Origin of the sequence: Faecalibacillus sp. TM498 (assembly GCF_020589955.1) — a bacterium.
Lineage (GTDB): Bacteria > Bacillota_I > Bacilli_A > Erysipelotrichales > Coprobacillaceae > Faecalibacillus > Faecalibacillus intestinalis.
The window spans coordinates 1-54753 of the sequence record NZ_JAJDKB010000014.1 but is presented as its reverse complement, the minus strand read 5'-3'; the positions used below and the strand labels follow the sequence as shown (position 1 = coordinate 54753).

Annotated in this window: 50 protein-coding genes and 1 pseudogene; 40 read left to right on the top strand and 11 right to left on the bottom strand. The window is 29.6% G+C overall.

Going from position 1 to position 54753, the window contains the following annotated elements; translation table 11 throughout:
• The first annotated feature begins 337 nt into the window (after nucleotides 1–337).
• Both LJD32_RS06355 and gltA read left to right on the top strand, forming a co-directional pair.
• A complete protein-coding gene (locus LJD32_RS06355) occupies nucleotides 338–1186 on the top strand; it encodes a sulfide/dihydroorotate dehydrogenase-like FAD/NAD-binding protein (protein ID WP_117788143.1) in 849 nt (282 codons plus the stop codon).
• Nucleotides 1186–2574, top strand: coding sequence for an NADPH-dependent glutamate synthase (gene gltA / locus LJD32_RS06350; protein ID WP_032090871.1), 1389 nt, complete (start codon nucleotides 1186–1188; stop codon nucleotides 2572–2574). Before LJD32_RS06355 ends, gltA begins: the two co-directional genes overlap by 1 nt.
• A 21-nt stretch (nucleotides 2575–2595) precedes the next feature.
• On the opposite strand, the gene LJD32_RS06345 is transcribed toward gltA, so the two are convergent.
• The 4 genes from LJD32_RS06345 to LJD32_RS15305 are packed head-to-tail and all read right to left on the bottom strand — an operon-like array spanning nucleotide 2596 to nucleotide 5085.
• Nucleotides 2596–3081, bottom strand: a complete 486-nt coding sequence (locus LJD32_RS06345) for an accessory gene regulator B family protein (protein ID WP_158570162.1) — start codon at nucleotides 3079–3081, stop codon at nucleotides 2596–2598.
• Nucleotides 3062–4252, bottom strand: a complete 1191-nt coding sequence (locus LJD32_RS06340; RefSeq protein ID WP_227391991.1) for a hypothetical protein — start codon at nucleotides 4250–4252, stop codon at nucleotides 3062–3064. Before LJD32_RS06340 ends, LJD32_RS06345 begins: the two co-directional genes overlap by 20 nt.
• Nucleotides 4239–4937 (bottom strand): LytR/AlgR family response regulator transcription factor, encoded by a 699-nt coding sequence (locus tag LJD32_RS06335; protein ID WP_227391990.1) that lies wholly within the window; start codon nucleotides 4935–4937, stop codon nucleotides 4239–4241. Before LJD32_RS06335 ends, LJD32_RS06340 begins: the two co-directional genes overlap by 14 nt.
• A gap of 16 nt (nucleotides 4938–4953) precedes the next feature.
• The gene (locus tag LJD32_RS15305; protein WP_264472077.1) at nucleotides 4954–5085 is read right to left on the bottom strand and encodes a hypothetical protein; all 132 of its coding nucleotides are present in this window, start codon (nucleotides 5083–5085) and stop codon (nucleotides 4954–4956) included.
• Nucleotides 5086–5235: 150 nt separating this feature from the next.
• Here LJD32_RS15305 and LJD32_RS06330 point away from each other — a divergent pair, with 150 nt between their 5' ends.
• Complete coding sequence (locus LJD32_RS06330) at nucleotides 5236–5553, top strand: helix-turn-helix domain-containing protein (protein WP_227403808.1); 318 nt, start codon at nucleotides 5236–5238, stop codon at nucleotides 5551–5553.
• A 21-nt stretch (nucleotides 5554–5574) separates the two neighbouring features.
• Here LJD32_RS06330 and LJD32_RS06325 read toward each other — a convergent pair whose 3' ends face one another.
• Entirely contained in the window at nucleotides 5575–6036 is a 462-nt protein-coding gene (locus tag LJD32_RS06325) for a hypothetical protein (protein ID WP_227391989.1), read from the bottom strand.
• Between the two features lie 134 nt (nucleotides 6037–6170).
• On the opposite strand from LJD32_RS06325, the gene LJD32_RS06320 reads away from it, so the two are divergent.
• The 6 genes from LJD32_RS06320 (at nucleotide 6171) to carB (LJD32_RS06295) (ending at nucleotide 16003) form a co-directional block, all read left to right on the top strand.
• A complete protein-coding gene (locus LJD32_RS06320) occupies nucleotides 6171–6305 on the top strand; it encodes a helix-turn-helix transcriptional regulator (protein WP_227391988.1) in 135 nt (44 codons plus the stop codon).
• A gap of 12 nt (nucleotides 6306–6317) precedes the next feature.
• Nucleotides 6318–6977: a hypothetical protein gene (locus LJD32_RS06315; RefSeq protein WP_227391987.1), complete on the top strand. Its 660-nt coding sequence runs from the start codon at nucleotides 6318–6320 to the stop codon at nucleotides 6975–6977.
• Nucleotides 6978–7203: 226 nt separating this feature from the next.
• Entirely contained in the window at nucleotides 7204–10422 is a 3219-nt protein-coding gene (carB, locus tag LJD32_RS06310) for a carbamoyl-phosphate synthase large subunit (RefSeq protein ID WP_227391986.1), read from the top strand.
• A gap of 250 nt (nucleotides 10423–10672) precedes the next feature.
• Complete coding sequence (locus tag LJD32_RS06305; protein ID WP_227391985.1) at nucleotides 10673–11461, top strand: hypothetical protein; 789 nt, start codon at nucleotides 10673–10675, stop codon at nucleotides 11459–11461.
• Between the two features lie 272 nt (nucleotides 11462–11733).
• A complete protein-coding gene (locus LJD32_RS06300; RefSeq protein WP_227391984.1) occupies nucleotides 11734–12804 on the top strand; it encodes a carbamoyl phosphate synthase small subunit in 1071 nt (356 codons plus the stop codon).
• Between the two features lies 1 nt (nucleotide 12805).
• Nucleotides 12806–16003, top strand: a complete 3198-nt coding sequence (carB, locus tag LJD32_RS06295) for a carbamoyl-phosphate synthase large subunit (protein ID WP_147580473.1) — start codon at nucleotides 12806–12808, stop codon at nucleotides 16001–16003.
• 67 nt (nucleotides 16004–16070) lie between these two features.
• Here carB (LJD32_RS06295) and LJD32_RS06290 read toward each other — a convergent pair whose 3' ends face one another.
• Genes LJD32_RS06290 through LJD32_RS06280 form a run of 3 tightly spaced genes read right to left on the bottom strand, consistent with a single transcriptional unit; the run spans nucleotide 16071 to nucleotide 18551 of the window.
• Nucleotides 16071–16841 (bottom strand): HAD family hydrolase, encoded by a 771-nt coding sequence (locus tag LJD32_RS06290; RefSeq protein ID WP_227391983.1) that lies wholly within the window; start codon nucleotides 16839–16841, stop codon nucleotides 16071–16073.
• Nucleotides 16841–17515: a TIGR00266 family protein gene (locus LJD32_RS06285; protein ID WP_032090860.1), complete on the bottom strand. Its 675-nt coding sequence runs from the start codon at nucleotides 17513–17515 to the stop codon at nucleotides 16841–16843. Before LJD32_RS06285 ends, LJD32_RS06290 begins: the two co-directional genes overlap by 1 nt.
• A 13-nt stretch (nucleotides 17516–17528) precedes the next feature.
• Nucleotides 17529–18551, bottom strand: coding sequence for a lactonase family protein (locus tag LJD32_RS06280; protein WP_119364076.1), 1023 nt, complete (start codon nucleotides 18549–18551; stop codon nucleotides 17529–17531).
• A 220-nt stretch (nucleotides 18552–18771) separates the two neighbouring features.
• Between LJD32_RS06280 and LJD32_RS06275 the strand changes: the two genes are divergently transcribed.
• The 11 genes from LJD32_RS06275 to LJD32_RS06225 all read left to right on the top strand — a co-directional run bounded on the left by LJD32_RS06275 (nucleotide 18772) and on the right by LJD32_RS06225 (nucleotide 29543).
• Nucleotides 18772–21543, top strand: coding sequence for a sigma 54-interacting transcriptional regulator (locus tag LJD32_RS06275; RefSeq protein WP_227391982.1), 2772 nt, complete (start codon nucleotides 18772–18774; stop codon nucleotides 21541–21543).
• Nucleotides 21544–21545: 2 nt separating this feature from the next.
• Nucleotides 21546–22211 (top strand): hypothetical protein, encoded by a 666-nt coding sequence (locus LJD32_RS06270; RefSeq protein ID WP_117480746.1) that lies wholly within the window; start codon nucleotides 21546–21548, stop codon nucleotides 22209–22211.
• Nucleotides 22198–22899 carry a nucleoside/nucleotide kinase family protein gene (locus LJD32_RS06265; RefSeq protein ID WP_117480747.1) on the top strand — a complete coding sequence of 234 codons (702 nt, stop codon included), beginning with the start codon at nucleotides 22198–22200 and terminating at the stop codon, nucleotides 22897–22899. The genes LJD32_RS06270 and LJD32_RS06265 overlap by 14 nt, the downstream gene beginning before the upstream one ends.
• Nucleotides 22900–22971: 72 nt before the next feature.
• Nucleotides 22972–23454 carry a PTS system mannose/fructose/N-acetylgalactosamine-transporter subunit IIB gene (locus LJD32_RS06260; RefSeq protein WP_195932723.1) on the top strand — a complete coding sequence of 161 codons (483 nt, stop codon included), beginning with the start codon at nucleotides 22972–22974 and terminating at the stop codon, nucleotides 23452–23454.
• A gap of 25 nt (nucleotides 23455–23479) precedes the next feature.
• Nucleotides 23480–24256 carry a PTS mannose/fructose/sorbose/N-acetylgalactosamine transporter subunit IIC gene (locus LJD32_RS06255; protein WP_117871816.1) on the top strand — a complete coding sequence of 259 codons (777 nt, stop codon included), beginning with the start codon at nucleotides 23480–23482 and terminating at the stop codon, nucleotides 24254–24256.
• Entirely contained in the window at nucleotides 24249–25049 is an 801-nt protein-coding gene (locus tag LJD32_RS06250) for a PTS system mannose/fructose/sorbose family transporter subunit IID (protein WP_227391981.1), read from the top strand. Before LJD32_RS06255 ends, LJD32_RS06250 begins: the two co-directional genes overlap by 8 nt.
• A 224-nt stretch (nucleotides 25050–25273) precedes the next feature.
• Nucleotides 25274–25699, top strand: coding sequence for a PTS sugar transporter subunit IIA (locus LJD32_RS06245; protein WP_227359560.1), 426 nt, complete (start codon nucleotides 25274–25276; stop codon nucleotides 25697–25699).
• A gap of 15 nt (nucleotides 25700–25714) precedes the next feature.
• Nucleotides 25715–26596: a Nif3-like dinuclear metal center hexameric protein gene (locus tag LJD32_RS06240; RefSeq protein ID WP_117871812.1), complete on the top strand. Its 882-nt coding sequence runs from the start codon at nucleotides 25715–25717 to the stop codon at nucleotides 26594–26596.
• Entirely contained in the window at nucleotides 26586–27326 is a 741-nt protein-coding gene (locus tag LJD32_RS06235) for a tyrosine-protein phosphatase (RefSeq protein WP_195932720.1), read from the top strand. The genes LJD32_RS06240 and LJD32_RS06235 overlap by 11 nt, the downstream gene beginning before the upstream one ends.
• Nucleotides 27316–28548 carry a hypothetical protein gene (locus LJD32_RS06230; RefSeq protein WP_227391980.1) on the top strand — a complete coding sequence of 411 codons (1233 nt, stop codon included), beginning with the start codon at nucleotides 27316–27318 and terminating at the stop codon, nucleotides 28546–28548. Before LJD32_RS06235 ends, LJD32_RS06230 begins: the two co-directional genes overlap by 11 nt.
• Nucleotides 28545–29543, top strand: a complete 999-nt coding sequence (locus LJD32_RS06225; protein WP_195932718.1) for an MBL fold metallo-hydrolase — start codon at nucleotides 28545–28547, stop codon at nucleotides 29541–29543. The genes LJD32_RS06230 and LJD32_RS06225 overlap by 4 nt, the downstream gene beginning before the upstream one ends.
• Nucleotides 29544–29610: 67 nt before the next feature.
• Here the strand turns inward: LJD32_RS06225 and nagA are convergent, their stop codons facing one another.
• Entirely contained in the window at nucleotides 29611–30750 is a 1140-nt protein-coding gene (nagA, locus tag LJD32_RS06220) for an N-acetylglucosamine-6-phosphate deacetylase (protein WP_147580474.1), read from the bottom strand.
• Between the two features lie 136 nt (nucleotides 30751–30886).
• Between nagA and LJD32_RS06215 the strand changes: the two genes are divergently transcribed.
• From LJD32_RS06215 to LJD32_RS06200, 4 genes are all read left to right on the top strand, one after another.
• Nucleotides 30887–31378 carry an Lrp/AsnC family transcriptional regulator gene (locus LJD32_RS06215; protein WP_032090857.1) on the top strand — a complete coding sequence of 164 codons (492 nt, stop codon included), beginning with the start codon at nucleotides 30887–30889 and terminating at the stop codon, nucleotides 31376–31378.
• Nucleotides 31378–32547: an aminotransferase class I/II-fold pyridoxal phosphate-dependent enzyme gene (locus tag LJD32_RS06210; RefSeq protein WP_117851347.1), complete on the top strand. Its 1170-nt coding sequence runs from the start codon at nucleotides 31378–31380 to the stop codon at nucleotides 32545–32547. Before LJD32_RS06215 ends, LJD32_RS06210 begins: the two co-directional genes overlap by 1 nt.
• A 90-nt stretch (nucleotides 32548–32637) precedes the next feature.
• A complete protein-coding gene (locus LJD32_RS06205; RefSeq protein WP_227391979.1) occupies nucleotides 32638–33270 on the top strand; it encodes a hypothetical protein in 633 nt (210 codons plus the stop codon).
• Between the two features lie 9 nt (nucleotides 33271–33279).
• Complete coding sequence (locus LJD32_RS06200) at nucleotides 33280–34266, top strand: helix-turn-helix transcriptional regulator (RefSeq protein ID WP_227391978.1); 987 nt, start codon at nucleotides 33280–33282, stop codon at nucleotides 34264–34266.
• Nucleotides 34267–34271: 5 nt separating this feature from the next.
• Here the strand turns inward: LJD32_RS06200 and LJD32_RS06195 are convergent, their stop codons facing one another.
• Nucleotides 34272–35144, bottom strand: a complete 873-nt coding sequence (locus LJD32_RS06195; RefSeq protein ID WP_175301376.1) for a LysR family transcriptional regulator — start codon at nucleotides 35142–35144, stop codon at nucleotides 34272–34274.
• A 127-nt stretch (nucleotides 35145–35271) separates the two neighbouring features.
• Between LJD32_RS06195 and LJD32_RS06190 the strand changes: the two genes are divergently transcribed.
• Both LJD32_RS06190 and LJD32_RS06185 read left to right on the top strand, forming a co-directional pair.
• On the top strand, nucleotides 35272–35892 hold the full coding sequence (locus tag LJD32_RS06190; RefSeq protein ID WP_227391977.1) for a flavodoxin family protein: 621 nt from the start codon (nucleotides 35272–35274) through the stop codon (nucleotides 35890–35892).
• A 23-nt stretch (nucleotides 35893–35915) separates the two neighbouring features.
• Nucleotides 35916–37331, top strand: coding sequence for an ROK family protein (locus LJD32_RS06185; RefSeq protein WP_227391976.1), 1416 nt, complete (start codon nucleotides 35916–35918; stop codon nucleotides 37329–37331).
• Here the strand turns inward: LJD32_RS06185 and LJD32_RS06180 are convergent.
• The gene (locus LJD32_RS06180) at nucleotides 37328–37741 is read right to left on the bottom strand and encodes a MerR family transcriptional regulator (protein WP_227391975.1); all 414 of its coding nucleotides are present in this window, start codon (nucleotides 37739–37741) and stop codon (nucleotides 37328–37330) included. The two genes, LJD32_RS06185 and LJD32_RS06180, sit on opposite strands and share 4 nt — an antisense overlap.
• Nucleotides 37742–37840: 99 nt before the next feature.
• Here LJD32_RS06180 and LJD32_RS06175 point away from each other — a divergent pair, with 99 nt between their 5' ends.
• From LJD32_RS06175 to LJD32_RS06110, 14 genes and pseudogenes are all read left to right on the top strand, one after another.
• On the top strand, nucleotides 37841–38986 hold the full coding sequence (locus LJD32_RS06175; protein ID WP_227391974.1) for an iron-containing alcohol dehydrogenase: 1146 nt from the start codon (nucleotides 37841–37843) through the stop codon (nucleotides 38984–38986).
• 116 nt (nucleotides 38987–39102) lie between these two features.
• Nucleotides 39103–39951 carry an aldo/keto reductase gene (locus tag LJD32_RS06170; RefSeq protein ID WP_119364070.1) on the top strand — a complete coding sequence of 283 codons (849 nt, stop codon included), beginning with the start codon at nucleotides 39103–39105 and terminating at the stop codon, nucleotides 39949–39951.
• Nucleotides 39952–39965: 14 nt separating this feature from the next.
• On the top strand, nucleotides 39966–40730 hold the full coding sequence (locus LJD32_RS06165; protein WP_227391973.1) for an EFR1 family ferrodoxin: 765 nt from the start codon (nucleotides 39966–39968) through the stop codon (nucleotides 40728–40730).
• 87 nt (nucleotides 40731–40817) lie between these two features.
• Entirely contained in the window at nucleotides 40818–41666 is an 849-nt protein-coding gene (locus LJD32_RS06160; RefSeq protein WP_175301371.1) for an aldo/keto reductase, read from the top strand.
• Nucleotides 41659–42507, top strand: coding sequence for an aldo/keto reductase (locus LJD32_RS06155; protein ID WP_227391972.1), 849 nt, complete (start codon nucleotides 41659–41661; stop codon nucleotides 42505–42507). The genes LJD32_RS06160 and LJD32_RS06155 overlap by 8 nt, the downstream gene beginning before the upstream one ends.
• 2 nt (nucleotides 42508–42509) lie before the next feature.
• Nucleotides 42510–43355: an aldo/keto reductase gene (locus LJD32_RS06150; protein ID WP_227391971.1), complete on the top strand. Its 846-nt coding sequence runs from the start codon at nucleotides 42510–42512 to the stop codon at nucleotides 43353–43355.
• 140 nt (nucleotides 43356–43495) lie between these two features.
• Nucleotides 43496–44185, top strand: a complete 690-nt coding sequence (locus LJD32_RS06145) for a prolyl oligopeptidase family serine peptidase (protein ID WP_227391970.1) — start codon at nucleotides 43496–43498, stop codon at nucleotides 44183–44185.
• A gap of 142 nt (nucleotides 44186–44327) precedes the next feature.
• Nucleotides 44328–45167 (top strand): BglG family transcription antiterminator LicT, encoded by an 840-nt coding sequence (licT, locus tag LJD32_RS06140; protein WP_227391969.1) that lies wholly within the window; start codon nucleotides 44328–44330, stop codon nucleotides 45165–45167.
• Between the two features lie 65 nt (nucleotides 45168–45232).
• Nucleotides 45233–47116, top strand: coding sequence for a beta-glucoside-specific PTS transporter subunit IIABC (locus tag LJD32_RS06135; protein WP_227391968.1), 1884 nt, complete (start codon nucleotides 45233–45235; stop codon nucleotides 47114–47116).
• Between the two features lie 24 nt (nucleotides 47117–47140).
• Complete coding sequence (locus LJD32_RS06130) at nucleotides 47141–47839, top strand: dihydrofolate reductase family protein (RefSeq protein ID WP_175301365.1); 699 nt, start codon at nucleotides 47141–47143, stop codon at nucleotides 47837–47839.
• A 136-nt stretch (nucleotides 47840–47975) separates the two neighbouring features.
• A complete protein-coding gene (locus LJD32_RS06125; RefSeq protein WP_227391967.1) occupies nucleotides 47976–48734 on the top strand; it encodes a MurR/RpiR family transcriptional regulator in 759 nt (252 codons plus the stop codon).
• A 4-nt stretch (nucleotides 48735–48738) separates the two neighbouring features.
• Entirely contained in the window at nucleotides 48739–49500 is a 762-nt protein-coding gene (locus LJD32_RS06120; protein WP_227391966.1) for a MurR/RpiR family transcriptional regulator, read from the top strand.
• 144 nt (nucleotides 49501–49644) lie between these two features.
• Nucleotides 49645–53100, top strand: coding sequence for an alpha/beta hydrolase-fold protein (locus LJD32_RS06115; RefSeq protein WP_227391965.1), 3456 nt, complete (start codon nucleotides 49645–49647; stop codon nucleotides 53098–53100).
• Nucleotides 53101–53127: 27 nt separating this feature from the next.
• Nucleotides 53128–54753, top strand: a pseudogene (locus LJD32_RS06110) (hypothetical protein); the annotation flags it as partial.

The window sequence follows — 54753 nt, the reverse complement described above, 5'->3', positions numbered from 1 at the left end:
CACTAAAAAGGTAATAATCTTCAAAGATTATTACCATGTGGACAAAATTTATTTTTTCCCTTTTTTATAAAGAAAATATTTTTTCAAAGATAGGATCTTATTCATCAAAGGTAAGTGCAGATTATATAATGGATATTATATTCTTTATTGTTTAAAAATAACTATAATATTAACTTAATTTAAAAGCTTGAAAGAGCAAAAAATATTCAAAATATAGAATTTTTAAAAAATTAAAACAACGATTTTCTTTTAGTAAATCTTACTAGAAGGAACGTTGTTTTTTTATTCACATAAGCGTATAATAGAGGTAGTCTAAAAGAATTGGGGGAAACCAGAAATGTACAAAATAGTCAAAAAAGAAAGACTAAATGATGTTGTTGAATTAATGGAAGTTCATGCTCCAATGGTTGCTAGAAAGTGCGAACCAGGTCAATTCATTATTTTAAGAGTTGGTGAAGATGGAGAAAGAATTCCTTTAACAATTGCTGATTATGATCGAGAAGCTGAAACAATTACAATTATTTATCAAATTGTAGGTTTTTCAACTCGTCAATTAGCAAAATTAAACGAAGGTGATGAAATCACTGACTTTGTTGGACCTTTAGGTGTACCAACTGATTTACATAAATCAAATCATGTTGTTGGTATTGCCGGTGGGGTTGGTAGTGCACCATTATATCCACAACTTAAAAAATTAGCTGAAATGGGTGTAGATGTGGATGTTATCATTGGTGGACGTGAAGCACAATATGTATTATGGGCAGATAAGTTCAAAGCTTTCTGTAAAAATGTATATGTGATGACAGATGATGGATCTTTAGGAGAAAAAGGATTTGGAACTGTTAAATTACAAGAATTAATTGATAGTGGTGATCCAATTGATGAAGTTATCGCTATTGGACCAGTACCTATGATGAAAGCTGTTGTTGGGGTAACAAAACCTCATAATTTAAAAACAATGGTTTCATTAAACCCTATTATGATTGATGGTACAGGTATGTGTGGATGCTGCCGTGTTACTGTTGATGGTAAAATTAAATTCGCATGTGTTGATGGACCAGACTTTGATGGTTTATCAGTAGACTTTGATGAATTAATGGCTCGCCAAAGAATGTTTAAAGAAGAAGAACATCAAGTAGATGCGAATGCAGATCGTATTTGTAATTTAATGGGAGGTGCAAAATAATGCCTAATATGTCACCAAATAAGGTTAAAATGCCTGAACAAGATCCTAATGTAAGAAATAAAAACTTTGAAGAAGTTTCTTTAGGATATACAAAAGAACAAGCTATGGAAGAAGCAACTCGTTGCTTAAATTGTAAAAAACCATTCTGTATGGATGGGTGTCCAGTAGGAGTACCAATTCCTGAATTCATTCATCATGTTGCTGAAGGTGAATTTGAAGAAGCTTATCAAACAATTACAAGAGAAAATGCATTACCTGCAATTTGTGGACGTGTTTGTCCTCAAGAAAATCAATGTGAAGGTAAATGTGTTAGAGGAATTAAAACTGAATCAGTAGGAATCGGACGATTAGAAAGATTCGTTGCTGATTATCATAGAGAACATGGAAAACCTGCAGAATTAAAGATTGAAAAAAATGGTAAAAAAGTTGCTGTTATTGGATCAGGACCTGCTGGTATTACATGTGCTGGTGAATTAGCTAAAAAAGGTTATGATGTGACTGTTTTTGAAGCATTACATAAAACAGGTGGGGTATTATCTTATGGTATTCCAGAATTCAGATTACCTAAAAAATTAGTACAAAGCGAAGTAGACGGTGTTGCTGCTTTAGGTGTAGATTTCGAAACAAATGTTGTTGTAGGGCGTTCAATTACAATTGATGAATTACAAGAACAAGGATATCAAGGAATCTTCGTAGGTAGTGGTGCTGGTTTACCACGTTTCCAAGGAATTCCTGGGGAAAACTTAAACGGTGTTTATGCAGCGAACGAATTCTTAACTCGTGTTAACTTAATGAAAGGATATCAATTCCCAGATCATCCAACTCCAGTTAAAGTAACAGATACAGTATGTGTTATCGGTGCTGGTAACGTTGCTATGGATGCCGCAAGAACTGCAAAACGTTTAGGAGCTAAAAACGTATATATTGTTTATCGTCGTGGACCTGAAGAAGTTCCTGCTCGTGCTGAAGAAGTACATCACGCTAAAGAAGAAGGAATTATCTTCAAATTATTAACTAATCCAGTTAAAATTGAAGGTGAAGATGGATGGGTTAAATCTATGGAATGTGTTGAAATGGAATTAGGTGAACCTGATGCATCTGGAAGAAGAAGACCAATCGCTAAAGAAGGATCTAACTTCACAATTGAAACAGGAACAGTTATTGTTGCTATTGGACAAAGTCCAAATCCATTAATTAGACATACAACTCCTGGTTTAGATTGCCAATCTTGGGGTGGAATTATCGTTGATGAAGATTCAATGAAAACATCTAAAGATGGTGTTTATGCAGGTGGAGATGTTGTTACTGGTGCAGCAACAGTTATCTTAGCTATGGGTGCCGGTAAAAAAGCAGCTAAAGCAATGGATGAATATCTACAAAATAAATAGTATTTAAAAAGTCAATTCACATTACGAATTGACTTTTTCTTTGGCTGTCATTAAATATAAAATGATGTTTTCGCATAAAGCTAGAATAACAATCATATTTATTTTTGGAATAAGTAAACAAATAAGTTCTATACATATTGTAATTTTTGCTTTTTTATTTATAAATGGAATATATTTAAAAAATAACATAAATAGTATTCCAAGTGGAATAAATAATAATAAGAAATACGAACTTAAATATTTATAAGAAAGCATAGATAGAAAAAATATTAAATTGGAAGATACAAAACATTTAACAGGACTATCACAATGATATCCACCTAAATTCACTCTTAATCCGGAAAATGCTAACATCCAAACTAGTGTCATAAGTCCTTCATGTAAACATAATCCTAGAATAAACATAAATATATTAACGATTGAATTAAATATTAAAACTTGTTGACCATACTTATATACTTCATAATCTTGATCAAAATCATATTTATCATAAATTTTCTCTAACATCATCATCTGTTCCTTTTAATAAAAATTTCATGTAATAAATACCATCTTTATAAATGTTCTTTTTCTTAACAATTAAATCAGATTCAATTTTACATCTATCATAATCATAAAAATCATTTTCTGAATAAAGCTCAACTAACGTATAAATACCTTGACCTTTGATGTGCAAAGTTATTTCATTATGTCTTTTAACATAATCTAATATTTCAGAAATAACATCAATAAAATCTAAATCATCATATTTTTCATTTTGGCTAATTTCAAAGAAAGGTTTAATACTTATATTATCGTCTTGTAACCTGTTGATTTTTACAGAAATCAAAATATCAAATACTGGATTTTTAGATGCAACTAATTTTTGGTAAGTGTTTTTAGATTGATATTGTTCAATAGCTTTGGATATTTCTGAATTGGTATCGTTATTTAAGTGTTTAATGTGTTTTAATATCCAATGAATACGATGTTTCTTATCATCAATATCATAACTAATGTTTTGTATGAGACGTAAGCTTTGTTTTATATATTTTTCTTTTTGTAATTGTTTTTCATATTGCATCTTTTCGGTGTATATTCGGTTTAGATAAATACCATTTATGATTATTAAAATGAAAACAGCTAATAATAAGGCGCAAACAATAAATTCACTGTAAGTAACTGATGGATTTATAACAGCATATCCCATTATACCAAATATAATTAGTACAATTATTTCAGTAATAATGACTAAAATATACTGATTATTTGGAATGGGAAAATTAAATTTTAAGTGTTCCAATAACCAGCAGGTTATAAGAATCAAAAATAATTTAGAAGTTATACCAGCACAAATAAGATATATAAATTCATATCCCATATTTTTGAGTCTTCCAAATAAACAATAAGATATGTAAGGATAAGTAAATAATAAAAATACATAACCACCTAGAATAAAGATATCTCCAAATTGTACATTCTTCTTGTTATGAATTATAAATAAATATCCTGTGATGAAGTATCCTAACATTAATACAATTCCATTTTCTTTGAAAATATCACATAATTCACATATTAAGAATAAAGAAGCAAGTAGAAGACAAAACTGTTTTCTACTTGAAAATGAGTAATAAAGGTAAACGAAAGCGGTAAGTGTAAATACTTCTACAAAATTAAGAAATATACTATAAGCTACCATTAAGTAAATAATCCTGATAAGTTAGTTTAAATTTCTTTTTATATGTTTTACCTATATTGATTTCTTTCTTATTTCTTAAGATGATGAACTTGGAATTTACATCATAGACAAAATCTAAATTAATAAGATAGGATCTATGTACTTGTATGATATTGTTATTATTGAGTTGAGTTTTAAATTCTTTTATTTTTTCTTTGAATTTGTATTCACCATCTAATGTGACAATTTTTAAGTAATGACCATCAGCTTCTATGTAGATAATATCACTGGTATTAATACGTACACGTTTTTCTCTAGCGTTAATGACTATAAAACTTGTGTTTTCTAAATGTTCTTTAAACATTTTAAAGAAGATAGACATGTCTTCATTTAAATGATCTTTTCTAATGAAATAAAATGGTTGAAGTTCCATAGATTTATGAACAAAGTTATTGTTCATGGTCACAAAAACAATAAGTGCTTTAGGAAACCTCTTTTTAAGTTCTATAGAAAAGGCAATACCATTTATTGATTTACTTAAATGAACATCTATAAAAATAACTTGGTAATCTTTTGTATCATCAATCTTTTCAAAGTGATCCCCTAGACAAAAGAAATGGGCATCAGTGAATAGATTGTTATTTTTGAGTATATCAACAAACTCCTCTACAAAAGTATTTGTATCCTCTAATATCAAAATATTCATAATGATGCCACCTTTCTTATTTGTTTAAATTCTTTAATTGTTCAGGTTTTTCGAATTCATACAAATCAAAAGCAGACATTGATGATGCACTACCGTATGCAATTCCCTTTAACAATGTAAAGTATTTTTCAATTAAATAGTTTATCATAATTACCTCCTTAAGTGTACTTTATATTTGACACAAATATAAAGTCAATAGAACGTGCATGAAAGAATAGTTATCGTTCCTGAAGGTATCTTTTATAATGCGTAAAATGCACGATTTAATTGTTAACATGAATTAAAAGGGTGACGGATAATGAATGTTAATGAGATAATTATGAATAAAAGAATAGAAAGAGTCGTTTCTAGAAAAGAGCTTGCAGAGGGCTTAGGAGTAAGTGAGAGTACTATTTATAGAATTGAAACAAATCCTAATTTAAATCCCAATAATAAATTAGTAAAAAGAATTTATGATATTTTACGTATGAATGTAACGATTATTGTGGATGATGCACCAATATATGATGAGCATGCACATGAGATAGATTTTGAATCATATAGTCCTACAAGTAAAAGTATTATTTTTAAAACGATTGCAAAAGAAGAAAAAATGAAGAAGCTAAAAGAAAAATAGTTATCAAATGATAGCTATTTTTTAAGATAATGTGATTTTTGTAATTGTATTGTTTGAAAGCGTGTAGGTCATTTTAACTGTTTTATTTTCACTATAGGCAATATATTGATTGTTCGCTTCTTTGTGATTTTCGTAATCTAAATTATTTTTTTCTAAACCAACGTAGAAATTACCTTCAATTTTGTAATGATCTGTAAATAGTTCTACTTTTTTAACTTTATTCTTTTTATTTAAAGTAATTTGAATAGAATCATTATAATAAACTGTATCATTATTCTTTTTTGATTCTATATACTGATCACCAATATAATCATTTATATGATTTATCTTAGAATCCTTTGTAATTCCACGACCATCTTCAACGATAATTGTAAAACCAATATCATTATTTGTAAGAAGTTCTTCAGTTTTAGTGTCTTCCTTTTTTGAACAACCACATAATAATAAAATAAAACAACAAATAAAGAGTATTTTAGATTTCATAGAATTCCTCCTTTAGATAATTGTACTAAATATTTGATTTTTATTAAAGTAAAGATTTATAGACAAAATGTTAATCCTTAGAGCATATCTTCTTCTTATCTCATGTTATGATGAATAAAAGGATGAAAGATTATATGACACTTGGAGAACGTATTCAAAAATATCGGAAAATGAAGGAATTATCGCAAGAAGAATTAGGTAAATTACCGCATATATCAAGACAAACAATATCAAAATGGGAAAGTAATCAGTCATCACCTGATATATAAAGTTGTAAGGCTATGGCTGATGTTTTTGGCATCTCTTTAGAAGAACTTTTAGATGAAAGCAAAAAAATAAAAACGGATCAAAGTACTAATCATCGAAATATGATTATTATCTTTGGAATTGTTATTTTTGTAGTTATTATTATGGAAAGTTATGTAGCAGTTAAGATGAGTGAGAGAATAGATGCATTGGAAGAAGCAAATTCTTCGTTGCAACAACAAATCAATGACTTTTATGGTGATCAACCAATTTCACTAGATACAAATTCTATTTGTTCTTATTTTAGTGGTTATATCAGTGATATTAAAAAGGATAGTTATAATATAAATATTGATTTGATTTTAAAAAATTATCAAGATAATACAACAGCACAAGTTATTTTTAAAACAGATAAAGATACATATACACTTTCTTTAAATAAAGAAGAAGATCATTTTAATGGAACAATAAATCTTCCTATTCAAATCCTTCAATCTGCACAACTTATTTCCCAAACAAATGGTGAAACAAATTTGGAAGTATTAGATATAGATGTGAACTTTGAAAACTATTTAGATGAAGATACTGTGATGGTTGAATATACGTATACAAATGAAATGGGAATAAAAAAGAAACAAGAAGCAACAGCTCAACTTAAAAAGAATTGGCAAGGATATTATTTGGCATGGAAATAAAAAATTAGTATGATAATTATATTTTAATTTATTTAATTCCCAATCATTATCTTATATAATTTTTCTATAGATAGAGCGAAATTGCTTATAGGAGGCCATTATGAAAAAAGATCTACTTATGACAATTCAATATAAAGACATGGGCCCTTTTTCGCTTTTTATTTTTTAATTTGAAACATATCTTTTCTAAGATATGTTTTTTTTACAATCAAAAGGAGGATTAAAGATGCCAAAAAGAGAAGACATTAACACAGTATTAGTCATTGGTTCAGGACCAATTATTATTGGTCAAGCATGTGAATTTGATTATTCAGGAACACAAGCTTGTAAAGCATTAAGAGGATTAGGGTATAAAATTGTTTTAGTCAATTCTAACCCAGCTACAATTATGACAGATCCAGAAACTGCAGATGTGACATATATTGAACCATTGAATGTAGAAAGATTAACACAAATCATTGAAAAAGAAAGACCAGATGCTTTACTTCCTAACTTAGGTGGACAATCAGCTTTAAATCTATGTTCTGAATTAAGTAATGCCGGAGTTTTAGACGAATATAACGTTCAAGTATTAGGGGTAAAAGTAGATGCTATTGAACGTGGAGAAGACCGTTTAGAATTCAAAAAAGCCATGAATGAACTTGGTATTGAAATGGCAAGAAGTGAAATTGCAAATACGGTTGATGAAGCTTTAGCTATTGCTGATAAATTAGGCTATCCAGTAGTTGTAAGACCTGCCTATACAATGGGTGGAGCAGGTGGAGGACTTGTTTACAATGTTGATGAATTAAAAACAGTTGTAAATAGAGGGTTGCAAGCAAGTTTAGTACACCAATGCTTAATTGAAGAATCTATTTTAGGATGGGAAGAATTAGAATTAGAAGTTGTAAGAGATGCTAAAAATAACATGATTACAATTTGTTTTATTGAAAATATTGATCCATTAGGAGTACATACTGGGGATTCTTTCTGTAGTGCACCAATGCTTACAATTTCAAAAGAAGTGCAAAATCGTTTACAAGAACAAGCTTATCGTATTGTTGAATCAATTGGAGTTATTGGAGGTACAAATGTTCAATTCGCTCATGATCCAGTAACTGATCGTATTGTTGTTATTGAAATCAATCCAAGAACATCTCGTTCATCTGCTTTAGCTTCTAAAGCGACAGGTTTCCCTATTGCTTTAATTTCAGCAATGTTAGCGGCTGGACTTACATTAGATGAGATTCCTTGTGGTAAATATGGAACGTTAGATAAATATTATCCTGATGGGGATTATGTTGTTATTAAGTTTGCACGTTGGGCTTTTGAAAAATTCAAAGGAGCAGAAGATAAACTTGGTACACAAATGAAAGCTGTTGGGGAAGTTATGAGTATTGGTAAAACTTATAAAGAAGCTTTTCAAAAAGCAATTCGTTCTTTAGAAACAGGGCGTTATGGTTTAGGATATGCAAAGAACTTTAATGATTTATCTAAAGATGAATTATTAAAATTATTAATTAATCCAACAAGTGAAAGACAATTCATTATGTATGAAGCTTTAAGAAAAGGAGCTACTGTTAATGAATTATTTGAACTTACAAAAATTAAACATTATTTCATTGAACAAATGAAAGAACTCGTTGAAGAAGAAGAAAAAATTGCTTCTTATAAAGGAAATCAATTACCAGATGACGTTTTAAAACAAGCAAAGAAAGATGGATTTGCTGATAAATATATTTCTAAGTTATTAGATGTTGAAGAAAAAGAAATTAGAAATCAAAGACTTGCTATGGGTATGCATCAAGTCTGGGAACCAGTTCATGTATCAAGTACAAAAGATAGTTCTTATTATTACTCTACATATAATGGAAAAGATCAAGATGAAGTATCAAATAATAAAAAAATCATGATCTTAGGTGGAGGACCTAACAGAATTGGTCAAGGTATTGAATTTGACTATTGCTGTGTTCATGCTTCTCTTGCCTTAAAGAAATTAGGATTTGAAACAATCATTGTTAACTGTAACCCAGAAACAGTTTCAACAGATTATGATACATCTGATAAACTTTATTTTGAACCATTAACATTAGAAGATGTTTTAAGTATTCATGAAAAAGAAAAACCATTAGGAGTCATTGCTCAATTTGGTGGACAAACACCATTAAATCTTGCAAGTCAATTAAAAGAAAATGGTGTAAATATTTTAGGAACAACACCTGAAACAATTGATATGGCAGAAGATCGTGACTTATTTAATGAAATGATGGAAAAATTAGAAATTCCAATGCCTGAATCAGGAATGGCTGTAACAATCGATGATGCTTTAGAAATCGCTCAAAGAATTGGTTATCCATTAATGGTAAGACCATCTTACGTATTAGGTGGTAGAGGTATGGAAGTTGTTTACGATGATGATTCATTAAAACAATATATGGCAGCTGCTGTTGGGGTAACACCTGATCGTCCTATCTTAATTGACCGTTTCTTAAATGATGCGATGGAATGTGAAGCAGATGCTATTTCTGATGGAGAAAATGTTTTTGTGCCTGCTGTTATGGAACATATTGAACTTGCTGGTATTCACTCAGGGGACTCAGCATGTATTTTACCATCTAAACATATTCCAGTAAGACATGTACAAACAATAAAAGAATATACTAAGAAAATTGCTAGAGAAATGAATGTACGTGGTTTAATGAATATGCAATATGCGATTGCTGATGATAAAGTTTATGTTTTAGAAGCAAATCCACGTGCTTCAAGAACAGTACCTTTAGTATCTAAAGTATGTAACATCAACATGGTAAAACTTGCAACAGATATCGTTACGCGTGAACTTACAGGTAGACCATCACCTGTTAAAGATTTAAAAGATAGAAAGATTCCTCATATTGGTGTAAAACAAGCTGTTTTCCCATTCAATATGTTCCCTGAAGTTGATCCAATTCTAGGGCCTGAAATGAGATCAACAGGAGAAGTATTAGGTTTAGCTAATTCTTATGGAGCTGCTATCTTTAAAGCTGAAGAAGCTACTCAAACAAAATTACCAACATCTGGTCGTGTTTTAATTTCTGTCTCTGATAGAGATAAAAAAGATGTTGTTGCTCTTGCTAGAAAATATTATGATGCAGGATTTGAAATTGTGGCTACAGGTAAAACATTTGAATTAATCAATAGCAATAACATTCCAGCTATCAAAATTAAAAAGATCAAAGAAGGTCGTCCAAATATTGCAGATGCTCTTACAAATGGTGAACTTGATATGGTGATCAATACGCCACATGGTAAAGAATCTGCACATGATGATAGTTATATTAGAAAAACAGCTATTAAAATGAAAATTCCATACATGACAAACATTGCTGCTGCAAATGCAGCTGTAGAAGGTATCTTAGAAGCTGAAATTCATGGAACACATGAAGTAAAATCACTTCAAGAATATCATAAAGCAATTAAAGATTAATATGAATGATTGTTAGGAAGTCATAAGATTTCCTAACAATTTTTTTATTTTTACAAAAAAGAAGAAAAAATAAAAAAAGAGCGAATAAATAAGTAGGAGGACTACTTATGGAAACAATCAATAAAATAACAACGAGTAAACAAACAACAATGTATGATCATTTATGTAAGATGATCATAGGAAATGAAGAAGAATCATAAAGGCAGATGTAGATGAAGCAAATCATTTAAGTATTGGGAAAATTAGAAGATTGATAGAAGGGGTACATGTAGGTAATCGAATAGTCAATCCACATTTTCATCTTGTAGATAAAAAGGGCTTCATCAAAGATGAAGGTATGGTTTATTATGATATTTTATGTTATATTGATGTACCACAAGAAGATGGAAAGAATATACGGGTTTATTTAAATGTAGAAATACAAAATAATCCTTATCCAGGATATTCTATTATTACTAGAGGATATGCTTATGTTTCAAGAATAGTATCAGAGCAATGGGGAAGCGAATATGATGATAAAAACTATGATGGGATGAAGAAGGTCTATTCATTATGGATCATGCCAAAAGCACCAAAAAGAAAAGATGGGTATATGAATGTCTATGAAACAAATGAAAGGATTATTTGTGGAACGACAGTAGAAGAAAAAGAAATTTATGACAAGGGAGTAATTCTTGCGATATACTTAAACAAAGAACATGACTTAAATAAAAAGTATGAAGAACATGATGAATTATTGACACCATTGATGGTCCTTCTAAATAATGTATTAGATTATAAGGGAAAGCAAAGAATTATAGAAGAATATGGATTGAATACAAAGAAAATAGAAAGTGAGGTTAAAGATATGTGTGATTTAGGTGAAAGCATTGTCTTAGAAGCAAGAAATGAAGGCAAACAAATAGAACGTAAAGAAAAGAATATAGCGCATGTAAAAAAACTAATGATAGGATTACAAATGTCATTTAAAGAAGCAATTAACTTATTAGAAATACCTGAAAAGGAAGTAAAAGAAATAGAAAAGTATTTTCAATCATAGAAAGAGAGTAAAATCTCTTTTTTCTTATACTAAAAAATTGTTAATAAAATAAAATTATATAATAAGAAAAAATTATAAATTGGTGTTGAAAAATGTTGTCAAATCTACTATACTATTCAAGAACAAAAGGAGATGAGGGCTATGTTACAACAAAGTGTCAAATATGATTGCTTACAATTGAATACGAGTACCTCATTTTTATATTCTCATTGTTTCTAACATATCATTTTTAATTGATATGTTTTTTTATAACAAAAAAAGGAGGAAAATATATGAAAGCCTATTTAATCTTAGAAGATGGAAACGTATTTGAAGGTGAAAGCGTAGGAGCTGATAAAGAAGTTGTCAGTGAATTTGTATTTAATACTTCGATGACAGGATATGTAGAAGTAATGACAGATCCTTCCTATGCAGGACAATCAGTTGTTATGACATATCCATTGATTGGAAACTATGGAGTATGCTTAGAAGATCAAGAATCTACAAAACCTTATGTTGAAGGATTTGTTGTAAATGAACTTGCAAGACTTGGAAGTAACTTTAGAAAAAATGTTGATTTAAAAGATTATTTAATTGAACATGATATTCCTTGTATTCAAGGAATTGATACAAGACATTTAACTAAAATTATTAGAAATAAAGGTTGTATGAATGGAATGATTACAACAACAAAATATGATGATTTAAGTGAAGTGATGGAAAAAATACATAACTTTAAAGTAACTGGTGTCGTTGAAAGAACAACATGTGACAAACCTTATACAGTAGGTAGTGGAGATCGAAAAGTTGCTTTATTAGATTTTGGTGCTAAGAAGAATATTGCTAAATCACTTGCAAAGAGAAATATAGAAGTCACAGTTTATCCAGCATCTACTCCTGCAAGTACAATCATTGAAGGAAACTATGATGGAGTGATGTTATCAAATGGTCCTGGAGATCCAAGCGAAAATGTTGAAATCATTAAAGAAATTAAAAAACTATCTGAAAGTGGTTTACCAATCTTTGCAATCTGTTTAGGACATCAATTGATGGCTTTAGCTCATGGATTTAAAACTGAAAAATTAAAATATGGACACCATGGTGCAAATCATCCTGTTAAAGATTTAAATACAGGTCGTGTTTATATTTCTACACAAAATCATAACTATGTAATTTGTGATGATTCTATTGATCGAAATATCGCAAAACCTTGGTTTATTAATGTAAATGACCAAACAATTGAAGGTGTTGAATATATTGGTAAAAATATTAAAACAGTACAATTTCATCCAGAAGCATGTGCTGGTCCATTAGATACAGATGCTTTATTTGATGAATTTGAAAAAATGATGGAGGGTAAATAAGATGGCAAGAGATTTAAGTATAAAAAAAGTATTAGTTATCGGTTCAGGGCCTATCATCATTGGTCAAGCAGCAGAATTCGATTATGCTGGAACACAAGCATGTCGTGCTTTAAGAGAAGAAGGGGTAGAAGTTGTTTTAATTAACTCAAACCCAGCAACTATCATGACAGATGCTGATATCGCAGATAAAGTTTATATCGAACCATTAACTGTACCTGTTGTTAAAAAATTAATCATGGAAGAAAAACCAGATAGCATTTTACCAACATTAGGTGGACAAAATGCATTAAACATCGCTATGGCTTTAGCGGATGAAGGATTCTTAGAAGAACACAATGTTCGTACAATTGGGACAAATACAGATACCATCAAACTTGCAGAAGATCGTTTAGAATTTAAAAACTTAATGGAAAGAATTAACGAACCATGTGCTGCATCCATCGTTGTTAACCATGTTAATGACGCTTTAGAATTTGCAGAAAAAATTGGTTATCCAGTTGTTGTAAGACCTGCTTATACTTTAGGTGGTACTGGTGGAGGTATTGCAAATAATGAAAAAGAACTTCATGATATTTGTTCAAATGGTTTACGTCTATCAAGAGTAAGTCAATGTTTAATTGAAAGATGTATTGCTGGATGGAAAGAAATCGAGTATGAAGTAATGAGAGATAGTGTAGGAAACTGCATTACTGTATGTAACATGGAAAACTTAGATCCTGTTGGTGTTCATACAGGAGATAGTATTGTTGTGGCACCAAGCCAAACTTTATCAGATAAAGAATATCAAATGTTACGTTCATCAGCTTTAAATATCATTACAGCATTAAATATTGAAGGTGGATGTAACGTTCAATATGCATTAAATCCAAATAGCTTTGAATATTGTGTTATCGAAGTAAACCCACGTGTTTCTCGTTCATCAGCTTTAGCTTCTAAAGCAACAGGTTATCCAATTGCTAAATTAGCGGCTAAAATTGCTTTAGGATATACCTTAGATGAAATCAAAAATGCCGTTACAGGTAAAACATACGCTTCTTATGAACCAACATTAGACTATGTTGTATGTAAAATTCCTAAATGGCCATTTGATAAATTCGTTGATGCTTCAAGAAAATTAGGAACACAAATGAAAGCAACTGGAGAAGTTATGTCAATCTGTAATAACTTTGAAGGAGCTTTAATGAAAGCTTTACGTTCTCTTGAACAAAATGTTTTCTACTTACATTTAGATGCCTTTACAAAATTAACACATGATGAATTAAAACAAAAATTAAAAGATGTTGATGATCAACGTATCTTTGCAGTAGCTGAATCCTTAAGAAAAGGAATTACTGAACAAGAAATCCATGAAATTACTAAAATTGATGTTTGGTTCATTGATAAAATCAAACATTTAGTAGAAATGGAAGAAAGAATTAAAACAGAAGAATTAACAGTTGATTTATTAAAACAAGCAAAAAGATTACAATTCCCAGATAGAGTCATTGCTGAATTAACTGGAAAAACAGAACAAGAAATTCATCAAATGCGTAAAGAAAATAATATTGTTTCAGCTTATAAAGTTGTTGATACATGTGCGGCAGAATTTGATGCACAAACACCTTATTACTATTCAATTCAAGGTGGAGTGAACGAAGTAGAACCTCAAAGAGAAAAGAAAAAAATCATGGTTTTAGGATCAGGACCAATTCGTATAGGACAAGGTATCGAATTCGATTACTGTTCGGTACATTGTGTATGGGCCTTAAAAGCAGCAGGATACGATACAATTATTGTTAATAACAACCCTGAAACAGTATCAACTGACTTTGATATTGCAGATCGTTTATATTTTGAACCATTAACTGCTGAAGATGTAGAAAGCATTGTTGATATTGAAAAACCAGATGGAGCCATCGTGCAATTTGGGGGACAAACAGCCATTAAACTTACAAAAGCTTTAACAGATATGGGTGTTAAAATCTTAGGAACAGATGCTGATGATGTAGATGCAGCTGAAGATAGAGAAAGATTTGATGAAATTCTTGAAAAATGTCATATTGACCGTCCAAGAGGTTCAACAGTCTTTACAACAGAAGAAGCCATTGAAGTTGCTAATAAATTAGGATATCCAGTTTTAGTAAGACCATCTTATGTATTAGGTGGTGCTGGTATGGAAATTGCCTTAAATGATGGTGATATTAAAAAGTTCATGAAAATCATTAATAGACAATACCAAGAACATCCAATCTTAATTGATAAATACTTATCTGGTAAAGAAGTTGAAGTTGATGCAGTTTGTGATGGACATGGTATCTTAATTCCAGGTATTATGGAACACGTTGAACGTGCGGGAGTTCACTCTGGAGATAGTATTTCTGTTTACCCACCACAAAAAATCAAACAAGAAATTAAAGATGTTATCGTTGATTATACAAAACGTCTTGCTAAAGCATTACACGTTGTGGGGTTAATCAATATTCAATTCATTGTTTATGAAGATCAAGTTTATGTTATTGAAGTTAACCCAAGATCTTCAAGAACAATTCCTTATATTTCAAAAGTTACAGATATCCCAATTGTTGCCATTGCTACAAAAGCAATTATGGGACATACAATTGAAGAACAAGGATATTCTTATGGAATTGTTCCGGAAAAAGAAACAATTGCAGTTAAAATGCCAGTGTTCTCATTTGAAAAAATCAAAGGTGCAGAAATTTCTTTAGGACCTGAAATGAAATCAACAGGTGAAGTTTTAGGTATTTCTAAAAACTTAGATGAAGCTATTTATAAAGCATTCATGGGAACAGGTATTCAATTACCTAAGAGAAAGAATATCATTTGTACAATTAAAGATTCTTCTAAAGAAGAATTCTTACCAATCGCTAAACAATATTATATGTTTGGTTATGATTTATATGCAACAGAAGGAACATATAAATTCTTAAAAGAACATGATGTACCTGTACATTTTGTCAATCGTATCTGTGAAAAAACAAATACAATCTTTGACTTAATGTTTACGGATACAGTTGATTTAGTAATCGATATTCCAACAAGAAATGATAACTTAAAAGATGGCTTCTTAATTAGACGTTTTGCCGTAGAAGCAGGTATTCCAATTTATACGTCACTTGATACAGCAAAAGCACTTATTGATTCACTTGAAAAACGTAAACAAGGTGTACCATCATTAATTGATATTACAAAATTAAGATAAAACTAAAAAGAACAATGTAGTAATACTAAAGCATTGTTCTTTTTTATATGAAAAATTAGGTTATATCTTATTGGATATAACCTAATTCTTTACATGCGTAATAAATACCATCTTCATCAATAGAAGTTGTCACAAAATCACTTAATCTCTTTAAATCACTATTTCCTTGTCCCATACAAATAGAAAACGATGCATGCTTAAACATTTCAACATCATTTAAAGAATCACCAAAAGCGACATAATTATCTATATTCCATAACTTCATAAAATAAGCAATACCTGTTGCTTTAGAAATGCCTTTGATTGTAATATCTGCATAACTACTTTCACCAACCATTACATCTAATTCATCAATAGCTTTAAATTCTTGATAATCATATCCTAAAGGACCATAGGCAATCATGGCACCTACTTCTTGATTTGTATATGTACCTACAGTTGGAATAGGGTTATTGAAATAATTACATGAGCGAATGACATCTTCATTTGGTTCCATATTAATAATTCTTGGTGTACATTTAAGTGCTAAAGGAATGTTATGTTTTTTAGAAGCTTCTAGAGCTTTTAAAACCACTTCTTGAGAAAGATTTTCTTTGTGAATTAAATTTAAATCTTTATCTAATAAAGCTTGTCCACTATTACATATATAGCCATCAAAAGAAAAAGTATCATAAATATGTGTATTTTTTAAAGAATCAACACTTCTTCCTGTTGAAACTAGTAAAAGATGTCCTTTTTCTCTTAATAAGTTTAAAGCTTTAACAGTGCTTTCTGGTACTTGATGATCTGTGGTTGTTCTTAAAGTACCATCAATATCAAAACAAAACAATTTCTTCATTATTTACCTTGAGGGAAAAATCTTGCAAGTGAATTTGCGACTGCTGAAATAGGCATTGTTTGAACCACAATTTTACCAGGGCCAGTAACCACTGTATTAAATAATCCCTCTCCTCCTAAAAATTTATTTTTTAAACCAGGAACTGATTGGATATCCATTTTACAAGTAGCATCCATCATTGCAAGATAACCGGTATCAATAACCATTTGTTGACCTGGTAGTAAATTATATTCTACGGTACTTCCATCAATTTCAATAAAACATGTTCCGTGTCCTGAAATCTTTGTTAAAATAAAACCTTCACCACCAAATATACCAGAAGAAAATTTCTTATTAAAGAAAACCGATGTTTCTACATTTTCTTCACTAGCTAGAAAAGCAGATTTTTGAATGATGACTTCTTTTCCAGGCTCTACATCAATAGCGACAATTTTTCCAGGGAAACTTGAGGCAAAGGCAATCAAACCATCTTTGTTTGCCGTATAACTATTTCTAAATAAAGTTTCACCAGAAAACATTCTACCGATGATTTTACCAGCACCACCACCATTTGTTTCCATTTTCATACATGGATCCATCCAAGCCATAGCACCACTATCACTAATCATTTTTTCACCTTTATTTAAATGACAAATAACAACAGGGAGAGTATCTCCAACAATTTCGTATTTCATAATTTTTCTCCTTTTATAAAGCCACACAAACAGGTTGAATAATATCTAAGGTATTTCCTGTAGGCTTAATTTCTTCTTTTTCTTCATCAAATGTGTAAAGCTCCAAACGATCATCTTCTTGACTAGCAACAACAATATAACGATCATCAATAATATTAAAATCACGAGGTCCTTTTCCAGTATGCACCATATAAAGTAAAGTGATTTTTCCAGTTTCTTGATTCACACGATAAAGGACAATACTATCATGACCTCTATTAGAAACAATAATATGTTTACCACTTGATGTCATATGAATAGCAGCAGCACTTGAAAAGCCATGGAAATGACGAGGTACACAATGAATAACTTGAATCAAAGTAAAGTGTCCATCTTCATATTGATAAACCATAATACTATTTGCAATTTCGTTAACAAGATAACAATATTTACCATCATGAGAAAAAATCATATGACGAGGCCCACTACCAGGAATCACAGATTGACTTAATGATGTTTCTTGTAATTTTTCATTAATAAATTCATACATAATAATTTTATCAGCACCTAGGTCAACACTGTAAAGATATTTATGATCAGGAGTAATTCCTACATAATGAGCATGAGGACTTGTTTGTCTTTTAAGTAAATCAATTCCTGAACCATGATGGTGAACAACTGAAAGTTTATCTCCAATTTTATGATCCTTTAAAGGGAAAGCAGCTGTTGCTCCAACGTGATAATTGGCTGTAAATAAATATTTTTGATCAGGACTTAAACATAAATGAGTATAAGAACGACCATGGGAATTATAAAAAGAAAGTTGTTTTAAATCATCTTCTTCAATATGATAACTTGCGACACCTCCTCCTTCACCAACACGTGCATCTTTTAAAGATACATAAAGATAATCATCTTTTTTAATAACATAAGAAGGAAAATCTTCGGTAGGAATATGTTTATTTAAATGAAGTTCATTTTTAGTTTCATCTAGAGTACATACATAAAGACCTTTTTCTTTTCCTTTAGCGTAACTTGATACGTAAAAACGATACACAAAATCGCCTCCTTTTGAAATAATTGTACCATAAAATAACTATAAAAAGCTTTCTATATAAGAAAAATAATAAAGTAAAAAAAGTTTGATAATAAGCGAATAATAAAAAAGTGTCTATAAAACGAAAGATATAAATCTTTCGTTTTAGTTTTCAAATATTTATTTTTGTATTACAATAATTTATGGGAATAGAGAAACAATCTTATAAGAGAGGTTTATTATGGAAGAACGCTTAATTACGTTGGTAAAGGAAAATACAAGACGAGGTGATTATGAAGATAATAATGCTTCAAATCTTTCAAATATCATTGGATTATCACGTAACAGTATTTCATCGTATTTAAACGATTATTTTAATCAAGGGCGTTTTGTGAAAATTAATACACGTCCTGTTCTTTTTTTAGAAAAGAGCGAATTAGAAAAAAGATATAATATTAAAATAAATAAATTGATGTTTGCCTCACTTGATGAATTAGATGAATATGCAAAAACTTGTGGGAGGGGATCCAAGGATTTTAGAGATTTAATAGGTTATAATGGTTCTTTAAGAAAGATTATTGAATCATGTAAAGCAAGTATCTCTTATCCACCACATGGACTACCTATACTTTTAAATGGACCAACAGGCACAGGTAAAAGTTTTATTATTGAAAAAATGTTTGAGTATGGAAAAAATAATGGAATCTTTTCAGAAAAAGCAAAATTTGTACATGTGAATTGTTCAGAATACGCGAATAATCCAGAACTTATTACCGCGAATTTATTTGGATATAAAAGAGGCGCTTTTACCGGAGCAGATAATGATAATCCGGGACTAATTAAAGTTGCTGATGGAGGAATGTTGTTTCTTGATGAAGTTCATTGTTTAAAACCTGAATGCCAAGAAAAATTATTTCTATTTATGGATAAAGGAAATTATCATGTTTTAGGAGATAGTGAAAACGAGTATCATAGTAATGTTTTTTTGGCTTTTGCGACAACAGAAAACCCTAAAGAAGTTTTATTAAAAACTTTATTAAGGCGTATTCCAATTCAAATGGAAATACCTTCTTTGTCTAAAAGAAGTAAAATGGAAAAATCAAATATTATTGTACGGTTTTTAGAAAATGAAGCGAAACATATTCATAAAGAAATTCGTATTGGTAATGTTGTATATGCAGCATTATTAAACAATGAATATGAAGGAAATATTGGAGAATTGAAAAATGTAATACAAGAAACCTGCATGAATGCCTTATATTCAAATAAGAATAAGGATTATATTGAAATAAATTCACTTTGTTTACCATCACGTGTACGCTTTAATAATCATATAGATAATAGTATTTTAGTAGGAAGAAATCAGTTATATTCCTTAAATGATTTAAAAAATAAATATGAAAATGAATTTCCTTTTAAAGAATATTCTAATAAATTATTAGAGTTATTAGAAAATTATTCAAAAGAAGAAATATCTATTCAGTCTTTTTTAGAACAAGCACTCAGTGAAACACAAACATATTCAAATGATTCTTTATTTAGAGAAAATAAAGAGAAATCTATAGATATTGCCTATTTTACAAATGTTATAAAAAAAATGGCAGAACTTATTAATGATAAATATCGTTGTGATTTTCAATCAAGTGAAATACTTACGTTATCATTACTTATTCAAGATTATTATACATATTATGTTATTGTTGAATCTTATTTCGATATTCATCAAGAAGGATTTCAATCTTTAGAAACGGTTGTTAAATCCAACTATTTTAGATCTTATGAAATCGCAAAATATTTAAATGAATTATGTGGTATTTATATTAATTTGAATTGGCACAATTATTTAACATCGATTTTTGCTTTATTTATAGAATCTTATCATGGTAATCGTGTTTTAAATCAAACCGTTGGAGTTGTTTTATCTCATGGTTATGCTACGGCATCATCTATCGCAGATGCAGTTAATCGTATGTTAGATGAATATGTTTTCGAGGCAATAGATATGCCATTAGATACATCTACGCAATTAATTATTAATAAATTGAATGTTTTTATTGAAAGTTATGGTGGAAATATTAAGAATTTAATATTGCTTGTAGATATGGGGTCTTTAGAAGAAATTTATAATGGATTAAATAATGTTTCAAAATCGAATATTGCAATCGCTAATAATGTTAATACACGATTTGCCTTATTTGTTGGAAAAGGAATCCTTGATAAAAAGTCTCTACAAGAAATATTTGATGAAAGTATAGAATATAGTCAAACAAATTATAAAATTATTAATTCTCAAAAGAAGGAAAAAGTAATTGTTTGTTCATGTGCAACAGGGTTAGGAACAGCTGAAAAACTTAAAGAAATCATCGAAGATTCTTTACCTGAACATTTACCTGTGAAAGTAATTACCTATGATTATACTTCTTTATTAGAAGTTAATTTAGAAGAAAAATTATTAAAGGATTATGAAGTTATTTGTGTTATTGGAACATTGAATCCAAAATTAAAGAATCTTCATTTTATTGCTATAGAAGAATTAATAATGAATAGTTCTTTAGATTTCTTAACCTCTTATTTTGCAGATGTTATTAGTCAAGAGGATATGGATAGTTTTCAAAAGAAAATGTTAAAGAATTTTTCACTAACAAATATAATAAATAATTTAACAGTATTAAATCCAACTCAACTTTTAGAAAGAGTTGCCGATGCAATAGATTTATTACAACAAGAAATGAAGACAACATTTACAAATAATACATGCTTTGGCTTATATGTTCATATATGTTGTTTGATGGAAAGATTAGTGACAAGAGAAGGCATTGAATCTTATCAAAAAGAATTATCTGATTGTAATGAAGATTTCATTAAATTTTATATGACAGTAAAAAAAGCTTTTAAGCAGGTTGAAAAATATTATCGTGTAGAAATTCCTATTGAAGAAGTGGAATTTATTAATATTTATATTCAAAATATGATGGTAAGATCATTTGATGAATATGAAGGTATGGAGGAATAGATATGAAAGAAAGTTTAATGATAGCTGTTTTTATTATCATTGTTTTCGTAGTATTACAATATATTGGTAAAAACATTGTAATGAAAAAAATGACAACATCTTTAGAAGAAGAAAAATATGATGCCTTTTTTAAAACAAGTCAAAGTATTTTATGTTTCTTATTTGTAAAGCCTTATATAAAAGAAAGTATGAAACTTTCTGCATATATTGCCCAAGAAGAAAGTGAAGAGGTAAAAAAAGAAATAGCCCTTATAGAAAATATGCGTATAAAACCTCAACAAAAATTAATGAGTATTTCAAATGCATTTTATTTCTTTTTAGGAAAAAGAGAAGAGGCATCATGTAAACAAATGTTAGACTATGTAAAAAAATTAGGAGATGAAAGAACCTATAATAATCTTAAAATCCAATATGATATCTTTATTTTAAAAGAAAGCAAACATATTGATGAAATTAAAAAGAAATTAGAAATTGCTCAAAGGAATAATATGCCTAATAAAGACTTAATGGTAGGTTCATTAGAGTATTTGATAGGATTACAATATTCTTATTTAAATGATAAGAAGAATATGATGAAGTATTTTAAACCAGCATTAATTCACTGTAAAGGAACGACATACGAAGTTGAAATGAATCAAGTCATCGAGAAAATGAATGAAAACATTTAAATATTTAGTAAATGGTTTAGAGGTAGAGGCAAAATATGACGAAGAAGATATTGATAAAGTCTATAAGCCTCTATTAAATCATTGGTATGATCTTTATAAACAAAAACAATGTCGTATTGTTATTTTTATTGCAGGATGTCCTGGTAGTGGAAAGAGTACTTTTGTTTCTTTTTTAGAGTATTTATTTAATCAAATGGATTTTGATTGTAAGTTGCAAACGGTAGGAATGGATGGCTTTCATTATTATAATGAAGAACTAGATAAAATGAATTTAAGGAAAGAAAAGGGAAGCCCCCGTACTTTTAATGTAGAAAAGTTAAAACAAAAGATTATTCAAACAAAAAAAGAAGACTGTTATTGGCCTTATTATTCAAGAAAATTACATGATCCTATAGAAAATCAAATTTTTGTACATAGTGAAATCATTATAATTGAGGGAAATTATTTATTGTTAAAAGATGAACCATGGAATCAGTTAGAAAGGTTATGTGATGAAAGTTTATTTTATAATGTGAATGTTGAAGAATTACAAGACAGATTGATTTTACGTAAGATGAAAGGTCATTTATCTAAAGAAGAAGCAATTGATTTTTATAATGCTTCTGATAAAAAGAATGTTGAAACAGTTATAAATAGAAGTAAAAAAGCAGATATTGTCTTAAATATTGCAAAAAACAGGGTATATTGACACTACCTTGTTTTTTTCGACACTAATTGGCATGAATTTTGCTATATAGGAAGTGAAAGGAGGAGTTAAATAATGAGTATTACTTTAGGAAGGATTGATTTTCGTTTATTACATGGGATCGTAGCAACAATGTGGGCCCCTCAATCAGGAGCACAACGTGTTATGGTTATTGATGATAAGGTGGCTAATGACCCTATTATTAAAGAAAGTATGCGTTTGGGTAAACCAGCAGGTATGGCTTGTTCAATCATTACTTTAGAAACAGCTATCAAAAATTTTAAAGCTGGTAAATATGACAATCATAAAGTATTTGTTGTTACAGAAAATCCAGAAACATTCTTAAAACTTCAAGAAGAAGCGGGGCAAAAAATTCCTCGCATTGTTTTAGGAATTACAAGAAATAATAAAGAAGGTACAGTTGTTAGCTCAAGAGCAAGTGTCCTTGATGATCAAAAAGAAGTTTACAAAAAAATTATTGAGAATGGTACAAAAGTAGATGTTCAATTTACAACTACTGATAAGGCTGAGCCATTAGAATCAAAAGTCAGCTTATAATAGAAAATAAAGGAGAGGAAATAATATGACTACTGTTCAAATTCTTTTGATTACACTAATAGCCTATTGGAAAATGACAGATACTGTCACATTACAATTATTTGCATTTAATACAATTATTTGTGGTTGGCTTGTTGGATTAGTTATGGGTGATCCAGCAACGGGACTTACAATTGGGGCTACTTTACAATTAATGTCTATGGGTGTTGTGGCTGTTGGAGGTTCATCAATGCCTGATTACCCTGTTGCAGCAATTATCGCTACTGCTATTGCATGTTCTACTGGACGTGGAATGGAAGCTGGTTTAGCTATTGGGCTTCCAGTTGCAATGTTAGGTGTTAACTTTGATGTTATTTATAAAATCTTCAATGGTTTCTTAGAACAAAAAGAAGTTTCTTTAATTGAAGAAGGCAAATTTAACTCTTTCTTACGTTTAGTTAAAGTTTCACCTATATTCTATGGTTTATGTTCAGCAGTACCTGTATTCTTATGTGTTGCAATTGGTCCATCTATCGTTAATGCTATTTTGGATTTCATGCCAACTTGGTTTACAACTGGATTATCAATTGCCGGAGGTTTATTACCTGGTGTTGGGATGGCAATGTTATTAATGTATATGCCATTAAATAAATACTGGTCATTCTTAATTGTTGGATTTGTTTTAGCTGCTTATTTATCAGTACCTACTTTAGGTATCGGTGCTGTTGGTTTAGCTGCTGCTTATGAAGTTTATAAAAAAGGATTAGCAACTGCAACTGCACCAGCAGGAGCTAGTTTCGGAGGTGAATTAGAAGATGAGTAAGGGAAAAGTATTAACTAAAAAAGATTGTCGAACTGCTGCTAAACGTTGGTTGATCGGTATTTCAACATTTAACTATGAAACACAATTAGCACCATCTTATGCTTTTGCTGTTTATCCATTACTTAGAAAAATGTATCCTGATGATGAAGATTTTAAAGCTTCATTGTTAAATGCAATGAGATATTATAATACAATGCCATGGATTTCACCATTTGTTATGGGTGCTGCCTTAGGTATTGAAGATGATGGTGGTGTAGAATCACTAGAAGCTGTTAATAACTTTAAAATTGGTATCATGGGTCCTCTTGCAGGTATTGGTGATACTATTGGTTGGGCAATGATTCCTACAATCTTTGGTTCAATTGCTGCAAGTATGGGTATGCAAGGAAATCCTTTAGGAATTTTCTTATGGGCTGCCTTTACCTTTGCATTCTTAGCTGTCCGTATTCTAGAAGTAGAATGGGGATATAATATGGGTATCAATGTTGTTACTAAGCTTGGTAAACAAATTACTGTATTTACAGAAGCATGTTCTGTTCTAGGTTTAACTGTTGTTGGATCACTTATTTCTTCAGTGGTTAAATTACAAACAGGTATTACATATACAAATGGTGATGTTACAATGAAGGTTCAAGAATTACTTGATGGTGTTATGCCTTCACTATTACCAGTTGCAGCTGTTGCACTTATTTATTATTTTATGAATAAAAAGAAAGTTAAAATGACACACATGATTTTGATTATCATCATTCTTTCATGGATTGGTGCTGCATGTGGAATCTTTACTGCATAATCTATAAATATTTGATTAAAGGAGTGAAAGCTCCGTTAATCTCATTCGTTATATAAAACATCAATAATATTTGATATAATTGAAGAAAGGAACTGTTTTGGCATTGCTATATATAATGTTCACTCTATTCCCTCCCTTGTGGATATAATAATATTTTATTTTTAGAAATAATTTTAAATGCCAAACTTTTGAACCAATTATACTAATGAAGATTGGAGAAGATTATGAGAAGATATATTATTGCTTCACATCATAAACTTGCTTATGGATTAAAAGATACCGTAGATTTTTTAACTAATGGAATCAAAAAGATTTATGATGTAAATGCTTATGTAGAAGATGTAGAAGATGGAGAAAAACCAATTGAAGAAGTCGTAAGTGAATTATTTGCTTCTTTTGATGAAAATGATGAAGTTTTAGTTTTTGCTGATATGATGGGTGGAAGTGTTTATCAAAAATTCTATCCATATATGAGTGATAAAGTACATGTTGTTTGTGGAATAAATTTACCCTTAACATTAGCACTTGTTTTAGAAAGTGAAGATACTCCTTTAACACAAGAACTTGTTCATCAATATGTTGAGGACAGTAAAAACCAAATTGTATATGTCAATGAAGTAAATTTTGCAGTCGATGAAGATGATGAATAGATAAGAGGAAATGATATGAAAATTAGTACAATAATTGAAAATATGAAAAAATATCATAAAGGATATGGAACAATTGATGAAGAAAAAACAAGAGATAAAGTGCTCTATGGAAATGTTGATCAAGAATGTACAGGAATTGTGACTTCTTGTTGGGCTTCTGTTGATGTTATTGAATATGCCATTGAAAAAGGAGCCAACTTGATTATCAGTCATGAAGCATTATTTTGGAATCATGGAGATCATCAAGAATGGCTAGAAGAATCAAAAAATAGTGTCTATTTAGAAAAAAGAAAACTATTGGATGATCATCAAATCGTAGTCTGGAGAGATCATGATTATATTCATTCAGGTATTCCTTATAAAGGAGACTATATTGATGGTATCTTCTTAGGTCTAGCTAAGAAAATGGGATGGGAAGATAAACTTATTGTTAATCCAATCAATGAATTTGAACCATCTTTATTATGTTCTACTGCCTATAGCTTTGATCATTCAATCAAAGCCAAAGATCTAGCCAAGGAATTAATTGATACCTGTCATTTAAATGGAATCAAATTGATAGGAAATTCAAATGCGGATATTAAAAAAGCAGCAGTGTTATTCCATGTATTTGGTGATGCTAATGAAGCCATTAAAAATACTGATAAAAGTGATGTCGATTGTCTGTTATCGATGGAACTTATAGATTTTACTTATGCAGAGTATCTAAGAGATAGTGGAATGTTAGGAAGAAATAGAGTTGCTTTAGGAATGGGACATTTTAATCTAGAAGAACCTGGAATGGAATATATGTTGGAATACTTAGATGAAGCGATAGGTGAACATATACCTGCGTGGTTTAAACAATCAGGAGACAATTATGAATATATGACAAAGGATTGTTGTCATGATCACTAATCCTTCTAATTTTAGAGATTTACATGATTGTTATGATTTTATAGAGGCAGGGCATCTCTATCGTAGTGCGCTACCTCGAAATCTTACGAAACAGGATTGGGACAAACTTTATAATTTAGGTATTCGTTATATTATTGATTTTCGCAGTGAATTTGAAAGAAAAGAAGATAGTTATGAATGTGATCAACGATTTCAACACTATAATTGGAGTGCTTTAAAACCGGAAACGGGAATCGATGATTTCTATTTTCCAAGATTGATTACCAAAAAATCTACAAAAGAAGAGGTTTATAATAGTGCCGGGTTTATTCGCAAAGGCTATAAAATAATGCCTTTTGATAATTTGGCCTATAAACAATTATTTCAATTAATAAAAGAAAAAGATGGAATACTTTTTCATTGTGGTTCAGGTAAAGATAGAACAGGATTATTTGCGGCATTACTATTAAAATTATTTGATTGTGATGAAAAGACAATATATGCAGATTATCTTTATAGTAATAAAAGTGTAGAAAAAGATTTAATGCCACGTCTTGTTCAATCAGATTTTACGGATGAAATTAAAGAGATGTTATTGTATGTTTGCAGTGTTCATGAAGAATTGTTGAAATCATCATTTGATGAAATATTAAAACGTTATTCTTCATTTGATGAATACTTTGAAAAAGAATATGCAATTGATAAAGAAGTAAAGGAAAACTTAATTAAGAAATATTGTCATGAAAAATAATATGCGCATTCAACTTGTTCCTAATTTAAAGTTGGAACAAAAACAAAAATATAATTCTACTCAAGAAAAATATCTTAAAATATTATCTTCATCCTATGAAGAATTACATCAATACATATTAGATAAGGCGTCAACAAATCCTTTAATTGAATATAATTCATCATTAGACCCAGATTTATTATTAGAATTTGATGATTATTCAAAACCTCAATTAAGAGATGTTCTTTTTGAACAACTTCATTTAAGTAATGAAAAATATGATGAAGATGTTTGTGATTATCTGATTTCTTGTTTAGATAGTAATGGTTATTTCAAATATTCCAAGGATGAAGTTATTAAAGAGAGTTTATGGGGCTTAGATTCTCTTAAATATCATTTAAAGTTATTAAGAAAATTGGAACCTTATGGATTATTTTCATTTAGTTTAAAAGAATGTTTAAGTATTCAATGTTTAATGAGTGAAAAAGCAGAAAGTGAAACAGGATTGATTTTATGTGATTATTTAGAAGAACTGGCAACACAACATTATCATGCGATTATAGAAAAAACAGAATTAACCCAAGAGGAAATAGATGAAGGATTTGATTTTATTAAAACGTTGAATCCTAAACCAGCAGCAAACTACGCACAAGAATCTACTTTTCTTATACCAGAGTGTAAAGTTTCTGTTGAAGGAGAAAATCTACAAGTAGAACTATTAAAATTTGATTTATCTATTACTGTCATTGATGATGATTCTTTAAAGAAGCAAAGAAAAGAAGCTGAGACACTTCTAAGTGCTTTACAAAAAAGAAATATGACACTCTTACAAATAATGAATGAAATGTGTCATGTTCAAAAAGACTTTTTTATTCATCGTGGAGAGTTAAAACATTTAACTTTAGAAATGGTTGCGGAAAAATGTGGACTTGCTATCTCAACAATTTCACGTGCAATTACACATAAATCTTTTGAATTTAATAATCAATATTATTCTATCAAAGAAATGTTTATTCACTCAGGAACTTTTATCAAAAATGATAAGGCTATAAAAAAAGAAATCACACAAATCATTGAAAAGGAAAATAAGTTAAAACCTTATAGTGATGAAAAAATAAGAAAACTTTTAGAAGAAAAAGATATTTATATTTCAAGAAGAACGGTTACAAAATATAGAGAAGAATGCTTTATTTATAATTCTAGACAAAGAAAAATTGAAAAAATATTATGGGAGGAAAAATGATGCAAGATCCAAGACCAATTAATACAAATATTAAAACAAAATTAATTAATCCTGAAAAAGAAAAACCATCAAGATGGTCTTTTTTGAAAATATTAAGAGAACATAGTGATTTAAGATTATTTTATCCAGAAATAAATCCTAATGCTGAAGTTTATAAAATGAGAGATAATCTTTATTGTATTTATTATGATGGAATTCATTGTGGAGAAATGTGGTGTTATCTTATTGATGGTCCACAAAAAGCAATGCTTATTGATACAGCATTTGGATTAGGAGATTTAAAAGGCTTAATTCATAAACTTATTGGTGATAAAGAAATTATTGTATGTAATACACATTGTCATATTGACCATGTATCAGGAAATAGTCATTTTGATAAAGTTTATTGTCACTATGCTGATCAAAAATATATTGAAGAACATCAAGGAAAAGATGTTGTAGATGAATTTGTTTATGATGAAAAAGGTGAATTAGGATATACTTGGTTTGATGCTAATGACCTACCACCATTTACTTCTTATGAAGTAGAAGGTGTCGAAAATCATCATCAATTTGATTTAGGAGATGGCTATATTGTTGAATTAATTCATTTACCAGGTCATACTCCAGGTCAATCAGGATATTTAGATCATCAAACAGGATGTTTCTTTATTGGAGATGTCACAAGTGCTTTTGGTGGCGAAGCATGGGATGTTTATCCAGAATTTTGTACAATCAATGCTTTAAGAGATGCTTTACAAGATTTTATGCCACGTTTAGAAGAAGTATCAGGAGTATTTCCAGGACATGGAACGATTGATTTACATCCAAAAACTTTAAAATATATTTTAGATACCGCAAATCGTGTTATTTATCATCCAGAATGGTATGATACAAAGGTTGATTTCTTTGGTACACCAATGTACGCTAAATTTATTTATCAACAAGGTAGTGATTTGAAATATACAAAGAGTGCTGTAATCAAAGAAGAAGATCCAGAAGAAAGAGAATTTTAAAAGAGAAATATATAAAAAGTGAGCTACATAATTTTAGCTCACTTTATCTTTTATATCTTTAAAATAATTATTTTTGCCCAATGCCTTTACAATAAGTTTGAACAACTTCATAATCTCTATCTAAAACAACAAGATCAGCATCATAACCAACGCCAATTGTTCCTTTACGATCATCAACATGTAAACATCTTGCTGGGTTTGATGTACATGCATTGATCGCGTAATTAACAGGAACTAAAGCATCTTCAATTAAGATTTTTAATCCTTTATTCACATTTAATGTAGATCCTGCTAAGTTACCAGCTTCTACTAAGTGTGCACTACCATCTGGATAAATAACAACTTCTTGTCCACCAAAATCAAATTTAGTACCTACAGGGAATCCTTTACACATTAAGGAATCTGTAATCATAATACTGTAATCAGGACCTTTTGAAGTAAAGAAATTATTTAAAGCTGCAAGAGTTGAATGATTTCCATCACAAATAATTTCTCCATACATATTTCTAATACGTAAAGCACCACCAACAAGACCATTTGCACGATGCGTAAATGGTGTCATTGCATTATAAACATGAGTCATACTTCTTGCTCCATGAGCGTATGCTTGAACAGCTTGTTCATAAGTTGCATTTGAATGTCCAATACTTACGACCACATTATTTTGACTACAATATTTTGTAAGAGCGTAATCTTCATCATTTTCAACAGCCATAGTAATATATTTAATTAAACCATGAGCAGCTTTTTGATATCTTTTAAATTGTTCAATATTAGGTTTTACACAATATTCTTCAGGTTGAGCTCCTTTATGTGCTTTATTTAAATAAGGACCTTCAAAATGAATACCTAAGATTTCTGCACCTTCATAACCTTCTTCTACGACTTTTGCGACATTACTTACCGCGTTTGTAAGAACTTCTTCACTTTGAGTAAGAGTTGTCGCAAGGAAAGAAGTAACTCCTTCATCAACGATTCCTTTTGCCCATTTTCTTAATCCTTCAGGATTAGCATCATTTGTATCAAAACCATAAGCTCCATGGCAATGAATATCAATAAAGCCAGGAAGAATTCTTAAATCTCCATAATCTTTCGTAACTTCTTTTTCATTGTAAGGATATATTTCTTTAATAATTCCATCTTCTAATTCTAATTGTGCTGGCGTGAATTGATCCGCAATCCAGACTTTTTTACTTTGTATAATCATAATTTCACCTCATCTTTATTATAGAACACTTTACTTATCTAGACAAGAAACAACTCCTCTTATTTCTAATAAAAATTCAATTTACCTTACCTCTAAATTAGTATATAATTAGAGTCATAATAAGGAGGAAGAGGATATGGATGAAAATTTACTTTTATCATTAATTGAAAACAACGCGAAAATGGAAGTCGTTGATCTTGCGGCCGCCTTAAACGAAACAGAAGAAAATGTTGATAAGACAATTAAAGATTTAGAAAAAAATAAAACAATCTATGGTTATCATACTTTGATCAATTGGGATAAAACAAATCACGATGTGTGTACAGCAGTAATTCAAGTAAATGCGAAACCTGAAAGAGATTATGGATATGATCGTATTGCAAAAAAAATCTATAATTTTCCAGAAGTAGATACAATGTATTTATTAGCGGGAAATTATGAGTTTTTATTAATTGTTAAAGGAAAAACAATGGTGGAAGTTGCTAAATTCGTTAATAGTCGTTTAGCAGTTATTGAAGGTATTGAAAGAACAGCCACAATGTATGTTTTGAAACAATATAAAAACATGGGTAAACTTGTTGAGGATGATAATAAAGATGCAGCAGAAAGATTATTGGTAACTCCATAATGGATTTTGAAAAAATTGTAAATCCTATTGTAAAGGATATTCCACCTAGTGGAATTCGTAAATTTTTTGATTTAGCTAATCAAATGGAAGGTGTTATTTCTTTAGGGGTAGGTGAACCTGATTTTGCAACCCCTTGGACAATTAGAGAAGCTGCAATCTATTCAATTGAAAAAGGAAAAACATTCTATACTGCTAATCAAGGGTTATTAGAATTAAGAAAAGAAATTTGTAAATATCAAAAAAGAAGATTTAATTTAGATTATAAACCAGAACAATGTATTGTCACTGTTGGGGGATCTGAAGGAATCGATTTAGCCTTTAGAACAATTATTAATCCAGGTGATGAAGTCATTTTATTACAACCAAGTTATGTTGCTTATACACCAGGTGTTGCACTTGCTGGTGGAGTAGTAAGAAACATTATTTTAACTGAAGAAAATGAATTTAAATTAACACCTGAACTTTTAAAAGAAGCTATCAATGAAAAAACAAAGGCCATTCTTTTAAACTATCCAAGTAATCCAACAGGTGGATTTATGACAAAAGAAGACTATGAAAAATTGGTACCTATCTTTAAAGAATCAGGAATTATGATCATAACTGATGAAATCTATGCAGAACTTTCTTATGAACATAAATTCTGTTCAATTGCATCTTTTGATGAAATCAAAGATCAAGTTATTTTAGTGAGTGGTTTTTCAAAAGCTTATGCGATGACAGGATGGCGTTTAGGTTATGTTCTTGCTAATGAATATCTTATTAAAATGATGAAAAAGATTCATCAATATGTCATTATGTCAGCACCAACATGTGCTCAATATGGTGCCATTGAAGCAATGAGACATTGTGACGAAGAAATTGAAAAAATGCGACAAGCTTATCTTGCAAGAAGAAATTTCTTAGTCAAAACATTTAATGAAATGGGACTTAAAACATTTACACCACAAGGGGCTTTCTATGTTTTCCCATGCATCAAATCAACAGGTTTAACATCGGAACAATTCTGTGAAGAATTATTAAATGATCAGTTAGTAGCCTGCGTGCCAGGAAGTGCTTTTGGTGAAGCTGGAGAAGGTTATATTCGTGTTTCTTATGCCTATAGTTTAGAAGAACTTAAAGCGGCAACAAAGAAAATTAGAAAATTCTTAGAAAATAAGGGAGTTATTTAACTCCTTTTTTTTGGTTTTAAAACAGATACAAATTAATCATAAAAATCATCATTTTCCTATAATATAGATAAAGAAAAGGGGATGATTTTAATGGTAGTTAAAAATTATGAACAAATGACAGATGTATCAATTATGGAAGTAAAAACGTATTTATTAATTCATAGTGATGGAATTTATCAACAAGATATTTATGATTTAATGAATACGTGTATTGATGTTTTTCAATTAAAAAGAAAATTAAATAAAAGAAAAGATATTCAATTATGGCTTTTTTCAAATATTAAAAGATATATTGATTGTAGTTTATCTTATAATGAAATGGAATATCATTTAGTCATGATGAATTTATTAATCAATCAACATTTTAAACCATTAGTCGAATATAAATATAATTTATTTTATTATATTTTAGATCATAGTGATTTTAATATAGAAATTTATTGTCTAGTAAGGCATTTGCTTATATTTAAAATGAATCAACTCAATCAAGTCATTTTAGGTATGACACATTATAAAATGATGAGTGATGAACAAACACATTATCAAGCAAGTCTTATTCTTTTATTAGAAAAACAATATAAACAAGCTTATTTTCATTTACCATTTGTTACAATAGATGAATCATTTAAACGCTTTGAAAAATCTCTTTATAATTATTCACCATCCCGTTATGAAATGTTGTATCATAAAGATAAGACATATTCCACATTGTATGCTAGATAGGAGATCATTATGGATAGACTTTATTACACATATTTAATTATTAAAGAATCTTTAGATTATATACCTGCTGTTGAAATAAAAAAACTACTTGAAGAAAACTATCAAATTAAAGTAGATATTAAAACAATTTATCAAGCAATTAGAAATATTAATGAATTATCTAAATATATTTATCAAAAAGAAATCATTAAAACTAAACATCGAAAAGGCTATAGTATTGATGAAGAATTTTTTAATGATGGACAATTTCAATATCTATGGGATAGTGTGCTTTTCAATAATGATTTAAATGAAGATGAAGTAAATGCTTTACTCACAAAATTACAAACTTTAAGTTCAAGTAAACAAATTTCACGTATTCAAAATCAACCAAGAAAAAATCAACCAAGAAATTATAATCTGCTTTTAAATATGACAACCGTCATTAAAGCAATTCATGAAAAGAAAAATATTTATTTTAAATATGTAAGTTATGAAATCAAAAGAAATAAGTTTGTAGAAATTGCGCATAATCATGGAAATCATAAAGAAAATAATGAATTCTATATTATTTCTCCTTATAAACTAATTCAAAGAGATTCTAAATACTATGTATTAGGTTATTTTAACCAACGACCTGATAAACTCTCTATTTATCGTCTTGATCGTATGCGTCTTGTAAGAAATCATAAAAGCCCTTTTGAAGAAGGGGAACAATTTGATTTAGAACAAGAAGTTGATCATATAAATATGTATGTTTCAGGACAAAAGGATACACTTGAAATTAGTTTTGATGAAGTGGTTTTAAGAGAAGTCATTGATCAATTTGGACAAGATCATCCTGTTAAAAAAGACTTTGAAAATCGCTATCATCTTACTATAGAAGATGTTCTTATTTCTGATGGATTGATAGGATGGCTCATGATGTTACAAGATCATGTAAAAGTTATTAAACCTTATTCTTTACAAGAAGAAATGAAAAAAAGAATTGAAAAAATGTTTATACAATATAAGTAGAGCTATCATTTCGATAGCTCTTTTGTCTTTTTCCAATCAATATCTTTGATTTGTTTAATGATAGATTTAAATAAATTTCTTTTGTCTTTTGGATAAATCGCATAATAACTGACATGTGCTTCATTATCGGTAATTGGAATTAAAATACGATTATCTTCTGCTTCTTCTATTTGAATTGTAATATCACTTCTAAAATTAGGTAAAGCGGACATCTTGGTAAGTTCATTAAAAACAGAAGGATCGTCTTGAAATAAAAGATGTGATTCAGGAATCATACGTTGACAAACTTCATTCCAAAAACCAATGCGTGAAAGAAGTAAAACACTTTGACCGTTTAAATCAGAAAAAGATATTTCTTTAAAAGGTGCTAAAGGATGTGCCGGAGGCACAGACAAATAAAGAGATTCATTTAAAAATTCTTGTGAAATATATTTTTTATCTTGTAAAGGATGATGTAAAACGATTAAAGAATAATCTCCTTTTTCTAGTCCTTCAATCAATATATTTTCATCTTGAACTAGAGTACTTTCAATTTGGGCTTCTATGTTATTTGATAAAGCATATTCAACACCCCATAAAGGAGCTGGTGCACAAGAACCAAAAGAAATATGATTTTGACTTAGTTTTGTAAGTTCTTTAATCATTTCTTCTCGTTTAGCAAGCAACTTTTGCGCAAATTCTACCGCAAGTTTTCCGTTTTCATTAAGTTCAATTTTATTTTTCTTACGATCAAATAAAGAAAGTCCTAAATCATCTTCTAATCTTTGCATGGATCTTGTAAGTCCAGGTTGAGAAATCAACAATTCCTCAGCGGCTTTTGAAATGGTTTTATTTTTCGCAATGGCAACAAGATGTTCAAGTTGGTTAAATTCAATCATAGTTTCACTTCCTTTTTCGTTATTATAACACACTATGACTTTGAGTCATAGTAAGATAATTGAATGATAATGTACATTTTGTAAGCGGTATATTAAAATAAGAATAGGAAAAAGGAGAAGTGATAAAATGAAAGTATTAATAATTAATGGAAGTCCTCGTCCAAGAGGAAATACAAAGATTGCTCTTGATGAAATGGTTAAAATCTTTGATCAAGAAAGTATTGAAAGTGAAATTGTACATATTGGAAATAAAGATATTCGAGGATGTATTGCCTGTATGTCATGTAAAACAAAATTGGGTCATTGTGTTTTTGATGATTGTGTCAATGAAATTGCTCAAAAGTTTGAAGAAGCAGATGGACTTGTGGTTGGAACGCCGGTTTATTATGGCTCTGCCAATGCAACCTTAATTGCTTTTCTAACAAGACTGTTCTATAGTACACCGTTTGATAAAACCATGAAGGTTGGAGCAAGTGCTGTTGTCGCAAGACGTGGAGGGATTTCTTCAACTTATGATGAAATCAATAAATTTTTTGCTATTTCAGGAATGCCAATTGCTTCTTCACAATATTGGAATTCTATTCATGGAAGAGAAATGGGAGAAGCAAGTCAAGATGAAGAAGGATTACAAACAATGCGTGTTCTTGCTAGAAACATGTCATTTTTAATGAAATGTATTCATGATGGTAAAGAAAAATATGGCTTACCAGAAAAAGAAGAATTCCATCGTACAAATTTTATTAGATAATAAATGAAAGGTGTGAGGATAAAATGGATGAAAAATATATGTCGAGTGTATTTAAAGAATGGATAAAAAATCATGAAACAAAGGATTATCAAATCATTGAAAATAATCAAGATTGTATTGAGTTAAATACGGATTATGGTAAGGCGGAAATTCATTTTACTGATGTGACAGAAGGAACAATTGTTGAATTTAATATTGTTTCTTATAAAGATCAAGAAGTTAAATTTTATCTTCATTTTGAATTGAATGATGAAGATCATGCCCATCAACTTTATGATGAGATGGTTGAAACATTGATTGAATTAAAAAATAAAAAAACATTGAAAGTATTGCTTTCATGTTCATCAGGATTGACAACATCAATGTTTGCTTCTAATTTGAATTCAGTTGTGGAAATGTTAGGAGAAGATTATCATTTTGAAGCTGTTGCTTATACAAATATTTATGAAGAAGTAGAAAACTATGATGTAATCTTGATTGCTCCACAAATTGGCTATCTATTAAAACGTTTAAAAGAAAGCTTACCAGATAAACTTGTTTTACAAATACCTACGGCTATTTTTGCTGGTTATGATGCCATAGGTGCCATTAAATTTATTCAAAATGAAATTGATCAATTTCAAAAAGAGAAAAAAGAAAAACAAGAAATAAAATGTCATTGTTGTAAACATTATAATAGACGTATTTTATCAATTGTTTTATCTGCCAATAGAGCACAAACACGTATTTATTATCGTATTTACGATAATAATGATATTATGGACCAACAAATAATTATAAAACCTACATTAAATACGAATGATCTTTATGATGTGATTGATACTGTTTTATTGAAGGTTAAACATCTTGATGCGATTGCTATTGCGATACCGGGAATTATTAAAGAAAATGATCATTTGCGTTCTTCTATTGATGGAAAAGATATTGATCTTAAAAATGAATTAGAAAAGAAGTATCATATTGATGTTGTCATTTCTAATAATGCCAATGCGGCGGTTGTAGGTTTTTCACTAGAACATAGTGAATACAAAAATATTATTTTCCATTCACAACCGTTTGGCTTTGGTGTTGGTGGACAAGGTATTTTAGTCAATGGTCAAGTTGTTTTAGGTAAAGAAGGAATTGCAGGAGAAATACGTTTCTTTTTAAGAAGAATGCAGTTATCTGATGATTGTGAAAAACTTGCTTGGCACCAAACGGGTGTAAAAGAACTTGTCATAAAATCACTTTTACCAGTTATTTCTATCATAGGTCCTGAAGCTATTGCACTTTTTTCACCCATGACACCAGATAAAGAAGAAATAAAAGAAGGTTTATTATCATTTATTCCTCAAGAATTTCTCCCAGAAATTTATATCATAAAAGAATCTTGGTATTATATGCTTGATGGAATTACAAAGTTATGTTTAGATGATTTAAATGAAAACGAACAAGTTTAATTTTGTTCGTTTTGTTTATCTAAATTAATTAAATTACTTACATAAGGTTTTTTACCACTTAAAACATCATCATAAAAGTTTTGTTTCCAATCAATATAATCAATACTTTCTTCAAGTTGTTGAATCGTATCTTCAAGACTTTTTCTTTTTTTAGAAAGCATTTCTTTGCGTATTTCAATTGTAGAAGGTCCTTGTAAACAAAGTTCTAAGTATTCTTTCATTTCTTGAATACTAAAATCACATTTCTTTAAACAAGAAAGATCTTTGATCCAATTTACATCATGTTCATCAAAAATACGACGATTATTTTTATCTCTTTTTACGTTGGGAACAAGTCCTTCATTACAATAATACTTTAAAGTTTGATAAGTCATATCGAGTTTACGACAAACTTGCATCATTGTGTACATAAAAATCACCTCAAAAAAATTATATTCTTCTTGACCGATAGTTACAACCGTAAATTATAATCACATTGTAATAGATAAGAGATAAAGGGGGCTTATAAAATGCAAACATTTAATTATTCTTATCCAGTAAATGTTTATTTTGGAAAAGGAAGTGCAAAAACTGCTTTTTCAAATGAATTAAAGAAATATGGAAGTAAAGTTTTATTAGCTTATGGTGGAGGTTCTATTAAGAAAAATGGAATCTATGATGAAATTGTTTCTTTATTAAAAGAAGAAAACAAAGAAGTAATTGAATTTAATGGGATTATGTCCAATCCAACATATAAAAAAGTGCAAGAAGGAGTCGAACTTGTAAAAAAAGAAAAAATTGATTTTATTTTAGCTGTTGGTGGAGGAAGTGTTATTGATTGTTGTAAAGTCATTTCTAGTCAAGCAGTTATTGATGAAGATATTTGGGATTTGGAATATGTTCATGGTAAATTTCCAACAGAAGGGATTCCAATGGGTGCCATCGTGACAGCTTCAGGAACAGGTGCTGAAATGAATGGTGGGGCTGTTATTACTCATGAAGAAAAGAATTGGAAAGGTGGTATCTTTGCTTCAACTGCTGATTTTGCAGTTCTTGATCCAGCTTATACATTGACGGTTCCATCAATGCAAGTATTATCAGGTGCCTTTGATACATTAAGTCATGCTTTAGAAACTTATTTAGGAAATTCAGATCAAGACAATGTATCAGATGATGTGGCCTTAGCCATTATGAAAAATACCGTTGTGAATATGAGACGTTTATTAAAAGATATCAATGATGAGCAAGCAAGAAGTAATTTAATGTGGGATTCAGCCATGGCTGAAAATGGTATTTTAAAATGTGGTCGTCAAACAGACTTCCAAGTGCATCAAATTGAACATCAATTAGGAGCTTTTACGGATTGTAATCATGGACAAGGTTTAGCCGTTATTCAACCTGTTTATTGTTATCATATTTTAAATGATGCCAGAGAAAAATTAACACGTTTTGCCCAAGTTGTGTTTGATCAAAAAACAGCTGAAGAAGGTTTAGAAGCACTTCAAAACTTTATTAAAGAATGTCATTTACCAACAACTTTACCTGAATTAAAATCTAAAGTTGAAATCACAAATGATTTATTAAAGAAAGTGGCAGATACAACAAACCTTATCAAAACAAATCCTCGTACTCTTACTAAAGAAGAAGTCTATGATATCTTATTAGAATGTATGTAAAAAGTTATCTTCGGATAGCTTTTTTTGTATAACTGACAGTTATAGTGATATGATTTATTGATATTGTACTTTTGTTTCTTTGAAATCTACAATAAAGATGTAAGGAGGAACAAGATATGGAATATATAACTTTGGCTAATGGTTATCAACTACCGATGTTAGGATACGGTACTTTACATATACCTCCTAAACAAACAAAAGAATGTGTTTTAAAAGCCTTTGAAGCTGGTTATCGTTTGATTGATACGGCCGCTTCTTATCAAAATGAAAAAGAAATAGGGGAAGCCATTAAAGAATCAAAACTTAAAAGAGAAGAAATCTATTTGACAACAAAGGTATGGGTTCAAGATGCCGGTTATGAAAATACGTTACAGGCATTTCATCAATCATTAGAAAACTTAGGAGTTGATTATTTAGATCTTTATTTAATTCATCAACCCTATGGTGATTATTATGGCTCGTGGAAAGCTATGGAAGAACTTTATCAACAAGGCAAAATCAAAGCAATTGGTGTTTGTAACTTTTCACCAGAAAGATTCATGGATCTTTATATGAATAGTTTGATACACCCTATGATCAATCAACTTGAGTTTCATCCCTTCTATCAACAAAAAAATCAAAAATGTGTTTTAAAACAATGTGATTGTCTGTTAGAAGCATGGGGTCCTTTAAATGAAGGACAACGTGATATCTTTCATCATCCAATGTTATTAGATATTGCGAAAAAACATCAAAAATCAGTTTCACAAATTATTCTAAGATGGCATCTAGAAAATCACATTATTGCCATTCCTAAAACCACACATTTAAAGCGTATGAAAGAAAATATAGATATTTTTGATTTTCAGTTAGATAAAGAAGATAAAAAACAAATAGAACAACTTGATTTAGGTTATAGTGAAATTATTGATCATCAAAATTATATGACCGCAAAATGGCTTAATAAATATAAAATACATGATTAAAAGGAGAAAGGAATATGTTATTTTATTTTACAGGTACAGGGAATAGTTTGTATGTGGCGAGACAAATTGAAGAAAAGCCCATCAGTATCCCTCAAATCTTACATCAAGAAAACTTAAATTTTAAAGATGAAAAAATAGGAATTGTTTATCCTGTTTATGCAGGAGAAGCACCCAAAATTGTTTTAGAGTTTTTAGAAAAGGCAACATTTGAAACAGATTATTTCTATTTGATTTTAACTTATGGAAAAGATGTCACAGATGCTCCTGAATGTATCGCACGCTTATTAGAAGAAAAAGGAAGACATGTAAATTATATTCATTCTATTTTAATGGTAGATAACTACTTACCATCTTTTGATATGAATGAACAAAGAGCAATGAATAAAAATGTTGAACAACAAATCCAACAAGCACTTCAAGATATCCAAAATAAAAAAGAAGAAATTCCTGAAGCAACACAGGCAGGAAGAGATTTCCATGCTTCTGCCAAAGAAATCTTTGCGAAAAATCCAGAACTCATTAATGGTGAACAAATTACGGTAACTGATAAATGTGTTGGCTGTGGTATTTGTACAAAGGTTTGTCCAAGAGGTCTTTTCTATATTGAAGATAAAAAGGCTAAAAGAAAACAAAATACCTGTGAATTTTGCTTAGCATGTGCACAAAACTGTCCATCAAAGGCCATCATCACAAAATTGAAAGACATCAATCCTAATGCACGTTATAGACATGAAAAAGTAAGTCTAAAAGATATTATTGAAGCAAACCAACAAGTATAACTTCCAGTTATACTAACATGCACTATTTATATTGTACATTTATAGAATTTAAAACTAAAATAAAGATAGATATTGGAGGAGATAATAATGAAAACATTTGAATTAAATAATAAACAAACAATCCCAGCAGTAGGATTTGGAGTCTTCATGATTCCTAATGATGGACCTACTTATGATGCAACTTTAGCTGCTTTAAAAGCAGGATATCGTCATATTGATACAGCTGCTGGTTACTGCAACGAAAGTGATGTAGGAAAAGCAATTAAAGATAGTGGTATTGATCGTTCAGAAATCTTTATTACTTCTAAATTATGGTTACAAGATTATGGTTATGAAAATGCGAAAAAAGGTATTGAAACTTCTATGAAATTATTAGGAGTAGATTATATTGATCTTTATTTATTACATCAACCTTATGGTGATTATTTAGGAGCTTGGAAAGCTTTAGAAGAAGCTTATCAAGCAGGTAAAATCAAATCTATTGGTATTTCTAATATTACTGTGAACTTATGGAATAAATTTAAAGACGCTATGACTGTAATGCCAGCAGTTAACCAAGTAGAATTTAACCCATTTGTTCAACAAAAAGAATTAAGAAAAGTAATGGCTGAAAACAATATTCGTTTAGAAGCATGGTATCCATTAGGACATGGAAATAAAGATTTATTAGAAAATGAAACAATTGTTTCATTAGCTAAAAAATATCATAAAAATGCTGGTCAAATTATCTTAAGATGGATTTATCAAGAAGGAGTTATTTCTTTACCTAAATCTACAAATGAAGAAAGAATGAAAGGAAACATTGATATCTTTGATTTTGAATTAACAGATGAAGAAATGAAAGCAATGCAAGCCTTAGATACAAACAAACCATCTCATAATCCTGAAGATCCTGCCAACGAAACACGTTTAATGGGATTAAAAATTCATGACTAATTTTATTACTTTAAACAATGGGTACCAAATCCCTCAACTTGGATTTGGTACCATTCAACAATTTGGTAAACAAATTGAAGACAATGTATCTTTTGCCTTAAACCATGGCTATCAACTCATTGATACAGCCAACCGTTATGGAAATGAAGTTGAAGTAGGAAAAGGTTTAAAACAATCAGGATTAAAAAGAGAAGATTATTATTTAGAAACAAAATTAGGACCTACACTTTATGAAAATGATCACGCTATTGATGATACTTTAAAAAGATTAGGCGTAGACTATATTGATGTTATGATTTTACATCATCCCGTTAATAATTATATCTATGCTTATAAGATGCTAGAAAAAGCCTATAAAGAAGGAAAAATCAAAGCGATTGGACTTTCTAATTTCCAAGTTTCACAAATTCAAGAAATCATGGATCAATGTGAAATACCACCAATGATTATGCAAGTAGAATGTCATCCTTATTATCCAGCAGAACATGTATATGATTTTTGTAAAAAAAATCATATACAACTTCAATCATGGTACCCTCTAGGACATGGAAATAGTGATATGTTGGAAGAGGCAATCTTTATAGAACTTGCAAAGAAATATCATAAATCAACGGTACAAATTATTTTAAGATGGCATCTTCAAATGGGATTTGGTCTTGTTCCGGGAAGTAAATCATTAGATCATATTGAAGCGAACGCACAAATCTTTGATTTTGAACTAACAGATGAAGAAATGAAAGAAATTGAAAAAGTGAATAAACATACACAATTTTATAAAGTGACTAAAGAATCTTTACAAAGACTTGCCACAACAAAATGTAATTTTGAAGAAGGAGAATAATTATGGAATACAAAACATTAAATAATGGAGTGAAAATGCCAGTTGTTGGTTTTGGTGTTTTCCAAGTTAAAGATGAAGAAGAATGTAAAAGAGTTGTTTTAGATGCAATCGATGCAGGATATCGTTTAATTGATACTGCACAATCTTATGGAAATGAAGAAGCTGTTGGTAAAGCAATTCAAGAAACAAGTGTACCAAGAGATGAATTATTTATTACTACTAAAGTATGGATTTCTAATTATGGTTATGAAAAGGCAAAAGCTTCTGTAGAAGAATCATTAAAGAAAATGCAATTAGATTATTTTGATTTAGTTTTATTACATCAGCCATTTAAAGATTATCATGGAGCTTATCGTGCTTTAATTGATTTATATAAAGAAGGAAAAATTAAAGCTATTGGTGTATCTAACTTCTATCCAGATCGTTTAGTGGATTTAGCTTTAGATACAGAAGTTGTACCAGCTGTTAACCAAGTAGAAGTGAATCCTTTCCATCAACAAGATACAGCTTTAATTTACAATACAAAATACGGTGTACAATTAGAAGCATGGGCACCATTTGCGGAAGGTAAAAATGGTATCTTCACAAATGAAACACTTGTAGAAATTGGAAACAAATACAATAAATCAGTTGGACAAGTTATTTTAAGATGGCTTGTACAAAGAGGAATTGTTCCTTTAGCTAAAACAGTCAGAAAAGAAAGAATGCAAGAAAACTTAAATATCTTTGATTTTGAATTAAGTGAAGAAGATATGCAAACAATTACTTCACTTAATAAAGACACAAGTTCATTCTTCTCTCACTATGATCCAGCAACTGTAGAAATGATTTGTGGTTTAAAACGTTAAAAAAGAAAAACATATGCATTATAGTGTGCCTGATACTTTTAAGTAGCTATCTCTATATAAATAAAAATTCAGACATTCAATCTCAAAAAAACTCTAAAATTCAAATAACTACAGGTACTAAATATTATAAGAATTTTTCGTTGGATAACGTATTCCAAGACGATCAATATGGAGATATACACTATAATGCTTATATTCCTAAAGCGTATGATAAAAGGCAATCATATGCTTTATATATAACCTTACCAGGTTATCAAGGTTTATATTTTCAAGGTGTTGGAAAAAATTTAGAGACAGAAGAATTTGGCTTTGTAAGTCAAAACTATAACGCTCAAATGATTGTTTTAGCACCACAATTAGAAGATTGGGATGAATTATCAGCCAATCAAACGATTGCTTTGACAAAATATTTTTTAAAACATTATAACATTGACAAAAATAAAGTTTATATTAGTGGTTATTCTGGTGGTGGCGAAACGCTTTCTTGGATTTTAACGAATGAGCCTGAACTCTATAGAGCTGCTTTAATGTGTTCTTCAAAATGTGATGGGAATTTTAATAAAGTTGTCAAAAATAAAACACCAATTTATTTTGTGATTGGTGAAGAAGATGAATACTATGGTTCAACTCCTTTTAAAGAAGCTTACCAACAAATTGTAAGTTTATATAAAAAAGAAGGATTAAATCAAGAAGAAATAGATCAGCTTGTTATTTTAGATGTGAAAAATAAAGAATATTTTACAAGTCAAGGCATAACAAATGAACATGGATATGGCGGTCATTTATTTGCGAATGATGAACATATCATGGGATGGCTATTCAATAGATAAAAAAGATTGTAACCGTTTTAATTTTGTGATATCATGTTCGAGTAGTTTATAGGATAGTGATTGTTTAAGTACAAGCTAAACCTATTTATTGCCACCCTTTTTAAGTGCGCAATAAATAGGTTTTTATTTTGGAGGGGTGATTATGGAAATAAGCAAAGTTTTAAACAACAATGTAGCTGTCGTTATTGAAAATAACGAAGAAAAGATTGTGATGGGTCGAGGAATCTGTTTTAAAAAGAAAACAGGGGATACGATAGAACCAGAGATAATTGATAAAGTTTTTTATCTACAAAACCAAGAAGTTTTAAGTCGATTTAAAGAACTTGTTGTGGATATTCCTTTAGAATATTTAGAAATTGGTGAAGAAATCATGGATGAAGCAAGATTGAGTTTAGGAAAAGCTTTAAATGATAATATTTATATTTCTATGGTTGATCACATTTATACAGCTGTTGTTAGAGCAAAAGACAATATTTTAGTGAAGAATGCTTTATTATGGGATATTCAAAGATTTTATAAAGAAGAATATCAAATAGGGAAAAAGGCTCTTGAAATTATTGAAAAGAAAACAGGTGTGCTTTTACCAAATGATGAAGCAGGATTTATTGCTTTACATATTGTCAATGGACAATTAGATGAAGATGTTCATGACATGTATGAAATTACGAAGATCATGCAAGAAATCGAAAATATTGTACGTTATCACTTCAAGATAGAATTTAATGAAGAAAGTGCTTATTACTATCGTTTTATTACCCATTTGAAATTTTTTGCACAACGTTTAGTTGAACACAAAAAACAAAACAAACAAGAAGATGATTTGTTGGAAGTGGTTCAAGTAAAATATGTCAATGCCTATCAATGTGTCGAAAAAATTGCGATGTACATAAAAAATCAATATAACTATGAACTTTATGACGAAGAAAAACTTTATTTAACGATCCATATACATCGTGTAGTTTATCTTGGAAATAGTCATTAATTGGATGGTGACATTAAGTTGGCCAAACCTTCAAATTTCAATACTTAGAAAGATGGAGGAAAATTATGAGTAAGTATGAAAATTTAGCCAAAGAGATTTTGGAAAATGTTGGTGGAAAGGAAAACATCAACAGCTTAACACATTGTGTTACAAGATTACGTTTTCGTTTAAAAGACGAATCAAAAGCCAATGATGAAGCATTAAAAAATAACCCAGGTGTTGTCACTGTAATGAAATCAGCAGGGCAATATCAAGTTGTTATTGGAAATCATGTACCTTTAGTATATGCAGACGTATGTGAACTTGCAGGTATTAGTAATGGGACTCAACAAGTAGAAGAAGAAGCACCACAAGGACTTTTCAATAAGTTAATTGATATTATTTCAGGATGTTTCCAACCTATCTTAGGGCCATTATGTGCAGCAGGGATCATTAAAGGTTTAAATGCTTTATTAGTATTTATTTTAGGATCAAGTTTCAATAATAGTGGAACTTATATGATTTTAAATGCAATTGGTGATTCTATTTTTAACTTTTTACCAATTATTTTAGGATATACAGCAGCTAAAAAATTCAATGTCAATGTTATTGTCGGAATGATTATTGGAGCAACACTTTGTTATCCAACAATTCAAACAGATACATTATCAGCTGCAGGAAAAGCAATTGGAACATTACCATTCATTGGATCTTACTATACAAAATTTATAGGTATTCCATTTGTTTCAGGTAACTATACAAGTACTGTTGTACCAGTTATCTGTATTGTTGCTTTAGCAGCTCAAATTCAAAAGATTGCGAAGAAATTCGTACCTGAAATGTTACAAAACTTCTTTGTTCCATTCTTTGTTTTAATTATTTCACTTCCAATTGGTTTATTAGTTATTGGGCCAGTTGTAAGTTTATTAACAACAGTTTTATCAAATATGTTTGCTGGACTTTATGCTTTTTCACCAATCGTAACTGCTTTTGTCATTGGTGCATTATGGCAATGTTTAGTTATCTTTGGTTTACATTGGGCACTTGTACCAATGGCGATGGTTAATATTGGAAATTTAGGATATGATACAATTTTACCAGGTATGTTAGGAACAACATTTGCGGCAACAGGTGTTCTTGCAGCGATGTATTTAAAATTAAAAGATGAAAATAAAAAAGCACTTGCAATTCCAGGTGTGATTTCAGCATTTTGTGGGGTAACAGAACCAGCTATTTATGGTTTCTTATTACCTGAAAAAACACCATTTGTCTTCTCTTGTATTGGTGGAGCTGTTGGTGGTGCTATCATGGGAACAGTTGCAGTAAAACAATATGTTATTGGTGGTCTTGGAATCTTTAGTGTTGTAAACTTCATTTCACCAAAAGGAAATGCGACAGGAATGATTGTTTCATTAATTGCGGGAGCTGTTTCATTAGTTGTTGGTTTTGTTTTAACAATGATTTTCTATAAAACAAACGATCAACAAGTTGAAAATAAAGAAGTGACAAAATTAGAAGAAGAAACAATTTTAGCTCCAATTAAAGGAGAAGTAAAACCAATCGAAGAATCAAGCGATGCTGCTTTTGCCTCAGGTGCCTTAGGAAAAGGTGTTGTGATCTTACCAGAAGAAGGAAAAGTTTATGCTCCTGTAACGGGTACAGTGACTGTTTTATTCCCAAGTTTACATGCAATTGGTATTACAAGTGATGCAGGCGTTGAATTACTTATTCACATTGGTATTAATACCGTGCAACTTAATGGTGAAGGATTTACTGCCCATATTAAACAAGGGGATCAAATTAAACAAGGTCAATTACTTGTTGAATTTGATATGAATAAAATTAAAGAAGCTGGTTATACTTTAGAAACTCCTGTTTTAGTCACAAATTATGCAGATTTAAAAGAAGTTAAAAATACAAATGCTTCATCTGTACAATTACAAGAAACTTTAATGGAAGTTAAATACTAAAAATAAAGGTATTGGAGGGATCATATGAATAGACCATATGTCATATGCCATATGTTACAATCAATAGATGGAAAAATTGCCGGTGGTTTCTTTAGAGAAAAACAAACATTAGAACTTGCAAAGATTTATAGCGATATTTCTAAAGATTATAATGGGGATGCGATTATTTATGGAACAACAACTGCTAAAGAAATGTTTTCAAAACAAAAATTAACTCAAACCTCAATAAATACTCAATTACCAAAAACAGATTATGTATATCAAGATGATAAACATCAGTGGATTGTTGTCATTGATCCTCAAGGAGAAATCATTTGGGATGAAACTGTTTATCAAAATACAAGACTTAAAGATAAAAATTTAATTGTGATTCTTACAGAAAATGTTTCCAACCAATACCTTAATACTTTAAGAACATTAAATATTTCTTATTTATTTGTAGGTAAAGAGGAAATAGATTTAAGACTTGCATTAGAAAAACTTTATAATTTATTCTCTATTAAAAAGCTTTTATTACAAGGCGGAGGAATTACTAATACCTACTTTATTAAAGATGATTTAATAGATGAATTAAGTCTTGTTGTTTCTCCTGTTTTATCAGGAGAAGAAAAACAACCTAATATTTTTGAAGATTGTCATGAATACATAGGTCAAACATTTGATTTAAAACAAAGTGATCTTTTAATGAAATCAGGTTTATATTTAAAATATGTAAGAAAATAGTGGGACTCAGGTCTCACTTTTTTGTATAACTTATAGTTATAGTGGTATGAGATATCGATAATGTACTTTTTTGATATTTCTCGTTAAAATAAAAATAAGTATAAAAAGAACAATTCTATTCTTTTGGAGAGAAAATATGTATATTATTGATAAATTAGAACTAATTCAACAAACGCATAATATTCAAACAATCGAATATGTTTTATCTAGATATTTATTATCCAATTTATCCACGATAGAAAAAAAGAATTTAAAAGAAATAAGTATAGAGACAAAAATATCTCAAGCATCGATTATTCGCTTTTGTCAAAAAATAGGCTATAAAGGAGTTACACAATTTATAAATGACCTTTATTTAGAAGCAAGTGAAGTTAAAAGTAAAATGCAGTTCTTTGAAAATCATGATTTACAAATTTTAGATACAATGATATTAGATTTTTTAAAAGAATGTGAACAAGCAGTATCATTGCAAATTGATCGAATTTGTGAAAAAATAAAAAGTAGTCAAAGAATTATGTTTTATGGACAAAAAGATTTTATAAACTGTTTTCAATATTTTGTTTCTTATTGTCATTTTAATCAAAAAGAAGTTATTACAAGTATGTCGTTATCTAAAGAAAATCAAAAAGAATTATTTGATTCTTTAGATGAAAATGATTTGATTATTATTATTGATCCTTATGTTAGCTGGAATACTTTTAAGGAGCTTGTATTTATTCAAAATGATGCTATTAATAGCATTAATAAAACTCCTGCACAAATTATATATATAGGACAAAATAGTCAAAATGAAACAGATATTTGTTTATCTTTACCTTATACATATTATGATTATTTCTATAAAATATTTTTTAATAAACTTGATATGATATTAACTTTAAAATTAAAGGGGTGATAAAGTGAATACGGTTATATCTGTCATGTTGTTATATGTTTTTAATTCATTTCATCAAGATGCTTATTCTTTTATAGCACAGTATATATTAGAACATATTAATGAAATTGAAAAAATTTCAATAGATAAATTAGCTTATGAATGTGGAACAAGTACAACAACAATTAATAAGTTTTGTAAACAACTAGGGTTAGATAATTATAAACATTTAAAAGGGATGTTGATTAATACGAAAGAGGGTAGAATAGAACAAATTAAAAAAAGATATCGACAATTTAATAGCGAACAGTTTTATTCAAGAATAGGATTGAAAGACAATATTGATGATTTTAATGGTTGTATAGAGCGTGTTGTGGATTTGATTTATAACGCGCGGAAGATTCATATGATAGGTGCTGTTTACCCTTTATCGTTAACTCTTAATTTTGTAGAAGATATGATTTTGTTTGGCAAAGATTTTTGTTTTGAACAAATTGGTTTTAAAGAAAATAAAGCTAATTATCAAGAAAATGATTTGATTTTTTTAATTACGATTACAGGAAGAATTGTTACTTTGAATAAACATTATTTTTTAAAGCTTAATAATACCAAAGTAAAAAAAGTGGCTATTTCACAAAATATGATGTTTGATAATATTTTTAACTTTGATGAGTTTATTCAACTCATTAATACACATCATAATGAAATAGAAAATTCAATTGTAATAGAAATATTGAATTATATTAAGTTTGTGTATTTTAATAAATACACAAATTATTCACTCTAACATTTAGAAAAATCATATATTTTTATCATTTTATAAAATAACTTGTTATAAAAATAATAATTTTACTTATGGGATTTATTGCACTTTTCTCTCATTGAAAGCGCTTTTGTTTTTCGAGTATCCTATATTTAGGAGGATAAGAATATGAAAAATATTAAAAAGAAAAGACTTGCAACAATGTCATTAAGTGCAATGATGATATTGGGAATAGCAAGCCCATTGTCTTTATCGGTTGAAACAGTAAGAGCATTAGAAGAAAATAACAAAACTAATAATAGTATTGTAACTAAAATTGAAAACAGCGAAACTGATTCAAAACAGGCAACATCTTATAAAGAAGGAGTAACAATTAAAGAAAATACAAAATTTACAAATACAGATTCTAAATATATGGCAACCTTTACATATGTTGCGGACAAAGATTTAGAAAAAGTTACTGTTACAGGAGGTTTTGGTTTTTTTACTAGTGAAGCAGCTAAAGATTATTTAAACAATGGAAGTACAGGAACTATTACGCCTGTTTCACCAGAAAACTTTAAAAATGATGGCTCTATGTTTACTACGGGACATTTAGTAAGTCCAGGGGGATATGTAGAAATTGAAATGACAGAGATTTCAAATCGCGTTTGGAGTGTAGATGTACCACTTCCAAATGGGCAATACTACTATAAATATAATTTATATAGTAATGCTCAAGGAAGATATGATGAACAAATTTTAGATCCTGCTAATCTACCTTTAACAGTTGGAAATAATAGTAGTGGTTGGAGTTTGTTTTATATAGGAGATAAGGAAAATTGTTTGGATGGTCAAGAGTATACTTTCCCTACTGATGTGAAAAAGGGTGAAGTAAATTATATGACGTATACTGCTGTCGATGGTTCTCAACAAGCTATGGGGGTATACCTACCACATGGATATAATAAAAATAAGACATATAAAACTTTATATTTATCCCATGGTAGCGGTGGAAATGAAGTAGAATGGTTTGAAATAGGTTCTGCTAAAAATATAATGGATAATTTAATTGCTGCTGGTGAAGTAGAAGATACTGTTGTTGTAACATTAGATTTGACAACTACGTTCAGACTAGGAAATTCTGCACCAGGTAGAGGATTTGAAACAATTGAAGATAACATAATGAATTATGTTATTCCTTATGTTGAATCACATTATAGTGTTTCTACAAATGCTAAAGATAGAGCTTTTGCTGGATTATCTGGTGGGGCACGTTTAACAACCTTTTTATATCAAAAGCATGCAGGTGAATTTGGATATTTTGGAATGTTTTCACATACATTAAGTGGTATTGATGTAGAAAATATCGAAAATAAAGATTATCCAACATTAATGTTGGGATATGGAAATCTTGATCCTTTTGGAAAAACAAATTTTCCAGATTTTACAAGCAGATTAGACAAAGCAGGTGTAAAATATGATTTATATGATGTCAATGGTGGTCATGATTGGGGTGCATGGCGAACTTTATTATCTATATTTGTAAAAGATTATTTGTGGGAAGATACAAATAAACCTGTTAATCCAGGTGAAGAAGGAACTGCAGAAAGTGCAGTAAGAAGTGTTATTATTCCAAGATATGAAAAAGATGGTACAAAAACAGAACAACACATCTCGGATACTTTAAAATCACATTTATCAATTAAAAATATTAAACAAGAAAAAAATGAGATAGATAAAACAATTACTGTCGATGTGCAATTAAAAGATGTTAATTTAGTATCTAATTATAAAAACTGTGTTGATGAACCAGGAACTAGTTATTATAATATGCTTTCGTATTATATTAATGTTTTACAAGTTAAAGAATTAGTTGATAAAAATGAAGGTTATAGCATCATTGATAGTAAAGGAAATACAGTAGATGCCGCTTATGTTAATGAATTAGTTGGGTTATTAAAACAAATCAATGATTTTGATCCAACAACAGATCTACAATATGATTGGGATTCAGCATATGATACAGATGCCTTCAAAAATGAAACAACTCGTGGAGCAACAGATGTCATTGCAAAAAGTAAAGAAGGAAATGTTATATTAAGATTCCATATTGATTCACATGGATGGTGGGGATATGATTTAGGTGCGCATGATTCTATTACTGGTTTAGTGATGGGATATGATGCAGATGAAGCCTATGATAAACAACATGATTTAACAATGGATTATGGAAACTTCTTTGTGATTAAAATGAAAGAAGATAAAAATGGAACATGGTATATGTTAAATGATACTGATTTACAAAATCCAATGATGTATGTAAGTAAAGATGGAAAAGAAGCATTCATGATCGATGTAGATTTCTATGGTGCTAATGTGCTTAATGAAAAAATTAAAGCTGTTATTGGAGATAAATGCGAATCATTAAAGATTTTTGTAACACATAATCATGGTGATCATGCAAACAACTTAGCTGTTATCGGTCAAGATGATGAATTAAGAAATATAACAACAATCGTTTGGCCAGAAAATGAACCACATACAGTATTAACTGAAAAAGATGGAACTGTAGAATCAATGGTGGGAAAAGATTTAATTTCAGATATTCAATGGAAATCTGTAGAAACAGTAAAAGATATGGAAAAATTCACAGCAGCAGGAGTTGAATTCCAATTCTTAGAAATTACTGATGAACATACACCAGGTGGTGGACAATTAGCTGATTTAACTCATAAAGTTATCTATAGTGGAGATTCATTAGGTGCACAAATTCAATATGGTGGAACTAATTTTAATATGTCAAACGCTCATAATTGGTTACTTGGAGCACAAAAAGCTGAAAAATATATAAAAGAAAACAATATTAAATATAATATTGGAGGACATACACCTTATTTGAATAATCCTGAATATGGAACATGGGTTGCTACTGCAATACAATCAGCATATGATCAATTAAGTAAAGATCCAAAATGGGCAGGAGGAACAATTGTAGTAGAAAATGGAAAAGTAGTTTCAAATGAAAGAATGATGGAACTACAATCTAAAGGAATGACAGATAGAGAAGTATTAACTGTTTGCTCTATCACATTTAGAAACAATTTAAATAACGAATATGATGTTGTTGAAGGAAAAAATAGTTCTTGGAAAAAGGGAACAGACGATAATGTAAAAATTACAGTAAATGTTGAAAAGGATAAATATACAACAGTATTGATTGATAATAATGTTGTTGATACCAGCAATTATCAATTGAGTGAAGATGGAACAACTATTGAGTTTACTAAAGAATATTTAAATTCTTTAGCTGAAGACAAACATAGTGTTTTATTACAATATAGTGATGGTGTTGCAATTGCAACTTTAAATATTGAAGCAGCTGATGCAAATCAACCAACAACACCAGATCAACCAGAAAATCCAAGTGATACAGAAAAACCATCAACACCAGCAAATGGAGGACAAACAACAACTGATAAACCAACAGTAAAACCAACAACAGATACAACAACAAAAGTAAATAAACCAACATCATCAAAAGTAAAAACAGGAGATGATACAGAAATATTAGGATTAGTATCAATGATGGTATTAGCAGGTGGAACAGTTTGCTTAGTTAAAAGAAAAAAAGAAGTTGAATAATTAATATCTCTTGGGAGGATAAATAATATGAAAAATAAAAAAGTAAAAAAAGTAGCAGCTTTATCATTAAGTGTAATGACTTTATTTTCAATGATGGCTTTACCTGTTAATGCTACTGAAATGGTAGAAGCTACAGGAACTCAAAAAGCCTATATTGTTCCAGAAGATTGGGGGCCAGCTGTAACTAAAACAGTTATTCATTTAGATAAAGAAATTACACCAGATTCAATCGGTGATGAAGAGGACGAATTTACTGTTGAAGAAACAAAGAATATTTTATTACCTACATGGGAAGTAGGAATGTCTAATGCAGATCGACATGTTTTAAAAGCGTATACTTCAGATGAAAATGGAAATAAGGTATCAAAAGATTCTCATTATATTGCTCTTGAAATGTATGTTAGTCCGACAATGACAGGAGAAGGTGCAGCCTTTGTTTATAATGGATATAATGAATGGTGTAATCCTTATGAATTATCAATTACGCTTAATGGTGAATTAAAAACAACAGATCATCAAGTTGTAACATCTTTAAATGTTGCAGAAAAAATTGATTTAGAAGGAGATGGAAAAATTTGTCCAGAAATCAATCAATTTACAAGTGATACATTTAAGGCAACTAATGGAGATGTTTTACCATATGCATCTTTTACTCCAGAAAAAGATGATAAAAAGAATGCCCTTGTTGTTTGGTTACATGGTGCAGGAGAAGGAGGAACAAATCCTGAAATTGCTTATTTAGGTAATAAGGTTACATCTTTGATTAGCGATGAATTCCAAAGTAATTTCCAAGGTGCTTATGTTCTTGTTCCACAATGTCCTGAAGGATATGGTTGGCCAGTAGATAAAGATGGTAATTATACAAGTGGAGCAACACCTTCTAAATGGAGAGAAAGTTTATTTGAATTAATTGATAATTATGTAACATCACATCCTGATATTGATGCTAATAGAATTATTATTGGTGGATGTTCTAATGGTGGAAATATGGTTTATGATATGGTTTTAAGTCATATGGGATATTTTGCAGCAGCATTCCCAATGTGTCATGAATTTGATATTAATACTGTTACAGATGAACAATTGAATTATTTAAAAACATTCCCAGTTTGGTCTACTTATACTTTAGGAGATAGTTCAAGTTATAAAGGATCAATTCCTATTGTAGAAAAAATGAAAGAAATTGGTGCAACAAATTTCCATTATTCACAATTTGATAATGCAAGTGACGTTACTGGTCGTTTCTTTGGTGATCCATCAGATCCTACAATTTTAGATACAACAGGAACAAGTAAAATTCCATTACAATATGATGGACATTGGGCATGGACTTTATTCTTTGAAAATCAATGTAAAGATGGAGATTTAACAGCTTGGAAATGGTTATCAATGCAAACAAAAGAAGTAAAACAATCAGCAACACCAGATCAACCAGAAAATCCAAGTGATACAGAAAAACCATCAACACCGGCAAATGGAGGACAAACAACAACTGATAAACCAACAGTAAAACCAACAACAGATACAACAACAAAAGTAAATAAACCAACATCATCAAAAGTAAAAACAGGAGATGATACAGAATTATTAGGATTAGTATCAATGATGGTATTAGCAGGTGGAACAGTTTGCTTAGTTAAAAGAAAAAAAGAA

Excerpts from the sequence above, each read along its gene's own strand:
- LJD32_RS06210 (WP_117851347.1), top strand. The coding sequence starts at position 31,378 with ATGGATTTTGAAAAAATTGTAAATCCTATTGTAAAGGATATTCCACCT.
- LJD32_RS06225 (WP_195932718.1), top strand. The coding sequence starts at position 28,545 with ATGATGCAAGATCCAAGACCAATTAATACAAATATTAAAACAAAATTA.
- gltA (WP_032090871.1), top strand. The coding sequence starts at position 1,186 with ATGCCTAATATGTCACCAAATAAGGTTAAAATGCCTGAACAAGATCCT.
- LJD32_RS15305 (WP_264472077.1), bottom strand. The coding sequence starts at position 5,085 with ATGATAAACTATTTAATTGAAAAATACTTTACATTGTTAAAGGGAATT.
- LJD32_RS06135 (WP_227391968.1), top strand. The coding sequence starts at position 45,233 with ATGAGTAAGTATGAAAATTTAGCCAAAGAGATTTTGGAAAATGTTGGT.
- LJD32_RS06320 (WP_227391988.1), top strand. The coding sequence starts at position 6,171 with ATGACACTTGGAGAACGTATTCAAAAATATCGGAAAATGAAGGAATTA.
- LJD32_RS06355 (WP_117788143.1), top strand. The coding sequence starts at position 338 with ATGTACAAAATAGTCAAAAAAGAAAGACTAAATGATGTTGTTGAATTA.
- LJD32_RS06200 (WP_227391978.1), top strand. The coding sequence starts at position 33,280 with ATGGATAGACTTTATTACACATATTTAATTATTAAAGAATCTTTAGAT.
- LJD32_RS06175 (WP_227391974.1), top strand. The coding sequence starts at position 37,841 with ATGCAAACATTTAATTATTCTTATCCAGTAAATGTTTATTTTGGAAAA.
- LJD32_RS06250 (WP_227391981.1), top strand. The coding sequence starts at position 24,249 with ATGAGTAAGGGAAAAGTATTAACTAAAAAAGATTGTCGAACTGCTGCT.
- LJD32_RS06230 (WP_227391980.1), top strand. The coding sequence starts at position 27,316 with ATGAAAAATAATATGCGCATTCAACTTGTTCCTAATTTAAAGTTGGAA.
- LJD32_RS06190 (WP_227391977.1), top strand. The coding sequence starts at position 35,272 with ATGAAAGTATTAATAATTAATGGAAGTCCTCGTCCAAGAGGAAATACA.
- LJD32_RS06335 (WP_227391990.1), bottom strand. The coding sequence starts at position 4,937 with ATGAATATTTTGATATTAGAGGATACAAATACTTTTGTAGAGGAGTTT.
- LJD32_RS06160 (WP_175301371.1), top strand. The coding sequence starts at position 40,818 with ATGAAAACATTTGAATTAAATAATAAACAAACAATCCCAGCAGTAGGA.
- LJD32_RS06270 (WP_117480746.1), top strand. The coding sequence starts at position 21,546 with ATGAAAGAAAGTTTAATGATAGCTGTTTTTATTATCATTGTTTTCGTA.
- LJD32_RS06290 (WP_227391983.1), bottom strand. The coding sequence starts at position 16,841 with ATGAAGAAATTGTTTTGTTTTGATATTGATGGTACTTTAAGAACAACC.
- LJD32_RS06255 (WP_117871816.1), top strand. The coding sequence starts at position 23,480 with ATGACTACTGTTCAAATTCTTTTGATTACACTAATAGCCTATTGGAAA.
- carB (WP_227391986.1), top strand. The coding sequence starts at position 7,204 with ATGCCAAAAAGAGAAGACATTAACACAGTATTAGTCATTGGTTCAGGA.
- licT (WP_227391969.1), top strand. The coding sequence starts at position 44,328 with ATGGAAATAAGCAAAGTTTTAAACAACAATGTAGCTGTCGTTATTGAA.
- LJD32_RS06130 (WP_175301365.1), top strand. The coding sequence starts at position 47,141 with ATGAATAGACCATATGTCATATGCCATATGTTACAATCAATAGATGGA.
- LJD32_RS06340 (WP_227391991.1), bottom strand. The coding sequence starts at position 4,252 with ATGGTAGCTTATAGTATATTTCTTAATTTTGTAGAAGTATTTACACTT.
- nagA (WP_147580474.1), bottom strand. The coding sequence starts at position 30,750 with ATGATTATACAAAGTAAAAAAGTCTGGATTGCGGATCAATTCACGCCA.
- LJD32_RS06205 (WP_227391979.1), top strand. The coding sequence starts at position 32,638 with ATGGTAGTTAAAAATTATGAACAAATGACAGATGTATCAATTATGGAA.
- LJD32_RS06315 (WP_227391987.1), top strand. The coding sequence starts at position 6,318 with ATGGCTGATGTTTTTGGCATCTCTTTAGAAGAACTTTTAGATGAAAGC.
- LJD32_RS06345 (WP_158570162.1), bottom strand. The coding sequence starts at position 3,081 with ATGTTAGAGAAAATTTATGATAAATATGATTTTGATCAAGATTATGAA.
- LJD32_RS06240 (WP_117871812.1), top strand. The coding sequence starts at position 25,715 with ATGAAAATTAGTACAATAATTGAAAATATGAAAAAATATCATAAAGGA.
- LJD32_RS06275 (WP_227391982.1), top strand. The coding sequence starts at position 18,772 with ATGGAAGAACGCTTAATTACGTTGGTAAAGGAAAATACAAGACGAGGT.
- LJD32_RS06185 (WP_227391976.1), top strand. The coding sequence starts at position 35,916 with ATGGATGAAAAATATATGTCGAGTGTATTTAAAGAATGGATAAAAAAT.
- LJD32_RS06215 (WP_032090857.1), top strand. The coding sequence starts at position 30,887 with ATGGATGAAAATTTACTTTTATCATTAATTGAAAACAACGCGAAAATG.
- LJD32_RS06245 (WP_227359560.1), top strand. The coding sequence starts at position 25,274 with ATGAGAAGATATATTATTGCTTCACATCATAAACTTGCTTATGGATTA.
- LJD32_RS06285 (WP_032090860.1), bottom strand. The coding sequence starts at position 17,515 with ATGAAATACGAAATTGTTGGAGATACTCTCCCTGTTGTTATTTGTCAT.
- LJD32_RS06330 (WP_227403808.1), top strand. The coding sequence starts at position 5,236 with ATGAATGTTAATGAGATAATTATGAATAAAAGAATAGAAAGAGTCGTT.
- carB (WP_147580473.1), top strand. The coding sequence starts at position 12,806 with ATGGCAAGAGATTTAAGTATAAAAAAAGTATTAGTTATCGGTTCAGGG.
- LJD32_RS06150 (WP_227391971.1), top strand. The coding sequence starts at position 42,510 with ATGGAATACAAAACATTAAATAATGGAGTGAAAATGCCAGTTGTTGGT.
- LJD32_RS06260 (WP_195932723.1), top strand. The coding sequence starts at position 22,972 with ATGAGTATTACTTTAGGAAGGATTGATTTTCGTTTATTACATGGGATC.
- LJD32_RS06155 (WP_227391972.1), top strand. The coding sequence starts at position 41,659 with ATGACTAATTTTATTACTTTAAACAATGGGTACCAAATCCCTCAACTT.
- LJD32_RS06170 (WP_119364070.1), top strand. The coding sequence starts at position 39,103 with ATGGAATATATAACTTTGGCTAATGGTTATCAACTACCGATGTTAGGA.
- LJD32_RS06195 (WP_175301376.1), bottom strand. The coding sequence starts at position 35,144 with ATGATTGAATTTAACCAACTTGAACATCTTGTTGCCATTGCGAAAAAT.
- LJD32_RS06125 (WP_227391967.1), top strand. The coding sequence starts at position 47,976 with ATGTATATTATTGATAAATTAGAACTAATTCAACAAACGCATAATATT.
- LJD32_RS06300 (WP_227391984.1), top strand. The coding sequence starts at position 11,734 with ATGAAAGCCTATTTAATCTTAGAAGATGGAAACGTATTTGAAGGTGAA.
- LJD32_RS06235 (WP_195932720.1), top strand. The coding sequence starts at position 26,586 with ATGATCACTAATCCTTCTAATTTTAGAGATTTACATGATTGTTATGAT.
- LJD32_RS06180 (WP_227391975.1), bottom strand. The coding sequence starts at position 37,741 with ATGTACACAATGATGCAAGTTTGTCGTAAACTCGATATGACTTATCAA.
- LJD32_RS06165 (WP_227391973.1), top strand. The coding sequence starts at position 39,966 with ATGTTATTTTATTTTACAGGTACAGGGAATAGTTTGTATGTGGCGAGA.
- LJD32_RS06325 (WP_227391989.1), bottom strand. The coding sequence starts at position 6,036 with ATGAAATCTAAAATACTCTTTATTTGTTGTTTTATTTTATTATTATGT.
- LJD32_RS06115 (WP_227391965.1), top strand. The coding sequence starts at position 49,645 with ATGAAAAATATTAAAAAGAAAAGACTTGCAACAATGTCATTAAGTGCA.
- LJD32_RS06265 (WP_117480747.1), top strand. The coding sequence starts at position 22,198 with ATGAAAACATTTAAATATTTAGTAAATGGTTTAGAGGTAGAGGCAAAA.